Below are 56,852 nucleotides of genomic sequence, written 5' to 3'. Positions count from 1 at the left end.
TGGTCCGCAGCACGAACGACACGAAGAACGGCAGCAGCAGCAGGAACAGGTAGACGGACTTGCGGCTGCCCCCCTTGAAGGCGATCCAGTACGCCACCGGGTAGCCGATGACGAGCATCGCCACCGTGGCGAGCCCGCCGTACCAGAGGGAGCGCACGAGCTGGGTGCTGTACCTGCCCAGAGCGTCGGCGTAGTTGGAGAAGCTGAACGTCATCGCGAAGCCGTCGATGGCGTTGCCGGTCTGCAGCGACACCGAGGCCATCGCGGCCATCGGCACCACGAGGAAGACCGCCAGCCACATCCAGCTCGGCAGCGCGAGCAGGTAGGGAGTCAGCCGCTTCATCGTCTACGCCTGGGTGATCGACTGGAAGATCGGGTTGAACACCTGCTCCTGCTGCGTGCTGAGCGTGGTGTAAGTGTGCAGCTTGGCGTAGTCCGCCTCCGAGGGGAACATCAGCGGGCTGGCCACCATCTGCTCCAGCGCCTTCTTGTCCTCGCCGGTGGCCTTGGCGGCCTTCTCCTTGAGGATGTCCTGCACGCCGGGCACCGGGGTGACGTACTGGATGAACTCGTCCAGCTCGGCGGCGACCGCCGGCTGGTAGAGGAAGTCCATGAGCATGAGCGCGTCGACGGGGTTGGCGGCACCCTTGGGGATGAGCATGTTGTCGGTCCAGATCGTGCCGCCCTCCTCGGGCACCACGAACTTGACGGGCTCACCGGCGAGCTGGCGCTGGAAGACGTCGCCGGACCAGGCCATGCTCACCCAGATGTCGCCCTTGGAGACGGCGTCGATGTAGGACTGGTCGTAGTACTTGCGCACGATCCCGGCGTCGCGCTGCGCCTTGAGCTTCTCCCCGGCCTTCTTCCAGTCGGCCTCGGTCGACTTCTCCGGGTTGACGCCGAGGGCGATCATGCCGAAGTTGGCGATCTCCTGGGCGTCGCCCATCATCCCGACCCGGCCCTTGTACTTGGGGTCGAACAGCGCCTCGATGCTGGTGATGTCGTCCTTGACGTACTTGGTGTTGTACGCGATCCCGGTCACACCCGAGGTGTAGGGGATGGTGTAGGTGCTGCCCGGGTCGTAGGCGCGGTTCTTGTACGCCTCACCGGCGTTGGCCGCGAAGTTCGGCAGCTTGGAGTGGTCGAGGGCGACGCAGTAGCCGAGCTGGATCATGTGCTGGAGCTGGACGCCGTTGGTCATGACGACGATGTCGTAGCCGAGCGACTGCCCGGCCCGCAGCACCGGGTCGGCCTTGCCGAAGAACTCCGCGTTCTCCTGGATGACCTCCTTGTACTGGTAGGAGATCCCGGTCTCGCTCTGGAACTTCTTCAGCGGCGCCTGGTCCTCGGGCATGTACTCGGGCCAGTTGGCGAACACGACGCGGCCGTGCTTGGTCTGCTGCGACCAGTAGTCCTTGACCGCGTCGGCCTTCGGCGGCGCCGCCTTCTGGCCCTGCACGCCGCAGGCGGCCAGGGCGAGGCCGGCGGCGGACAGGCCCGCGATGCGGAAGGCCTCGCGACGGGTACGGGGCTGGGTCATGCCCCGCAGGAAGGCGGGGTCGTGCAGGTGGCTCATGGGGTGCTTCGACTTCCTATCGCGTAAGAGTGCTGCGCCGGCCACGACAGCCAGACCGGGTCCCCCCGCTCCGCCGTGGTCGTCGCGTCGTGCGCGTTCTGCTGGAACACCGTGACCTCGGTCCCGTCCCCGAGGCGTACGGCGTAGCTGTTGTAGGTGCCGAGGTAGACGACCTCGCCGACGGTTCCCGGCACCACGCTCACCTCGCCGTCCGGCTTGTCCAGCGAGATGGTGATCTTCTCCGGCCGGACGGTCACGGTGACCTCGCCGTCCCCCTCGGGCACGAGGACCCGGCCCCCGCCGAGCTCCAGCACCCCGCCGGCGGCGACGCCGGTGAGCAGGTTCGAGGTGCCGATGAAGCCGGCGACGAACGCGCTCGCCGGCTTCTCGTAGATCTCCCTGGGCCCGCCGAGCTGCTCGACGAGCCCGTCGTTCATGACGGCGATCCGGTCGCTCATGGTGAGCGCCTCGCTCTGGTCGTGCGTCACGTACACGAACGTGATGCCGACCTCGCGCTGGATGCGCTTGAGCTCGATCTGCATGGCCTGGCGCAGCTTGAGGTCGAGGGCGCCGAGCGGCTCGTCGAGCAGCAGCGCCCGGGGCCGGTTGACCAGGGCGCGGGCCAGCGCGACCCGCTGCTGCTGGCCGCCCGACATCTCGCGCGGGCGGCGCTTCTCCCGGCCGGCCAGGTCGACGATCTCCAGCATCTCGCCGACCCGCCGCCGGATCTCCTCCTGCGGGGTGCGGCGCTGCTTGAGACCGAAGGCCACGTTGTCCCACACGTTCATGTGCGGGAACAGCGCGTACGACTGGAAGACCATGTTGACGTCGCGCTTGTTCGGCGGGACGTTCGTGACGTCGGCGCCGTGCAGCCTGACCACGCCCCGCGACGGCTCCTCGAAGCCGGCGATCATGCGCATGGTCGTGGTCTTGCCGCAGCCGGACGGGCCGAGCAGGGAGAAGAACTCCCCTTCGGCGATGTCGAGCGTGACGCCCTTCACCGCCTGGACGACCTCGCCGTGGGAGAGGTACTCCTTGACGACGCCGTCGAGTTCGATCGCGTTCAGCTCGGCCCTGTTCAGCTCGGCCATGTCCAGGATCTGTCCTTGCCTGCTATTCGCCGATGTAGTGCATGACGTGCTTGACCCTCGTGTAGTCGTGCAGACCGAACACCGAGAGGTCCTTGCCGTAGCCGGAGTGCTTGAAGCCGCCGTGCGGCATCTCCGACACGAACGGGATGTGGGTGTTGACCCACACCACGCCGAAGTCGAGCCGGTTGGACATGCGCATGGCGCGCCCGTGGTCGGAGGTCCACACCGAGCCGCTCAGGCCGTACCTGACGTCGTTGGCCTTGGCCAGGGCGTCCGCCTCGTCGGTGAACGTCTGGACGGTGATGACCGGGCCGAACACCTCGTTCTGCACCATCTCGTCGTCCTGCCGGAGGCCGTCGACGATGGTGGGGGCGAAGAAGTACCCCTTGTCGCCGACGCGGTGGCCGCCGGTGAGCACCTTGGCGTGCGCCGGGACGCGCTCGATGAAGCCCTGCACCTTGGCGAGCTGGTGCTCGTTGTTGAGCGGGCCGTACAGGGCGTCCTCGTTGGACAGGTCGCCCGTGACGGTGGCGGCGGCGGCCTCGGTGAGGGCGGCCACGAACTCGTCGTGGACGCTCTCCTGCACCAGCACGCGGCAGGCGGCGGTGCAGTCCTGGCCGGCGTTGTACAGGCCCGCGGTCGCGATGTCCGCGGCGGCCTTGGCCAGGTCCTTGACGTCCTCGAAGACCACGACGGGCGCCTTGCCGCCGAGCTCCAGGTGGACGCGCTTGAGGTCGTCGGCGGCGCTCCTGGCCACCGACATGCCGGCGCCGACGGAGCCGGTGATGGCGACCATCGCGGCGCTCGGGTGGCCGACGACCAGCGCGCCGGTCTCCCGGTCGCCGGTGACGACGTTGAAGACGCCGGCGGGCAGCACCTCGCCGAGGATCTCGGCGAGCTTGAGCGTGGAGGCCGGCGTGGTGTCGGACGGCTTGAGGACGATGGTGTTGCCCGCGGCCAGCGCCGGGGCGATCTTCCAGACGGCCATCATCATCGGGTAGTTCCAGGGGGTGACCTGGCCGACGACGCCGATGGGCTCGTGCCGGATGACGCTGGTGTGGTCGGCGAGGAACTCGCCGGCGGTCGGCCCCTCCAGCGTGCGCGCGGCGCCCGCGAAGAAGCGGAAGTGGTCGGCGGCGACCGGCGTCTCGTCCTCGGCCATGCGGGCGCGGGGCTTGCCGGTGTTGCGGCACTCGGCCTCGTTGATCTCGTCGGCGCGCGCGTCGATCGCGTCGGCGACCTTGAGCAGCAGGTTCGCCCGCTCTCCCGGGGTGGTCCGGCCCCATGACTCGAAAGCGGCAGCCGCGGCGGCGTAGGCAGCGTCGATGTCCTCGGCTCCGGAGATCGGGGCCTGAAGGTAGGCCTCGCCGGTGCACGGGTCGATGATGTCGGAGAATCGGCCGCTCTTGGCGTCCACGAACTCACCGTTGATGAAGTTCTGCAGACGGGTGGTCAAGGTGATGACCTCCTGGTGAGGTGGCTGAGATGCCGCGACTCTTACAGAGCGTGTGCATCTGGACAAGGGATTTCGTGGCGAAGATACCAAATTGCTACGAATTCGCTTGACAGGGCGTCGAGAACTGACAACATGTCGCACCAGGACGGCAATGCACCGGGAACGCGCCCGTAACGCGCGCCGCTAGGAGGACCGCTCGGATGACGACCCCGCCACGCGCCCGCCGCGGCAGTGACACGGCGCCCGGACAGTTCACGCTCGACGACCTGTCCAAGCGGATCATCGAGCAGCTCCAGGCCGACGGGCGCATGCCGTACGCGGCGATCGGCAAGGCCGTCGGCCTGTCGGAGGCGGCCGTCCGCCAGCGGGTGCAGCGCCTGCAGGACGCCGGTGTCATGCAGATCGTCGCGGTCACCGACCCGCTGACGCTGGGCTTCCCGCGCCAGGCGATGATCGGCGTGAACATCGAGGGCGACCTGGAGTCGGTCGCCGACGAGCTCGCGGCCATCGACGAGATCGACTATGTGGTGCTCACCGCGGGCTCCTTCGACGTGATCGTCGAAGTGGTCTGCGAGGGTGATGGTCATCTTTTGGACATTCTTAGTAAAATCCGTGCAATTCCGGCGGTACGCGCCACGGAGTCGTTCGTCTATCTGAAACTCCGGAAGCAGACGTATTCCTGGGGCACCCGCTGAACTCCGGTCACAACGGCCCCAGCCGGGCCACCGCTCGCACCGGCGCGCCGTCGGCGCCGGGCAGCCGCAGCGGCAGCAGCCACGCCTCCACCGAGCGGCCCGCCGCCTGAGCCGCGAGCACCCGGTCGAGGCCGGTGAGGTTCTCGGCGATGACGGCGTGCGCGCCACACAGCACCCGGTGCGCCGGGAAGTCCTCCGCGGGCGTCGGGTCCACGCTGAGCGCGTCGATCCCGACCGTCCGCACGCCCCGGTCCACCAGCAGCCGCGCCGCCTCCTCCGTCAGGTACGGGTGCCCCGCGTACGCCTCGGTCCCCCAGTGCGCCGACCAGCCCGTGGCCACCAGCACGATCGGCGCGGCCCCGCCGGCCGGGACCGCCGCGAACGCCTCCGGCCCGATCGCCGCGCGCGGCTCCCGGCCCCGGGCGTCCACCACGACGGCCGGGCCGGCGAAGCGCTCCAGCGGCAGCTCGTCCAGCGCGGGCAGCGCGTCGTCGATGTGGAACGGCGCGTCCACGTGGGTGCCCGACTGGGAGCCCAGGTGCAGCGCCAGCACGTTCACGCCGTCCCGCGCCGCCGTGAGGGCCGGGCCGAGCGCCACCTCGGGGTCGCCGGGGTAGACCGGCATCCCGGTGACGATCGGCACCGACAGGTCCACGAGTTCGGTGGTCATGGCGCCATCGTCACACGGGCTGCTCGGCCGTGGCCCCCACGATCGGCGGAACGGGCGTGTCCACGGCCCGCACCAGGCGCGGCCCCTCCGGGCCGTAGACCTCGCGCGGCTCGGGGAACAGCGCGAGCAGCGCCAGGTAGAGCACGGCCGCCACGGCCAGGCCGAGCGGCAGCGAGACGTCCACCCCGCCGGCCAGGCCGCCCAGCGGGCCGACGAACTGGCCCGGCAGGTTGACGAACAGCAGCGCCAGGGCCGCCGCGGCCAGCCAGGCCGTCATGCCGCGCCAGTTCCAGCCGTGGCTGAACCAGTAGCGGCCGCCGCGCTGGCGCCGGTTGAACACCTGCAGGGCGTCGGGGTCGTACCAGCCGCGCCGGGTGACGTACCCGAGCGTCATGATGACCATCCAGGGCGCGGTGCAGGTGATGATGAGCGTGGCGAACGTCGAGATGCTCTGCGTGAGGTTGGCGGCGAAGCGGCCGAGGAAGATGAACGCGATCGACAGCGTGCCGATGAACACCGTCGCCTGCACCCGGGAGAAGCGCGGGAAGACGCTGGAGAAGTCCAGGCCGGTGCCGTACAGCGAGGTCGTGCCCGTGGACATGCCGCCGATCAGGGCGAGCAGGCAGACCGGCACGAAGTACCAGGTCGGCGCGATGGCCAGCAGGCCGCCCACGTAGTTGGGCGCGGCCGGGTCCACGTACTGCGCCGCCCTGGCCGCGATGATGGAGGCCGTGGTCAGGCCGAACAGGAACGGCAGGACCGTGGCGACCTGCGACAGGAACGCCGCCGCCATGACCCGCGAGCGCGGCGTGGAGGCCGGGATGTAGCGCGACCAGTCGCCGAGGAACGCGCCGAACGACACCGGGTTCGACAGCACGATCAGCGCGGCGCCGATGAACGACGGCCAGAACAGCGGGTCGCCGGCCGCGAGCGTGCCCGGGTAGGACGGGTCGAAGTCGCCCGCGAACGCGATCACGCCGAGCACGAACAGCAGCGACGCCGCCGCCACCGCGATCTTGTTCACGAACAGCATGAACCGGAAGCCGTACACGCACACGATCAGCACCAGCACGGCGAACAGCGCGTAGGCCACGCCGTAGCTGAGGTCGGTGTCCGGCAGGCCGACCAGGCGGTGCGCGCCGCCGACGAGCGCGTCGCCCGACGACCACACGGAGATGGAGAAGAACGCCACCGCGGTCAGCAGCGACAGGAACGAGCCGACGACCCGCCCGTGCACGCCCAGGTGGGCGGAGGAGGAGACGGCGTTGTTGGTGCCGTTGAGCGGCCCGAACAGCGACAGCGGCGCCAGGATCAGCGCGCCCACCAGCAGGCCGAGCAGCGTCGCGGCCAGCCCCTGCCAGAACGACAGGCCGAACAGGATGGGGAAGGCGCCGAGGACGCAGGTGGCGAAGGTGTTCGCGCCGCCGAAGGCCACCCGGAACAGGTCGAGGGGGCGGGCGGTGCGGTCGGCGTCGGGGATGCGCTCGACGCCGTGGGTCTCGATCTCGGTGAGGGGGGCGTTGCTGCTCATGGCTTCTCCTGCAGGGCGAGGAGGCTGACGAGGTCGTAGGCGACGTGGGAGGCGGCGACGGAGGTGATCTCGGCGTGGTCGTAGGCGGGGGCGACCTCCACGACGTCCGCGCCGACGAGCCGGCAGCCGGCCAGGCCGCGCAGGATCTCCAGCAGCTCGCGGCTGGTGAGCCCGCCCGCCTCCGGGGTGCCGGTGCCGGGGGCGTGCGCGGGGTCGAGCACGTCGATGTCCACCGACACGTACAGGGGGCGGTCGCCGATGCGCTGCCGCAGGGCGTCGGTCACCTCGTCGACGCCCCGGCGCAGCACGTCGGCGGCGGTCACCACGCCGAACCCGAGCCGACGGTCCTCCTCCAGGTCCCGGCGCCCGTACAGCGGGCCGCGGATGCCCACGTGGCTCAGCGCCTCGGTGTCGAGGACGCCCTCCTCGACGGCCCGCCGGAAGGGGGTGCCGTGCGTGTACTCGGCGCCGAAGTAGGTGTCCCACGTGTCGAGGTGGGCGTCGAAGTGCAGCAGCGCCACCGGACCGTGCCGGCGGGCCACCGCGCGCAGCAGCGGCAGGGCGATCGTGTGGTCGCCGCCGATCGTGACCAGCCGCGCGTCGATGCCGCTCGCGGCGGCCTCGATGTCCTCGATCGCCGCGCCGATGTCGAACGGGTTGGCGGCGATGTCGCCGGCGTCGGCGACCTGGACCCGCTCGAACGGCGACACGTCCAGCCCCGGGTGGTACGGCCGCAGCAGCCGCGACGCCTCCCGGACGGCCGACGGGCCGAACCGCGCCCCGGGCCGGTAGGACACGCCGCCGTCGAACGGCACGCCCACCACCGCGACGTCGGCCGTGCCGACCTGGTCGAGGCGGGGCAGCCGGGCGAATGTGGCGGGCCCGGCGAAGCGTGGGACACGGCTGGAGTCGACGGGGCCGATGGGGGCTTCGTTCATTCCCGCAGTCTTCGACAAGGCGCTGACCTGCGGCAATTGGTCCTATGACGAAGTACTACGGTGTGTGTTGTGGCCGAGCACAAGGTGACGGTGGAGGATCTGCTGCGCTCGCCCGCCCTCCAGCTCCGGCTGCTGGCGGGCGAGGCGGGGCTCGGCCGGTCGGTGTCGTGGGCGCACGTCAGCGAGCTGGAGGACCCGACGCCGTGGCTGCTCGGCGCCGAGGTGATCATGACGACGGGCATCGGCGTGCCGCGCTCGGCCGCCGCTCAGCGCGCCTACCTGGAACGGCTGGACGACGCCGGCGTGTCGGCCCTGGCGCTGTCGGCCCAGCTCCACGTGCCGCCGCTGCACCGGTCGCTGTTCGCCGCGGCCGAGGAGCGCGGCATGCCGATCCTGGAGGTGCCGCTGGCCGTGCCGTTCATCGCCGTCGCCCAGGAGGTGGCCGCGGCCGTGCAGGAGGACGCCCGGCACCGGCTCGGCGCGCAGCTCCAGGTGTTCGGCGCGCTGCGGTGGCTGGCCGCGGAGGACCTGGACACCGCGACGCTGTTCCGGCGGCTGGAGCGGCTGTCGGGCTACGACGTGTACCTGTGCACGCCGCAGGGGCGGCCGCTGCTGCCGGGCGTGCCGGCGCCCCCGGCCGGCGTGCTGCCGGCGCAGCCGGAGGCGCCGCCCACGATCCCGGGCGGTTTCGTGCTGCCGGTGCCCGCGCCGGGCGGCCCCGCGGGGTTCCTCGTGGCCTTCGAGCGGGAGGGCGCCCGGCCGGCGGGCCTGGCCGTCGTCCAGCACGTCGCCACCGTGGCCGCCCTCCAGGTCGCCATGGCCCGCCACGAGCGCGAGACGATCCGCCGCGAGGGCGCCGAGACGCTGGCCGAGCTGCTCCAGGACGTCCTCGACCCGCCCGCCGCGCGCCGCCGCCTGGCCCGGCTCGGGATGCCGATGGAGGAGGAGGCGGTGCTGCTGGTGGTGCGCGACGCTCCGGACGACGCGCTGCGGCGCGCCCTCGACGACCACGCCCACCTGCTGCTGCGGCGTGGCGGCGACCACTACGTGCTCGGCCCGCCCGCCCTGGCCGAGGCCGTGGCGGGCGTGCCGGGCGCCGCGGCCGGGATGAGCCGGCCGTTCCCGCCGGGCGAGTCGCTGCGGGTGGCCCTGCGCGAGGCGGGCTGGGCGGCGGCCCGCGCCGCCGAGTCGGGCCGGCCGCTGGTGCGCTACGGCGACGACACGACGGGCCGCTGGCTGCCCGACGACCCGGCCACGCTGCACGCCCTGGTGCGGCACGTGCTGGGCGAGGTGCTGGCCTACGACGAGGCCCACGACTCGCGGCTCGTCACGTCGGTGCGCACGTGGATGGAGCGCAACCGCCGCACCGAGGAGGCGGCGGCGGCGCTGCACGTCCACCCCAACACGCTGGCCTACCGGCTGCGCCGCTTCGCCGCGCTGACCGGCCGCGACCTGTCGTCGAGCGCGGCCTTCGCCGAGGTGTGGCTCGCCATCCAGGCCGCCCGCCGGCTCGGCCTGCACGACCAGTGACGCGCCGCGCGCCTGCGAGGGGGACCCTCAGTCGGCGAGCTGGATCGTGGCGATCTCCCAGGGCCCCAGGGGCAGGCGCAGGGCACCGTCCGTGACCGGGATCGGCTCGCCGGGACGGCCGCGCAGGTCGGCGTGCCGGGCACGGCCGAAGGAGCCCCGCACCTCCGCCTCCACCGGCTCCTGCGAGAGCGCCACCACCCGCAGTTCCTTCCAGCCGTCGCGGACCCGGAGCGAGCTCATCACCACGCCGTCGCCGGTGACCGACAGCCCCGGGGCCGCCGCAGGCAGGGCGAGCGACGGGTCGCCCGTCCCGGGCACCGGCAGCAGCTCGTGCCGGAAGACCTCCGCCGCCGGCGGCACCGCCTGCCAGCCGCCCTCGTACGGCATGAGCGCCAGCGTGAGCGAGCGCGGCCCGCGCGACTGGGCGGCCGGGGTCGGGAGCTGGGGACCGGCCGGCTCGGGGCGCAGGGCGTGGCGGTTGCGCGACAGGTAGCCGATGGAGCGGAGCAGGGTCAGCGCCAGCTCCGTCCCCTCGCCCTCCCCGGCTCCGCCCCAGGCGCCGCCGTCGACCAGCTCGTACTCCGTGACGTGCTCCAGCAGCGCCGCCACTCCGCCGGCGGCCACCCACGAGGAGGCCGGGAAGGTGGGCAGCGGCTCCTCACCGCAGCCGCCCTCGGCGGTCAGGCCGCGGGTGACGACCGCGAACTGGCCCTCGGCGTGCGAGACGGACGCCGGTTCGGGCAGCGGCACGTGCAGCCGGACCCGGTGGTCGGCGCAGCGGTTGTCGAACTCCACCCGCAGCCGCACGAACGGCTCGCCGACCCGCAGCTCGACGCGGGTGTCCACGACGATCTCCTCGGTGGCGTCAGCGCGGGCGGGCGCGGGGAGGGCGGAGGTGCCCTCGATGCCCGCGCCGGCGGCCGGCCACCGGTACGCGCGGCGCACGTCCAGAGCGGCGACGAGCGGGCCGGAGCAGACCGGGGTGACCTCGACCGACTCGGGGGCGGAGACGACCCGGTCGTGGGCCGGGGGCGCGTGGTTGTAGCTGTCGCCGACGTCGCCGCCGTCCACGACGCGGGCCGCGCCCGCGAGCGTGACGCCGGAGGCGGAGGTCAGGGTGAGGGTGCCGTCCTGCGCCACCTCGACGCGGAGCAGGCCGTTGTCCAGCACCCGCCCGTCGGCCCGCACCCCGTCGGACGACCCCACGAGGGCCGAGCCGTTGGCCGCGGCCCGCACGGCGAACGGTCCCGCCACGGGCCCGGCGGCGCTGGCGTGCCCGGCGGCGCCCGGGGCCGGGCGCAGGCTCGTGTGGCCCAGCGGCGGCACCTCCACCAGGGCGGCCACGGTGCGCCGGGGCTCGGCGACGATGCGCACCCGCGTCACTCCCTCGACCGCGCCCCGCACCTCGGCCACGTCGAAGGCGGCGCCCGGTTCCCTGGCCACCTCGAAGGTCAGCACGCCGTCCTCGACCGACCAGCCGGTGATGTGCTGCCCGTACAGCTCGGTCCCGTGGACGAACGTCAGCGCCGTGGCCGGGTCCATCTCCTCGTCCAGCAGCAGCGTGGGCGCGTACTCCAGCGGCTGGACCGGGACGGGCGCGCCGGTGGCGTCCACCAGCGGGTCGTGCCCGGCCACGTCCAGGCGGACGACGCCGCGCCGGGTGGCGGGCGTGGGGTTGACGACGAGCACCCCGCCGGCGGGGACCGCGGCGGCCAGCCGGGCGGTCACCATGTCGCGGACGGCGTGCCCGAGGTGCTCGGCCTCGGCGATGCGCGCGGCGACCTGCTGGGCGGTCTCGTCCACGCCGCAGCCGGTGACGGAGTCGTGGCCGCTGGCGTCGACCAGCCGCCACCAGGCCATGTCGAGGAAGCGGCCGGGCCACTCCTCGCCCCAGAGGGCGGCCAGCGGCTCGGCGTAGCGCTCGACCATCCGCTCGGCGCGGCCCATGGCCTGCTTGACGTGGGCGCGGACCGAGATGACGCCGGGCAGGATGTTGGCGCGGGCGTGCGAGCGCAGCTCGCCCTGGACGCGGGGCAGGCCCGCGACGGACCCGCCGTCCCCGTACGCGGTGATGTAGCCGGACAGGGTGTCCATGCGGGCCCCGATCGCGGCCACCATGCCGGGCAGGCCGCGCACCGGCGCCGAGTGGTCGGTGCCGTACATCGCGAGCAGCGCGCCCTCGGGCCCGTGCCACTCGCGCATGCGCCGGGTGAAGACGGCGGCCCGCTCCTTCGTGTGCGCCGGGTCCTCGAACAGGTGGGCGCCGTTGCCGTAGCCGCCGATGGGCAGGTACTGGGCGCGGACCGCGGTGCCGTCGGGGGCCACCCACGCGAAGGCGTCGGTCACCACGGACGACGGCACCCCGCGGTAGACGCAGGCGTGCAGCAGCCCGGCCTTGCGCAGGATCTGCGGCATCTGAGCCGTGTGGCCGAACATGTCCGGCAGGTAGCCCACCGGCATCGCCCCGCCGAGCTTGTCGGCCCGGTCCATGCCGAGCTCCAGGTTGCGGATGATGTTCTCGCCGGAGCACAGGAACTCGTCGAGCAGGATCTGCCACGGGCCGACCGCGAGCCGCCCGGACTCGACCAGCGCCGCGACGCGGTCGCGCTGCTCGGGCCGGACCTCCAGGTAGTCGTCGACGCAGGCGAGCTGCCCGTCGAGGGTGAAGTGGTAGCCGGGTTCGCGCTCCATCGTGTCGAGCACCTCGTCCAGCAGCGCCACCAGCCGCAGCCGGAAACGCTGGAACGGCTCGTACCACTCGCGGTCCCAGTGGGTGTGCGGGACCACGACGATCTCGTGCGGGCTCGTCACGCTGCTTCCCCTCCGATCGGCAGGCCGTGCTGCACGGCGTAGCGGGCGGCGATCCGCTGGGCCGTGACGATGTCCTCCAGGGCGCCGTCCGCGCCGGTCAGCGGCGGCTCCCCCTCGGTGACGTAGGCGTGGAAGGCGGCGAGCTGCGTCTCGAACGCCTCGGTCACCTCGCGCCACTCGGTGCGCCCCTCGCCGCCGGGGTCGGCGCCCGGCGTGACGGCGGTGAGCACGGTCGGCGCGTTGACCAGGTACGGGGCGGGGAAGGCCAGCTCCAGGGTGCCGCTGTCGTGGTGGATCGCCACGGTCTCCCGGTAGGCGGGGTAGTCCTCCAGGTAGTGCCACCGGATGGAGAACCGCCCGGCGGCCGGGAGCGTTCCGGCGATCTCGATCGACCCCGGGGCCGGCCCCCAGGTCTCGACGTGGGAGATCTCGGCCGGGGAGCCGGTGAAGCGGCGCAGCAGCGACAGGTCGTGACAGATCGAGCCGAGAGCCACGCCGTACAGCGCGCGGACGGCCTCCGGGGCGTCCGCGCCGAGCGCGCGGGAGACGAGGGCGTCCTCGGCCGCGCGCAGCGAGTCCAGCAGTCCGGGGTCGACGTCGGCGGCCCGGGTCAGGTGGGCGAAGGCGAGCTGCGACCCGGCGCTCGGGTGCAGGACGGTCACCTCGACCGACCGGACGGCCTCGGGGCCGCCCAGCTCGGCCAGCAGCTTCTCGGCCCGGCGCACGGCCGGGTCGTACTGCTTCATGTAGCCGACCATGAGGCGTCCCTCGGGCAGCGCGGCCACCTCGGCGCGGGTCAGCGCCAGCGGCTTCTCGCACAGCACGGCGTGGCCCGCCTCCAGCGCCCGCCGTACCGGCTCGCCGTGGGAGCCGGAGGCGAGCATGACCACGGCCTCGAACCCGCCCGCGGCGAGCATGTCGTCCAGGGAGGTGTATCGGGCGGTGACGCCCAGGCGGTCGCCGACGGCGGCGGCCAGCGCGGGCGACAGGTCGCACACGGCGGTCACCTCGAACAGGTCGCGGCGTCTCGACAGCAGCGGCGCGTACACCGCCTGCGTGACGGCCCCGCACCCGACCAGCGCGATTCTCAAATCCCCAAGTCCTTCAGCTTCCGGCGGTTGGCCGCCTGGTCCGCGATGTTCTGTGCGACGGTGCGGCGTCCCGGCAGGGTGTCCTGCTCGATGACGATCCACCCCGCGTAGTCGATCTCGTCGAGGGTGCGCACGACGGCGGGCAGGTCCAGCTCGCCCTCGCCGAGCGGGGCGAACCCGCCGCGTCCCATGAGCTCGCGCAGGTCGGCGCCGTCGGCCAGGGCCTGGGCCTGGATCTTGGTGTCGCCGTCCTTGATGTGCACGTGCCCGACCCGGCTCGCCCAGTCGCGCAGCGCCGTCACCGGGTCTCCCCCCGCCAGCAGCAGGTGGCCGGTGTCCAGGCAGAGCTGCACGTCGGTCAGCTCCAGCAGCCGCTCCACGTCCTCGGGCGTCTCGACGTAGGTGCCGAGGTGGTGGTGGAACGCGGGCTCCAGCCCGCGCTCGCGGCACCGGTCGGCCGCCTCCTGCACGCGGGCGGCGTATGCCGCCCACTCGGACGCCGCCAGCCCTGGAACGCTCCCACCCGGCCGCGCGAACCTCTCGGGCGATCCCGAGCACGCCAGCGTGGGCCGCGGCGCGAACCCCTCGGGCGCCGCGGGCGCGGCGGTGAAGACGTCGAGCGCGGCCTCCAGCGCGGGCAGTCCGGCCTCGTACGCCGCCGCGTCGCCGTAACGCAGGTCCACCCAGCCGCCGGCCAGCAGCAACCCGCTGCCGGCCAGCCGATCCCTCAGCCCGGATCCGGTGCCGAGGTAGCCGATGGGCCCGGAGTCGATGCCCTCGTAGCCGGCCTCGGACAGCGCGCGGACCATCTCGTCGGCACTCAACGGCGGCGCCTCGGTGGCCAGCTCGAACACGCCGAAGCTGACGGGCGCATTAGCAACCTTCACTCGCACAGTGCCATCACCTCGTTCTCGTAGGTTTCCAGCCGGTGCCGTCCCCCGGCGGCGGGCAGGAGCGCGCGGGCGCCGTGGACGACCTGGCGGGCGCCGTCCGGGCGGACCAGGACGAGGCCGTCGGCGTCCAGGGCGAGCAGCTCGTCGCCCAGCCTGAGCAGCAACGGCCCGTCGGGTCCCGTGGACACGGCGGTGCGCCCGGCGCGCACGCCGTCCAGCACCGTGCTCGTGTCCTCGGCCAGCACCCACGTCGTCGGAGCGCCCGGCAGGCCGTCGTCGCCGGGCCGGTGGAAGTCGCTGCCGCCGATCGCGACCACGTCGTCGCGCCAGGCGTCCGCCCAGGCCAGCGGCGCGCCCCAGCGGCGGTCCCACCAGCCGGAGCTCCAGACCTCGGCGATCCGCGGCCGGCGGGTGATGGGCAGGAGCCAGGCGCAGTCGCCGCCGAGCGGGTGGTTGATCGACATCAGGCCGCCCTCGCGCTCGGCGTGCTCGGCCCAGGAGTCGGCGGGCCGGCGGAAGTCGACCCAGCCGACGTCGCCGAAGACGTTGGCGTGGCCGCGGTCGGTGGTGACCTCCTGGCCGGGCAGCAGGGCGATGCCCCGGTCGCGGGCGGCCAGCTCGGGGTGGTGGCTGACCGTGTTGTGGTCGGTCACGGTGAGGAAGTCGAGGCCGCGGCCGCGGGCGAGCGCGGCCAGCTCGCCGACGGTCAGGGCGCCGTCGCTGTGGACCGTGTGGCTGTGGAAGTCCCCGGCGTACCAGCGCAGGCCGTCCACGGAGGGGATGTCGCGGCGCGGCGGGCGCTCGGCGGCGGGCGGCTCCTCGGCGAGCGGGGCCGGCGGCGCCGCGGTCGCGGTGGTGACCTCCAGCGTGTAGTCGAGGCCCTGGGGCGGGACGCGGTGCAGCCGCAGCCACACGTGCCACGTGCCCGGCTCGACCGGGCCGGGCAGGTAGCCGGGCGTCGCCCACTCCCCGGTGATCGTGTACGTGTCGCGGGCGCCGCCCGACCAGCCGCGGAACCCGGCCGGGCTGCCGCAGCCGAGGTCGAGCACGCCCTGCGACCGGTCGTAGGACAGCCGCACCGTCACCGCCGCCGCCCCGGAGGGCACCTCGAAGGGCACCTCCCGCAGGATGCTCTCCAGCCGGTCGTCGAGGGTCCAGCGGCCCTGGAACACCGTCATCGGGTCACCAGCTCCCCGTCACGGTAGACCAGCGCCCGGTCGCGGCGCGGCGCGGCGAAGCCCTCGTCGCCGACGGCCGGCTCGCTGCCCTCGGGCACGACGGCCTGCACGGTGACGTCGTTGACGTCGAGCGTCACCAGGTGGGACGCGCCGAGGTTCTCCACGATCACCACCTTCCCGGCCAGGGCGCCCTCCGACGATCCGTCGGCCGGCTTGGGCGCGTAGGCGTTGTACTCGGGGCGCACGCCGTAGACGACCTTCTCCCCGTCGGCGAGCAGCCCGGCCGCCGCGTCGGGGACCGGGACCGCGCAGCCGGCCACCTCCAGCGTGTCACCGCGGACGACGGCGTCGAGCAGGTTCATGGGGGTGGAGCCGATGAATCCGGCGACGAACGTGTTGGCCGGCCGCTGGAACACCTCGGCCGGGGTGCCGATCTGCCGGATCACGCCCGCCTCCATGACCGCCATCCGGTCGGCCATGGCCAGCGCCTCGGCCTGGTCGTGGGTGACGAAGACGGTGGTGACGCCCAGCTCGCGCTGGAGTTTCTTGAGGAACGTGCGGGCCTCCAGGCGCAGCCGGGCGTCGAGGTTCGACAGCGGCTCGTCGAACAGGAACGCCTGGGCCTGCGTCGCCATGACGCGGGCCAGCGCGACGCGCTGCTGCTGGCCGCCGGAGAGCTGGCCGGGCCGCCGGTCCATCAGGCGCTCCAGGCCGAGCCGGGCCGCGACCTCGCCGGCCCGGCGGTGGCGCTCGGCCTTGGCGACCTTCTTGATGCGCAGCGGGTAGGCGACGTTGTCGGTGACGTCCATGTGCGGGAACAGCGCGTAGTCCTGGAAGACCATGGCGATGTCGCGCCCGCCGGGCTGCACGGAGGTCACGTCGCGGTCGCCGATGACGACCGCGCCGCCGGTGGCGGTCTCCAGCCCGGCGATGGTGCGCAGCAGCGTGGTCTTGCCGCAGCCGGAGGGGCCGAGCAGCGCGAAGAACTCGCCGTCGGGGATGACCAGGTCGAGCGCGTCGAGCGCCTTGACGCCGCCCGGGTAGACCTTGGTCAGCCTTCGCAGTTCGATTGCCGCCATTACCGCTTGATCCCTCCGTGGAACCGGAAGCCGTACTTCTTGCTGACGAACAGGTACATGAGCACCACGGGCACCGAATAGAGCAGGCCGAAGGTGGACAGCAGCCGCAGGTTCGCCTGGCCGCCCTCGGTGTAGAGGGTGTACATGATCACCGCGGCGGGCTGCTTCTCGACGTCGCTGAGCAGCAGGTACGGCATGAGGAAGTTGCCCCAGACGTTGGCCACGGCCCACACCGCGATCGTCGCGAGGCCGGGCCGTACCAGGGGGACGACCACGTGCGCCACGATCTGCAGCGGGGAGGCGCCGAAGACCCGGGCCGACTCCTCGTAGGACTTCGGCGTGGAGTCCATGAAGTCCTTGAGCATGAAGATCGCCGCGGGCAGCAGGCCGCCGCTGAGGATGAGGATCAGCCCGAGCTGCGAGTCGATGAGGCCGAGCTCGACGGCGAGCTGGAACAGCGGCACCATCGCCGCCGTGCCGGTGATGATCGACGACAGCAGCAGCAGCGCGTAGAGCAGCGCGTCGCGGCCGGGCAGCCGCACGCGGCTGAGCGCGTAGGCGGCCAGCGCCGACAGGGCCACCACGAGCAGCGCCGTGCCGACCGACAGCAGCAGCGAGTTGTACAGCGACGGCAGCGCGTACGGGTGCTCCAGGATGGCCTGGAAGTTGTCGAAGGTGAAGTCCGGCACGCGGACCTCGTAGGTGGGGTCGCTGGTCAGCGGGGCCGACGCGAGCCACAGCAGCGGGATCGTGAAGAAGGCGAGCAGGACCGCGATCAGGGTGTAGAAGCCGATCCGGCCCAGCACGAACCGGGTCATTTCTTGCTCCTGAGCAGGCGCAGGTAGAACACCGCCACGACCAGGTTGATCAGCAGGATGACCGTGGAGACCGCGGCGCCGTAGCCGAGCTGGCCGCTCTGCAGGGCGACCTTGTACACGTGGACGGCCAGCACCTCGCTCTTCCCGTCGGGCCCGCCCGCGGTGATCATGAACGGGGTGAAGTCGTTGAACGTCCAGAGGCTGATCAGCAGCAGGTTGGTGAGGATGTGCCCCTTGATGTGGGGGAAGACCACGTCACGGAGCTGCTGCCAGCCGGACGCCCCGGCCAGGCGGGCGCTCTCCAGGTGCGAGGGCGGCACGTTCCCGAGGGCGGCGCCGTACAGCATCATCGAGAACGCGGTGCCGCGCCAGGTGTTGAACACGATGATCGACAGCATGGGGTGGTCGAGCAGCCAGGCGTAGTCGCCGGTGCCGAGCAGCGCGTTGAGCGTGCCGCCGTCGGCGTCTAGCAGCGCCACCCACAGGAACGACACGACCGCGCTCGGCAGGATCCAGGCCAGGATGACCAGGCCCTCGACGATCCGCTTGAGCGGCCCGCGCTTGTCGCGCAGCAGCCAGGCGATGGCGAACCCGAGGCCGACCTGCCCGATGACCGCCGATCCGAGCACGAACTGGACGGTCAGCCAGGTGGAGTTCCAGAAGGTGGGCTCGCCCAGCGCCGACAGGAAGTTGTCGAGCCCGACGACCTTGGGGTCGGCGGCGGCGGTACCGGTCAGCCGGTAGTCGGTCAGGCCGAGGTAGAGCACCCACAGCGCGGGGAAGACCAGGAAGACCGTGATCAGGAGCAGCGCGGGGGCCGCGAAGGCTCCCGCGCGCCACCGGCCCAGGCCCGCCGCGTCGACGCTGTAGCGGCGGGCCGTGGGCTCCGCGGTCTCCCGGGTGAGGTCAGGAGGCGATGTTGCCTGCGCCACCGACGAGTCCTTCGAGCTTCTGCTGGTAGGCCGTGGCCGCCTCGTCCGGCGTCTTGCCGCCGACCACCGCCGCGGTCGCCTCCTGGAGCGCCACCGACACCTGCGGGTAGACCGCGACCGGCGGCCGGTAGGCCGTCAGCGGCAGCACCTTCTCCGAGATGAACGTCAGCAGCGGCTCGCCGGCCAGGATCTCCTTGTTGACGTCGGTGCGCGGGGTGATGCGCACGTTGCCGTTCTTGGTCTCCTCCTTCAGCGCCTCGGGCGAGAGCGTGAAGGCCAGCAGCTCGAAGGCCTCCTTCGGGTGCTTGCTGTTGGGGTTGACCGTGCGCAGGGCGCCGCCGGACATGCTGACGAAGTCCTGGCCGCGGATGCCCTTGCCGGGCTCGATGGCGGGGATCATGGCGTAGCCGACGCTCTGGTCACGGTCGGCCATCTTGGCCACGCCGTCCTTGGGGTTGACGACGCCGCGCCAGAAGTAGTCGCCCTCCAGCAGGATGCCGACCTTGCCCGCGGCGAACTGCTGGAACGACTTGTCGCGGCCCTTGGCCTCCTGCTGGAGCCGGGGGTCGCCGAGGCCGCTGCCGCCGTAGATCTTCTGGTAGAGGCCGAGCACGTCCTTGACCGGCTGGGAGGCGCCGGCCCACTTGCCGTCTTTCTGGATCTCGGCGCCCGCTCCGGCCAGCAGCGGCAGCACGCCCTGCATGGTGGTGGCCTCGCCCATCGCGGTGCCGGCGTTGATCTGGAGGGGCACGGGCACGCCGGCCGCCTTGAGCTTGGCGGCCGCGTCCAGGACCTCCTGCCAGCTCTTCGGCTGCCAGTCGGCGGGCAGTCCGGCCTTCTGGAAGAGCGGCTTGCTGAAGTAGAGGACGCGGCCGTCGGTGCCGATCGGCAGCGCGTACTTCTTGCCGTTGTAGGTGGCCAGGCCCTGGACGGCCTCGGGGATCTGCGCCCAGCCGTCCCAGGAGTCGGCCTCGGGGCCGACCAGCTCGGACAGCGGCTTGATGTAGCCGGCCTCGGCGAACTCGCCGGCCCAGATGCCGTCGATGTCGATCACGTCGGCGCCCTTGCCGGACTTCAGGTCGAGGGAGAGCTTGGTCTTGTACTGCTCGTCGTCGACGCCGCTGGGGACGAACTTGACCTTGACATCCTTGCCCTTGGCCTTCTGGGCGGCCTCGAACTTGGGGATCACCCAGTCCGCGACGAACTCGGCCGCTCTCGCGTTCTTGCCGCCGGCGATGGCGTTCTGGGCGATCGTCAGCTCGATCGTCCCGCCGCCGCCCCCGCCGTCGGACGACCCGCCGCACGCGGCGAGCGCCAGGCCGGACGCGGCCAGGACCGCGACGACACTCACGGATCTTCTCCGCAATCCCATGGAAACCCTCCGAACCCTCGGACCCATCCGTAACGGGGCCCACGCCAATATGTCATGACATCTTGATGACGTAAAGGTTTGGCTATATTTCAGGGATGTGCCCACAGTACTCCGGGGAGGGCCTTGCTGATCGGTGACGACACCGGGCGCTGCGGGCCGAACGGCGGCAGCCACCTACCCAGCCGGGATTCGGACTGGCAGAATGCAGGACGAAACAGACATCTGTATGTCAGGACAATAGGCCATGATGGGGAGCTGGACCCTCTGGAGGTGCGTTGTTCGACCTGATCACGATCGGCCGCTGCGGCGTCGACGTCTACCCCCTGCAGACAGGCGTGGGCCTGGACCGCGTCGAGAGCTTCGGCAAGTTCCTCGGCGGCAGCCCGACGAACGTCGCCGTGGCGGCGGCGCGGCACGGCCTGCGCTCCGCGGTGATCACCGCCACGGGTGCCGACCCCTTCGGCGCCTACGTCCGGCGGGCGATCCGCGGCTTCGGCGTGGACGACGCCTACGTGGCCACGGTCGAGGGGGCGCCGACGCCCGTCACGTTCTGCGAGATCTTCCCGCCCGATGACTTCCCGATCTACTTCTACCGGGGCGAGCATCCACCCGACCTCCAGCTGACGCCCGAGTCGCTGGACCTGGACGCCATCCGCGACGCCACGGTGTTCTGGTTCACCGCCACCGGTCTGAGCCAGGAGCCGAGCCGCTCGGCCCACGCCGCCGCGCTGGCCGCCCGGAGCTCCGGATGGACCGTGTTCGACCTCGACTACCGGCCCGTGCTGTGGGAGTCGCCCGAGGCGGCCCGGCGGTACGTGCGCGAGATGCTGCCCCACGCCGACGTGGCCGTCGGCAACCTCGACGAGGTCGAGAACGCCGTAGGCACCCGCGACCCGGAGGCCGCCGCGCAGGCGCTGCTCGACGCCGGGATGCGGGTCGCCGTGGTGAAGATGGGCCCCGAGGGCGTGCTCGCCCGCTCCGCCGACGAGCGGGCCGTGGTCGAGCCGGTCAAGGTCGAGGTGGTCAACGGCATCGGCGCCGGCGACGCCTTCGGCGGGGCGCTGTGCCTGGGACTGATCAAGGGCTGGCCGCTGGAACGCGCGGTCCGCTTCGCCAACGCCGCCGGCGCGTACGTGGCCGCCCGCCTGGCCTGCGCCGACGCCATGCCGACCACGGACGAGGTGCTGGCCCTGCTATGAGCGACGTCACTCTGCCCCCCCGCTCCGCCTACGAGCACCTCACCCGCGTCCGGGCCACCCGGCCGGGAGAGATCGCCCGGGCCGCGGCCCGGCGCCGCCGGCGCGGGCTGCCCGCCGAGGGTGAGCGGCTGCTCGTCATCGCCGCCGACCACCCCGCCCGCGGCGCGCTGGCCGTACGCGACCGGCCGCTGGCCATGGCCAGCCGCACCGACCTGCTCGACCGGCTGTGCACGGCCCTGGCCCGGCCCGGGGTGGACGGCATCCTGGCCTCCCCCGACATCCTGGAGGACCTGCTCCTGCTCGGCGCGCTCGAAGGCAAGCTCGCCTTCGGCTCCATGAACCGGGGCGGGATCCTGGGGTCGGTGTTCGAGGCCGACGACCGGTTCACCGGGTACGACGCGGCCTCCATCGACGCCATGCGGCTCGACGGCGGCAAGATGCTGTGCCGCATCGACCCCGACGACCCGGCGACCGTCACCACCCTGGAGTCGTGCGCCGCCGCCGTCAGCGACCTGGCCCGCCGCCAGCTCGTCGCCATGGTCGAGCCGTTCTGGTCGGGACGCCCCGGCGGCGGGCCGCTGCGCAACGACCTGTCGCCCGACGCGGTGATCCGGGCCGTCAGCGTCGCCCAGGCCCTCGGCGTCACCTCCGCCTACACCTGGCTGAAGATCCCCGCGGTCGCGGACATGGAGCGGGTCATGGACGCCACCACCCTGCCCGCGCTGCTGCTCGGCGGCGACCCCCCGGACATCGACGCCGCCTACGCCGACTGGGGGCGCGCGCTGCGCCTGCCCGGCGTGCGCGGCCTCGTGATCGGCCGCGCCCTGCTCTACCCTCCGGACGACGACGTCGCCACGGCCGTGGACGGTGCGGCCGCGCTGATTCGAGAGGTTGGCCCATGACATACCTTCCGTACGGCAAGGCCGCCGGCGGGCCCTGGTCGGTGGAGATCACCCCCGAGCTGGCCGGCTGGACCTACTCCGGGCTGCGGGTGGTCGAGCTGGGAGACGGACCGGTGTCGTTCGCCACGGGCGACGAGGAGATGATCGTCCTGCCGCTGGCGGGCTCGTGCACCGTGCGGTGCGCGCCCTCCGGCTCGCCCGAGGCCGCGTGGCGGCTCGACGGGCGCGCGTCGGTCTTCGACGGCCCGTCCGACTTCTGCTACCTGCCGATCGGGTCGCAGGTGACGCTGGAGGGCCGGGGGCGGATCGCGCTGCCGTCCGCCCGCGCCACCCGCGCGCTGGAGCCCCGGTACGTGCCCGCCTCCGACGTGCCGGTCGAGCTGCGCGGCGCGGGCCAGGCCAGCCGGCAGGTCAACAACTTCTGCGCGCCCGCCGTCTTCGAGTGCGACAAGCTCGTGGCCGTCGAGGTGCTCACCCCCGGCGGCAACTGGTCGTCCTATCCCCCGCACAAGCACGACACGCCCGGCGCTGACGAGGCCGTGCTGGAGGAGGTCTACTACTTCGAGGTGGCCGGCGACGGGCAGGGCTACCAGCGGGTCTACTCCTCCGAGCGGGGCCGCATCGACACCCTCGCCGAGGTGTCGTCCGGTGACGTGGTGCTCGTGCCCTACGGCTACCACGGCCCGTCGATGGCGGCGCCCGGCTACGACCTGTACTACCTCAACGTGCTGGCCGGACCGGCCGAGGAGCGGAGCATGGCCTTCTGCGACGACCCACGCCACGCCTGGATCCGCGCCACCTGGCAGGACCAGGCGATCGACCCGCGCCTGCCGTTCGGGGGCGGGCGATGACGCGCCTCACCGTCGCCCAGGCGGTCGTGCGCTTCCTGGCCGCCCAGTGGAGCGAGCGCGACGGCGCCGAGCACCGGCTGTTCGGCGGCTGCCTCGGCATCTTCGGCCACGGCAACGTCGCCGGGCTCGGCCAGGCCCTGGCCACCTCCACCGAGGACCTGCCCTACCGGCTCAGCCGCAACGAGCAGGCGATGGTCCACACGGCCGCCGCCTACGCCCGCGCCGCCAACCGGATGTCCACGCTGGCCTGCACCACCTCGATCGGGCCCGGCGCCACCAACATGATCACGGGCGCGGCCGGGGCGACCATCAACCGGCTGCCCGTGCTGCTCCTGCCCGGCGACGTGTTCTCCACCCGCGTCGCCAACCCGGTGCTCCAGGAGCTGGAGGACCCGCGCTCGTACGACGTGTCGGTCAACGACTGCTTCAAGCCCGTCTCCCGCTTCTGGGACCGCGTCAACCGCCCCGAACAGCTGCCCTCGGCGCTGCTCGCGGCGACGCGCGTGCTCACCGACCCCGCCGAGACCGGCGCGGTGACCCTCGCGCTGCCCCAGGACGTCCAGGCCGAGGCGTGGGACTGGCCGGACGAGCTGTTCGAGCGCCGCGTCTGGCACGTCCCCCGGCACCGGCCCGAGCGCGCCGCCGTGGCCAGGGCCGCCGAGCTGATCCGGTCGGCCGCCCGCCCGGTGATCATCGCGGGCGGCGGCGTCCTCTACAGCGAGGCCGCCGACCGGCTGCGGGAGTTCGCCGAGACGCACGGCGTCCCGGTCGCCGAGACGCAGGCCGGCAAGGGCGCCCTCCCCCACGGCCACCCGCTGGCGCTCGGCGCGGTCGGCGCGACCGGCACCACGGCCGCCAACGCCGTGGTCCGCGAGGCCGACCTGGTCATCGGCGTCGGCACCCGCTACAGCGACTTCACCACGGCCTCCCACTCCCTGTTCGCGGCCGGGACGCGCTTCGTCAACCTCAACGTCACCGGCTTCGACGCGGCCAAGCTGTCCGGGCTGCAACTCGTCGGCGACGCCCGGGAGGGCCTGGCCGACCTGGGCGAGGCGCTGGCCGGCTGGGACACGGGCGCCGCCCACCGCGAGCGGGCCGCCACCCTGATCCGCGCCTGGGACGCCACGGTGGACGCCGCCTACGACCCGTCCGCGTCGCCCGAGGACGGCTCCCCGCTGCCGCAGACCGCCGTGATCGGCGCGGTCAACGCCGCCGCCGGCGACGACGGGGTCGTGGTGTGCGCGGCCGGCTCCATGCCGGGCGACCTGCACAAGCTGTGGCGGCCCAGCGGCCCCGGCGCCTACCACGTCGAGTACGGCTACTCCTGCATGGGCTACGAGATCGCCGGCGGCCTCGGGGTCAAGCTGGCGGCGCCCGAGCGGGAGGTGTTCGTCCTGGTGGGCGACGGCTCCTACCTGATGATGGCCCAGGAGCTGGTCACGGCCGTGGCCGAAGGGGTCAAGCTGGTCGTGGTCCTGGTGGACAACTCCGGCTTCGCCTCGATCGGCGCCCTGTCGGAGAGCGTCGGGGCCGAGCGGCTCGGCACCTCCTACGCCTACCGGGGCTCCGGCCGCTACGACGGCGGGCCGCTGCCCGTGGACCTCGCGGCCAACGCCGCGAGCCTGGGCGCCACGGTGCTGCGCGCCGACACGGTCGCCGGGCTGCGCGAGGCGCTGAAGGAGGCCCGCGCCGCCACGACCACCACGGTCGTGTACGTCCGCACCGACCCGATGAGCCGGGCGCCCTCGTCGGAGGCGTGGTGGGACGTGCCGGTGGCGGAGGTCTCCACCACGGCCGCGGGCGAGGAGGCGCGGCAGGCGTACGAGTCGGCCAGGAAGGAGCAGCGCCGGCACCTCTGACGGCGCACCGTCAGAGGCTGCGGGGTCCTGGACGCCGGCGCGCCACCGGAGACGACCGGTCCGGCGGCGCGCCGTCGCACCGCACGAGAAACCCGCCCTGAGCGGCGGCGCGCCGTCCCCGATGCGGTCCGAGACGACGGCGCGCCACCGTCAGAGGCGCCCACTCCCGAACGGCCGGTCCGGCGACGGATCCGCGCACCGTACGAAATGCCCGTCCTGGGCGGCGGCGCGCCACCGGAGACGACCGGTCCGGCGGCGGGCCCTTACACCGCACGAGAAGCCCGCTCTGGACGACGGCGCGCCACCAGAAACGACCGGTCCAGCGACGGGCCCCACGCCGCACGAGAAGCCCACCCTGGACGACGGCGCACCATCCACGACGCCGGTCCGGGACGACGGCGCGCCACCGTCAGAGGCGCCCGCTCCCGGACGGCCGGTCTGGTGGCGGGTCGTCGCGCCGAGGGTGGACCGCGGTGCGTGGTGGGTCTTCGGGAGCCCTCGGCCACCGCGCCCGCCGCCGTGACCGCCCGGAGACGGCCGTGATCACCCGGAGACGGCCGTGATCACCCGGAGACGGCCGTGGTTGCCCAGAGGCGGCCGTGATCCGGAGACGGCCGTGATCCGGAGACGGCCGAGGTCACCCGTAGGCAGGCGTGGTCACCCGGAGGCGGGCGTGGTTGCCGGGAGAGGTCCGGGGGAACGCCTCTGACCAGGCATGACGTCGGGGGGCGGGATGAGGGTGTGGCGTGCGCTGGGCTGGGTGGCGCTCATCGCGGTGGGGCTCTACCTGTTCTCGGTCCTGCGCACCGTCGCCATCTCCGTCATCGTCGGCCTGCTCGTGACCGCGCTCCTGCTGCCCCCGGCGCGCTGGCTGCGGCGGCGCGGCCTCAACCGGGCGCTGTCCACCGCGGCGGTGTTCGTGGGCGGCGTCCTGCTGGCCGCGGCGCTGGTGGCGGTCCTCGTGCCGCCCACCGCGGACAGCCTCGCGCAGATGCGCAGCAGCCTCGGAAAGGCGCTCGGCGACCTCAACGGCCTGGTCTCCCGGTTCGGCCTCAACGGCGTGTCCCTGGCCGCCCAGGCCAGGGACTACCTGTCGGGCCAGGGCCAGAAGATCGCCACCGGGGCGCTCACCGGCGTGCGGACGGTCGGGGAGATCGTCGTGGGCGCGGCGCTGTCCGTCATCCTGGCCGTCTACTTCGTCCACGGCGGGGACCGGCTGTGGCGATGGCTGACCGAGCTGCTGCCCGCCCCTGCCCGGCCGCGCACCGAGCGCGCCGGTGAGCTGGTCTTCGACGTCCTCGGCCGCTACATCCGGGGTGTCGCCCTGGTGGGCGCGGTGGACGGGTTGTTCATCGGGCTGGCGCTGTGGATCCTGCACGTGCCGCTGGCGCTGCCGCTGGCGGTGCTGACGTTCGTGGGCGCGTTCCTGCCGGTGGTGGGGGCGTTCGTGGCGGGGCTGCTGGCGGCCGCGGTCGCGTTCGTGGCCAAGGGGTGGGTGGTGGCGCTGGCCGTCGTGGTCGTGACCGTGCTCGTGCAGCAGCTCGAAGGGCACGTGCTGGCGCCACAGATCTACGGGCGGACGCTCGACCTGCCGGGCGCGGTCATCCTGGTCGCCATCGCCGTGGGCAGCCTGGTCGCCGGGATCACGGGGGCGTTCCTGGCCGCCCCGGTGACGGCGGTGATCGTGGCGCTGCTCCGCGACCGCGGCACCCCGCCACCGTCCCGTCCGCTCCCGGCCCACCCGCCTCCGCCCCTGCCCGCGGACGCCACCTGACACCCCGGCCCGGCCCCCTACCGGCGCCGGTCTGCGAGGGGCATCTGCAGCTCCAGCTCGTGCCTGATCGGGATGCCGTCCGCCTCCGTGGGAATCCCGGGCTTGAGCCTGCGCGCCGCGTCCACCCCGTGCCGGCGCAGGGCCACCAGGTCGAACCCGTAGCGCTGGTAGAAGCGCAGCGCGTGGGTGTTGTCGTTGGTGGTGATGAGCGTCAGCCGGTCGGCCCCGCGCCGCGCCGCCTCCCCGCGTACGGCGTCGAGCAGCGCCCGGCCCACTCCCCTGCCCGGGAGCCACGCGTCGAGCGTAACCACCTCGACCTCGCGGCCGCCCGCGGCGCCGTCACGCTCGCTGTACGTCACCAGCCCCGCCGGCTCGTCACCGTCGAAGGCGAGGAAGCCCGGCAGCGCGGCGGCGTCGACCAGCTCGCCGCGCCCGAACGCCACGAGCGTCGACCCCCAGCTGCCGGCCAGGGCCCTGGTCACCAGCGGCAGGTCGGCGGGCCCGGCCGCTCGCACGGAGATCGCCATGCGGTCATTATGGTCCTCATGCGATGGGTGACGTTCGACTGCTTCGGCACACTGGTGGACTGGCGGCACGGCATCGCGACCAGCGCCGAGCTGGTCGCCCCCGGACGGGGAAGCCGCCTGCTCGACGCCTACGGACCGCACGAGCGGGCGGTCCAGGAGGAGTCGCCGGGCATGCGCTACCGCGAGGTGCTGGCCGAGTCGCTGCGCCGCGCCTGCGCGGAGGAGGGCGTGCGGCTGTCGCCGGACGACGCCGGTGTCCTGGCCGCCACGCTCCCGTACTGGCCGGTCTTCCCGGAGGTCGGCGCCGAGCTGGGACGCCTGCGCGAGGCCGGCTGGCGGCTCGCGCTGTTGACCAACTGCGACCGCGACCTGATCGCCGAGACCCGGCGCCGGCTGCCGGTGGCGTTCGACGCGGTGCTGACCGCCGAGGACGTCGGCGCCTACAAGCCGGACCTCGCGCACTTCACGACGTTCAGGGACGCGTTCGAGCCGGAGCGGTGGGTGCACGTGGCGCAGAGCTACACCCACGACCTCGTCCCGGCGCACCGGCTGGGGCTGCGCCGCGTGTGGATCAACCGGCTGGACGAGCGGCCCGCCAACCCCTCGGTGCCGCAGGACGTCCTGCCGGACCTGCGCGGCCTCGCCGGCCTCCTCTGACGCCGCCCTTGCCGCTGGTGGTTCCTGCGGATCCGGGACGCCCAGGGCTCCCCGGCTGCCGAGGCTAGGACGAGGTGACGCGCTGCTCCAGCACGTCCGAGATGCCGGCGAGGAACGCGTCCACGTCCGTGATCAGGTAGCCGGACCTGAGCAGCACGGTCGAGAACCTCGCCGCCCGCACCTCCTCGGCCGTCACCGGGTACTCGGTGGTGCCGCGCAGCGTCGCCACGATCCGGTCGAGGAACGCGTCCACCTCGTCCTCGTTGTAGCCGGTGCCCATCCGGCCCGGCCGGAACGCCACCCGCTCCACCCGCGCCGCCTGGGACTCGAACCACTCCTCGCGCAGCATCTCCCCGGTGGGCTCCGCCATGGCCAGCCTGATGGGGCTCCTGGCCTGCGTCTCCAGCGCCACCACGAACGCCTCCAGGGCGAAGTCCACGGCCGTCTCGTGGTAGCCGCCGCGCTTGGGGCGGAACGTCGCCCGGCGGACGTCGTCGGCGGTCACGGGCTCCACGTCACGCGCTCCCCGGCCCAGCGTCGACTCGATCCGCCCGATGAGGGCGTCGACCTCCGCCGGGTCATATCCGGAACGCATACCCATGACGCGCGGAAAGCGGTTCAAGCCCACTCCTCCCGGAATCTGCTGAGGGGTTCGATCTCGGATGGGTTCGATCTCTATTGTGCGATTCTTTATCGCGACGATGCGAGCCGCCCTATACCGTTACAGCACCATGTGGCTCGCTCAGGTCTCTTTCCGCTACCGAAGGCGTGACCGTTACGTCATCGAGGCCGCCGAGGCCCGTCTCTCCCCCGGCGACGTGGTGGAGCTGACCGGACCCAACGGCGCGGGCAAGTCCACGCTGCTGCGCCTGATGGCCGGGCTCACCCGCCCCACTTCCGGTGCCGTCACCGGCCGCCCCGCCGTCGTCGGGTACGTCCCCGACCGCTTCCCCACCGGACAGCCGTTCACGGTGGCCGGATACCTGCGCCACATGGCGCGGGTCCGCGGCGGCGCCCGCTGGGAGCCCTGGGCCGAGCGCGTCGGCCTCGACGGCTTCTCGGACGTGCGGCTGCGCGAGCTGTCGAAGGGGACCGCGCACAAGGTCGGCCTGGTGCAGGCCCTCATGGCGGAGCCCGGGCTGCTGGTGCTGGACGAGCCGTTCGCCGGCCTGGACCGGGACACGCGGGACGCCCTGCCGCAGATCGTCACGGAGGTGGCGGCGCGGGGCGGCATCGTGGTGGCCAGCGACCACCAGGGCGGGCTGGGCACGCTGGACGGGGTGCGGCCCTGGTCGTTACGCTCGGCCCGCCTGATCGAGCACCCACCGCCGCCGTCGCCCGGCCTGGCCGCCGAGGATCCCTTGGGCGTCGAGGGCTCACCGAGCGCGGAGGGTCCTCCGGGCGAGGCGGAGCTCGGGGCGGCGAGGGGCGCGGTCACTGTGGAGGTGAGCGTGCCGGCCCGCGACCTGGACGGCTTCCTCCGTCGGATGCGCGACGACGGCTACCCGGCGCGCGCCCTCACCGAGGAGGAGGTCACGTGATCGCCCTGGTGGCCTTCCGCGTCGCGGCCTACGTGCGCTCCCACCGCGTCTTCCAGGCCTTCCTGCCCATCCTCGTCATGATCTCCATCGTCTACGCCAGCCGCGCGCCGCGCGGGGCCGAGGTGGCGGCGCTGACCGACTCGGCCGTGCTGGTCATCCCGTTCCTGGCGTGGGCCACGCGGGGTCTGCTCGACACCGAGCCGGACGAGCAGCGCGCGATCTCGGCGACCGCGGTCGGCGGGCGCCTGCGCGAGGTGGCCGCCGGGCTGCTGGCGGCGCTGGTCACGTGCATGGCGTTCGCGGCGCTCACCCTCGGCTGCGGGCTGGCGCTCGGCCTGTCCGCCACACCGTCACGCGGGGTCGTGGCCGCGGGGGTGGTGGTCCACGCGCTGGCCGTCCTGGCCGGGGTCGCGCTGGGCGCCCTGACCAGCCGGCCCGTCATGCCGTCGCCGGCGTACTCGGTCATGGCGCTCGTCGCGGGGTTCCTGATGATGCTGCTGGTCGGCGCCTCACCGGCCTACTGGCTGACGGTGCCGGTCACTGCTTGGATGAAGGCGGCCGGAGCGGGGCGGCTGGTGAGCGAGCTGCCGGGGCTGGCCGCCATCTCCCTCGCCTGGTGTCTGGCGGCCCTGGCCTTGTACGGCTACCTCCGCCGCGACAGACCGTGATGGAGCCATCCGCGGAGGGGTCCGGCCGCAGCCTGCGGGCCGGCTCGGGGTCCGCGTGTGAGGCGCGGCTCGGGCCCAGCCCGTGAGACGGCTCGGGGTCCGCGTGTGAGGCGGCTCGGGCCCAGCCTGTGAGGCGGCTCGGGGTCAGCCCGTGAACGGTGCCCGGCCGGCGGTGCGCGCGTAACGGCGGCCGGCCCTGTGCGGGTTCAGCGGCCGTCTCCCTGGAGGCCCCCAGCCCCGTGCGGCGGGTGGCGCCGGCCGGGCTTGGCCGTAACAGACAGGAAGCGTGTCAGACGTCCGCGGCGGCGAGCTGGCCGCAGGCGCCGTCGATCTCCCGCCCCCGGGTGTCGCGGACCGTCACCGGCACGCCGTGGAACTGCAGCCGCCGCACGAACGCCCGCTCGTCCTCCGGGCGCGAGGCCGTCCACTTCGAGCCCGGCGTCGGGTTGAGCGGGATGAGGTTGACGTGCACCAGCTTGTTGCGCACCAGCTTGCCGAGCAGGTCGGCCCGCCACTCCTGGTCGTTGATGTCCTTGATCAGCGCGTACTCGATCGACACCCGCCGCTTCGTCCTCGCCGCGTACGCCCACGCCGCGTCGAGCACCTCGGCGACCTTCCAGCGTGTGTTGATCGGCACCAGCGTGTCGCGCAGCTCGTCGTCCGGCGCGTGCAGCGACAGCGCGAGCGTCACCGGCAGCCCCTCGTCGGCGAGCTTGCCGATCGCCGGCACCAGGCCCACCGTGGACACCGTCACACCGCGCGCCGAGATGCCGAGCCCGTGCGGCGCCGGCTCCACCAGGCGGCGCACCGCCCCGATCACCTGCTTGTAGTTGGCCAGCGGCTCGCCCATGCCCATGAACACGACGTTGCTGACCCGGCCCGGCCCGCCCGGCACCTCACCGGCGGCCAGCGCCCGCGCGCCCGCCACGACCTGCTCGACGATCTCGGCGGTCGACATGTTGCGGGTCAGCCCGGCCTGCCCGGTAGCGCAGAACGGGCAGTTCATGCCGCATCCCGCCTGCGACGACACGCACATCGTGACCCGGTCGGGATAGCGCATGAGGACCGACTCCACCAGCGCCCCGTCGAACAGCTTCCACAGCGTCTTGCGGGTCGTGCCGCCGTCGGTGGTCAGCTCCTTGACCGGCGTGAGCAGCGACGGCAGCAGCTTCGACAGCTTCTCGCGCGAGGCCGCGGGCAGGTCGGTCATCGCGGCCACGTCGGTGGTGAGGCGCTCGAAGTAGTGCCGCGAGAGCTGGTCGGCGCGGAACGCCTTCTCCCCCAGCTCGGTGACCGCGGCCCGGCGGTCGGCCATGGACAGGTCGGCCAGGTGCCGGGCGGGCTTGGCCCTGCGCGGCGCGACGAACGTGAGCTGACCTGGCTGCTGGGACACGGGACTGCCTTCTGCTAGAGGGGTTACCGACCAGGGTAGTGAACGCTCGGCGCGCGGGCGTCATTCCGGGCGCCTTCCCGCGCAGAACTTCGGCCACCGGAGCGCCTTCACGCCACAAGGGGCTCCAGGGAACGGCGTCATCGCGATACCGCTCGCCCCCGGGTCCTCCGCCGATCTACAGTCATCTCGTATGGCGATTTTCCGGTCGGCGTCTGGCGAGGGGCGGGCCGAGGTCGTCCTCACCGCCGGCAACCCGTACGGCAGCCGCACGCTCGTGATCGAGCGCGACGAGGACGCCTCGGTGGCCTACCTGTGCTCGTCCGACGGCGCCGTGCACGGCGCGGTGTGGCTGGCCAACCACCGTCCCGCCCCACCCGTGGTCGATCTGGCCCGTCTGAACTCCGGCCGGCCGCCGCTGATGCCGCGGCCGGGCACCACGCATCCCGCCGGCCGCGGGCCGCTCGGCCGGCTCACCGTGCTGTGGTTCGAGGAGGGCGACGGGGTCGCGATCTACGAGGACGACGACCTGCTGGCCGTCATCCCCGGCTGGGCCGACATGAGCAGGGGCATGCCCGGCTACGCCCGCGACGCGGTGGGCGAGTCGCCGTTCGCCTGGGCGCTGGCCGAGGCGCTGGAAGGGCTGGCGCCGCGCATCTCCAACGCCCGCTCGTACTGGATGTGGCGGCACGCGGAGGGGTCCTGGCCGTCGTTCCAGCAGTTCGCGATGAGCCACCTCGACCGGGTGCTGGGCCGCGCCGGCCGCTACTGGGACGCGAGCGGCGACCGGCTGCCCACGGTCGGCATCACCGAGCGGCCGCCGCACGAGGAGCGGGAGTTCACCGTGCTGTCCACGGTCGGCATGAGCTGCCAGCGCATGCCGACGGTCGAGCAGTGGATCGACAAGCCGGGCGCGTACGCGCGGATCGAGCTGGCCGTGGCGACCCGGGACGACCCGCGGGAGGCGGCGCTGCTGCTCGTGTGGCTGGCGCAGTATCCGTGGCACTCGGTCACCTGGCTCGGCCACGGGCACACCGCCAAGTGGTACCACGAGCCGTCCACGTTCCCGCTGGGGCCGGGGTACGCGGGGGTGCTCATGCTGGCCGACCAACCCAACATGCCCGACATGTCAGGATTCACCTTCGGAGGCGAGGCGGTGCGCTGGCTGTGGCTGACGCCCATCACGGCCGAGGAACTGGAAGAACACCGCCACTAGGCGAAGCCCGGATGAACCGGCGGACACCGGAAGCACAGCGCCATCAGCCGGGCGCGCGCCGGAAGCCGCCACAAGCCGGCCGCCGGGACAACGCTAGAAGAACAGCGACATGAGCAGCCACACCGGCACCAGCGTGGTCACCAGAGAGTCGAGCCGGTCCATCAGCCCGCCGTGGCCCGGCAGGATCGTGCCGAGGTCCTTGATGCCGAGGTCCCGCTTGATCATCGATTCGATGAGGTCGCCCACGGTCGCCAGCACGGCGCCCAGCGCGCCGATGAGCGCGCCCTGCCAGAGGCGGCCGTCGAGCAGCCAGGTCACCAGCCACGCCCCGACCAGGGTGCAGGCCACGACCGATCCGGCGAGCCCCTCCCAGGTCTTCTTCGGGCTGATCACGGTCAGCTGGTGCCGGCCGAACAGCACTCCGGCGACGTACCCGCCGATGTCGCTGGCCACGGTCACCGCGACGAACACGATCACCCGGTCGCGGCCGTCGACCGGTGCCAGCAGCAGCGCCACGAAACCGGCCAGCAGCGGCGGGTAGACCAGCAGGAAGACCGAGCCCGTCGCGTCACGGACGTACCCGGCGGTGCGCCCGGCCGCGCCCCGGCCCTGCTCGCCCTCGCCGTCCCCGCCCGTGAACATCCGCCAGATCAGCAGGACGAACACCGACACGACGAACACCCCGAGCAGCCACGCCGGACCGCCCCAGTACGCGCCCGCCTGCATCGCGGCCATCGAGACCAGCACCGGCACGACGGGGACGCGGATGCCGCGGGAGGCGAACGCGCGCGTCATCTCGACCACGCCGATGCCCACCGCCGCCACGACCACGACCAGGAAGAGCTCCTTGATCGTATAGAGGGTGGCGATGACCAGCGCGCCCAGCCCCACGCCCACCGCGATCGCGGCGGGCAGGTTGCGTCCCGTACGGCTGCCGCCGCTCGGGCTGCTGCCAGCCGTACGTTCTTCCACAGAGACTCTCCATAAGCCACGGCCCCCGCCATCGGGCGAGGGCCGTGCGGCGGGCGCCGCTCAGACCTCGAGCAGCTCGGCTTCCTTGTGCTTGAGCAGCTCGTCGATCTTGGCGACGTGCTTCTGCGTCAGGTCGTCCAGCTCCTTCTCAGCGCGCCGGACCTCGTCCTCGCCGGCCTCGCCATCCTTGATCATCTTGTCGAGGATCTCCTTGGCGGAGCGGCGGATGTTGCGCACCGACACCTTGGCGTGCTCGCCCTTGTTGCGGGCCACCTTGATGTACTCCTTGCGGCGCTCCTCCGACAGCTCGGGGAACGACACACGGATCACCTGGCCGTCGTTACCGGGGTTGACGCCGAGGTCGGAGTCGCGGATCGCCTTCTCGATCGCGGCCATCGAGCCCTTGTCGTAGGGCTGGATGATGACCATGCGGGCCTCGGGCACGTGGAACGAGGCCAACTGCTGGATCGGAGTGGGCGAACCGTAGTAGTCGGCACTGATCTTGTTGAACATCGAGGGGGTGACACGCCCCGTGCGGATGCCCGCGAAGTCCTCCTTCGCGACCGACACGGCCTTGTCCATCTTCTCCTCGGCTTCGAGGAGGGTTTCGTCGATCACAGCGGCTCCCTGTCTTCTAGCTGGCGGATCGGGCTCGCTCGCTCACTTGCCTGCGGGACTCACCAGCGTGCCGATTTTCTCACCGCGGACCGCTCGCAGGATGTTGCCCTCACCCATGAGATCGAAGACCACGATCGGCAGGTCGTTGTCCTTGCACAGGCTGATGGCGGTCGCGTCCATGACCTGCAGGTCGCGGATCAGCACCTCGCCGTAGTCGAGGTGGTCGAACCGCACCGCGTCGGGGTTCTTGCGCGGGTCGGAGTCGTAGACGCCGTCGACCTGGGTGCCCTTGAGCAGCGCCTCGGCGCCGATCTCCAGGGCGCGCTGGGACGCGGCCGTGTCGGTGGAGAAGAACGGCGAGCCCAGCCCGGCCCCGAAGATCACCACGCGGCCCTTCTCCAGGTGCCTGATCGCCCGGCGGGGCAGGAACGGCTCGGCCACCTGCTGCATGGTGATGGCCGTCTGGACGCGCGTCTCGACGCCGCGGCGCTCCAGGAAGTCCTGCAGCGCCAGGCAGTTGATGACCGTGCCCAGCATGCCCATGTAGTCGGCGCGGGCCCGGTCGATGCCCTGCTCCGACAGGGCGGCCCCGCGGAACATGTTGCCACCGCCGACCACCACCGCGACCTGCACGCCCTCGCGCACGGCCTCGGCGATCGAGTCGGCCAGGTGGTCGACCACGAGCGGGTCGATCCCCAGCGGGTCGCCGCCGGCGAACGCCTCACCGGACAGCTTCAGCATCACCCGCTTCCAGCGCAGCGGGCTGTTGGTCGGACCGGAATGCGAGGAAGCCGCCGGCGTGGCTGGCTCCTGATTGTCCTGCACGGCGGCGGCCTCCTTCTTAGGCGGTTCGGTGGGCTGAGGGTTCGCTCAAGCCTAAGCCTGACCGACCTTGAAGCGGACGAACGAGAGCACCTCGACGCCGTTCTCCTCGGCGTACTTGCCCACGCTCTTCTTGTTGTCCTTGACGAACGCCTGCTGGAGCAGCGTGAAGTCCTTGTACCAGCCGTTCACGCGGCCCTCGACGATCTTGCCGATGGCGGCCTCGGGCTTGCCCTCCTCGCGGGTCATCTCCTCGAAGAGCTTGCGCTCCTTCTCGACGACCTCGGCCGGGACGGCGGCGGCGTTCAGGTACTGCGGGGCCATCGCGGCGGCGTGCTGCGCGATGTCCTTGGCGACGTCGGCGTTCGGCTTGTCGAGCTGCACGAGCACGCCGACGGCCGGCGGCAGCGCCGGGTCGGTGCGGTGCATGTAGGCGCCGATGTAGCCGCCCTCCAGCACCGCGAAGCGACGGATCTCGATCTTCTCGCCGAGCGCGGCGTTGGCGACGTCGAGGTGCTCCTTGACGCTCTTGCCGTCGAAGGAGGACTCCAGCAGCGACGCGACGTCGGCCGGCTTGGTGGCCAGCACGTGGTCGACGACCTGGGCGGCCAGCTCCTGGAAGCGCTCGCCCTTGGCGACGAAGTCGGTCTCACAGTTGAGCTCGAGCAGCGCGGCGGCGGAGTCGCCGTCCTGCTTGAGGGCGACCAGGCCGTTGGAGGCGGTGCGCGCCTCGCGCTTGCCGACGTCCTTGGCGCCCTTCAGGCGCAGCAGCTCGATGGCGCGGTCGAAGTCGCCCTCGGACTCCTCGAGCGCCTTCTTGCAGTCCATCATGCCGGCAGCGGTGATCTCGCGAAGCCGCTTGACGTCGGCCATGTTCACGGAAGCCATTGCTTTTTCCTCGTGGGATTTCGTCGTGGATCGGATGGGCGCCGGGTCCGGCTCCCACCCTGGGGTGGTACGGCCGGCGCGTGCCGTACGGAAGCTTGGCCTTGCTCGGTGTCTAACCCGAGCCGGTGGCCGCTAACCCGGGCGGCGGGCCCGGTTCCGCGACCTTGTGCGGAGCGATCTGATGCCGAGCGGTCTCATGCCGAGCGGTCTCGTGCCGAGCGGCCGGGCGCGGGCCCGGGACCGTCCGGCCGTACCGCGGGCGCCGCCCGGGACCGGTGCCGGCCGGGAGCCTCCTCGGCGGCTGCCCGCCCGAGGCGCCCTCGGCGACGAGCCGTCCGGTGGCGGCCTCCGCAGCGGCGGCCCGTCCGGTGGCGGCGTCCTCGCCGGCGACCTGCCCGCTGACAGGGCCGTCGCTGACGGCCCGCCGCTGACGGCGCCCTCGGTCACCTCGGCGCTCGATCTCGAACGTCTCGATCCCGGACGTCTCGATCCCGGACGTCTCGATCCCGGACGTCTGGATCTCGGACGTCTCCATCTGGGACGTCTCGATCTCGAACGCCTCGGTCCTCAACGCCTCGGTCCCGGACATCTCGGTCTCGGCCGCCTCGTCTCGATCGCCTTGATTCGGTCGCCTTGGTTCGGTCGTCCGGTCGTCCCGGCCCCGTGCCGTGGGAGGCGTGGGGCCTCCCACGAGGCCGTCGCTCCGGACAGGCGCTCACCGGTGGGCCACCTGTGGGCGCCGCCCCCTCCCGCACCCCGTCCGCCCCGTACAGACGGGCGAGGTGCGGGTCAGGCGGAACCGGTCGGTCAGGCCTGCGGCTGCTCGGTGCCGGCCTCGGCCTCAGCCTCGGCAGCGGCGGGAGCGGCCTCAGCCTCGGCCTCGGCAGCCGGAGCGGCCTCAGCGGCCTCAGCCGGAGCGGCCTCGGCGGCCGGAGCGGCGTCGGCGGCGGTCTCGCCGGAGCCCTGCTCGATGAGCTCGCGCTCCCACTCGGCCAGCGGCTCGGCGGCGGCGGGCTTCTCGTCACCGCGGGCGGCGCCGGAGCGAGCCATCAGACCGGCGGCGACACCGTCGGCGACGACCCGGGTCAGCAGGCCGACGGCGCGGATGGCGTCGTCGTTGCCGGGGATCGGGTAGTCGACCTCGTCGGGGTCGCAGTTGGTGTCGAGGATCGCGACGACAGGGATGCCAAGCTTCTTGGCCTCGCTGATCGCGATGTGCTCCTTCTTGGTGTCGACGACCCACACGGCGCTGGGCACGCGGCCCATGTCGCGGATGCCGCCGAGCGTGCGCTCCAGCTTGTCCTTCTCACGGCGGCGCATGAGGAGCTCCTTCTTGGTGAGCCCCGAGCCCGCGACGTTGTCGAAGTCGAGCTCCTCCAGCTCCTTCAGGCGCTGGAGCCTCTTGTGCACGGTGGAGAAGTTGGTGAGCATGCCACCCAGCCAGCGCTGGTTGACGTACGGCATGCCGACGCGGGCGGCCTGCTCGGAGATGGCCTCCTGAGCCTGCTTCTTCGTGCCGATGAACAGGATCGTGCCGCCGTGGGCGACGGTCTCCTTGACGAAGTCGTACGCGCGGTCGATGTAGGACAGCGACTTCTGCAGGTCGATGATGTAGATGCCGTTGCGCTCGGTGAAGATGAAGCGCTTCATCTTCGGGTTCCAGCGGCGGGTCTGGTGCCCGAAGTGAACGCCGCTCTCGAGCAGCTGTCGCATGGTGACGACGGGGGCCATCTGCTGGTCCTCCAGGTCTGGGCGCCCGGCGGGCGGGCGCGGTTCTCGGTTGTGACGCGGCGGCCGAACGGCCCCCGCCCTGATGCCCCGGAGCGCGCCAGCCGGGCCTGAGCCCGGACCGATGGTGCGATCCGTGACGGGGCATGCGAAGTCGGCCTGTGGTCACAGGCCACCGGAAAGTCTACCTTGGACGCCACCCCGGCCTGACCGCTCCCGGTCAACCGTGACGCCTCGGGTCATACCGTGTCGTGGTCCTCCGTGGGCAGGCCGGGCACCGGCCTGCGCGCGTGCGGGAAGAGGTTGACCTGCGCCTCGGCGACCCGGGCCCCGGGTGGTGCGGCGTCGGGCGGGCGGTGGCGGGCCATGTACGGCTGCAGGAGCTTGTCGATCTCCTGGGCGAGCCGGGCGAGCTCCGCGGCGTCGACCCGCAGGATGGTCCGCCCGAACCGGGTGGCCTCGCGCCACTCCTCGGGCTCCCGGTCGAGGCCGGCCAGCGCCCGCCGCGCCTCCTCGTCCGCCTCCTTGCGGAACGCCTGGATGAGCAGGTCCTTGGCCTCCCGCACCTCGGGCCGGTCGTCGGGGAGCCGCCCGACGGCGAAGCTCTTGTCCGCCGCCTTCCACAGGCGCTCCCTGCCGTCCCCGCGGGGCGGGGCGTCCTCCACGAAGCCGTACTTCGCCAGCATGCGCAGGTGGTAGCTGGCCGCGCTGGGCGTGATGCCCGCCTCCTCGGCGACGTCGGTGGCCGTGACGCTGCCTCCGGCGCCGAGCCGGCTGAGGATCGCCAGCCGCGCGGGGTGCGCCAGGGCCCGCATCGCCTTGGGGTCGCTCAGGCTCTCCTTCTCCCGCGTCATGCGCCCAAGGTACCCGGATCCAGACGTGAAGCATTGCCTTCACAACTCTGAAGCATTACTTTCAGACTTTATGAAGCGTTCCCTTCATACCTCCTCCGCCATGACGCCTCTCCGGAAGCAGCGCGACTACCGCTTACTGTGGGGCGCCCGGACCGTCTCCATCACCGGCTCCGAAGTGTCGAAGCTGGCCATCCCCCTCACCGCGGTCACGCTGCTCACGGCCTCCCCGGCCGAGATGGGCCTGCTCACGGCCGCGGCCTCGGTGCCCGCCCTGGTGTTCGGCCTCCAGGCCGGCGCGATCGCCGACCGGCTCACCCGGCACCGGCCCGCCATGATCGCCTGCGAGGTGGTGTCCGGCCTGGCGGCGGCGACCATCCCGCTGGCCTGGCTGCTCGGGATCCTCGACACGCCGTGGCTGATCGCCGTCGCGCTCGTCGTGGGCACGGCGGCGGTGATGTTCAAGGCCGCGAACTTCCCCCACCTGGCCGTCGTCGTCTCCCCCGACCAGCGCACCGAGGCCATGGCCGGGCTGCAGGCGTCGTACTCCGTCGCCACGGTCGCGGGGCCCGGCCTGGCGGGCCTGCTCGTGCAGTTCCTCACGGCCCCGCTCGCCGTACTGGCCGAGGCCCTGTCGTTCCTGACGTCGGCGCTGCTGCTGCGCTCCATCCGCACCCCCGACCGCCACGAACCGGCGCGGTCGCAGGGCATGTGGCGCGACGTGGTCGAGGGCCTCCGCGTCAGCGCCACCAACCCGGTGCTGCGCGCCCTCCTCGGCGCCGGCGTCACGATCAACTTCTTCGCGATGACGTACGTCGCGGTGCACATGCTGTACATGGTCAACACCCTGGGCATCCCCAAGGGGCTCATCGGGGCCCTGATCGCGTGCAGCGGCCTCGGCGGCCTGCTCGGCGCCTGGGTCACCGCCCGCGTCGCCGGCCGCTTCGGCGAGAACCGGGTGCTGCTGGTGTCCGTGCTGTTCTTCCCGTTGGAGATACTGGTCGTCGGCCTGCTGGGCGGCCCCCTCTGGTGGAAGGTGGGAGTGCTCGCCGTGACCGGGACGCTCACCGGCGCCATCGTGGTCGCGTTCTCCACCTGCATGGGCGCCATCACGCTCCAGGAGGCGACGCCCGAGCTGCGGGGCCGCGTCAACGCCACGATGACCTTCGCGGTGCAGGGCGTCATGGCGCTCGGCGGCCTGGCGGGCGGCCTCCTGGCGGAGTGGGTGGGCCTTCGCGCCGTGATCCTCCTCTCGGCCGCCGGCATCGCGCTCAGCGCCGTGTGGATTTGGGCTTCCCCACTGCGCCCGGGCCGCGCCAGGCATCACGCAGCGCCATCCCCCGAACCACCACTTTCCTGAACGGACGAGCGGGCCTCGATCCCCGCCCGGCACCTGCGGGACCGCTTCCCCGAGGGAACGCCACTCGCCCAACCCCGCTGTGTCCGCCGGAACCGCGCCCCTCTGAACAGACGCACTCACCCGTTCCCACCGCTCAGCCCTGTCGCCGAACCACTCCCCTGAACGACGGTCGCTTCGCCTGGGCGACCGCGCCGGCTTGCGGACCCGGCCCACGCGCCCCAACCAGGCCGTTCACCCGAACCACGCCGCGAACCGTGGAGCGTTCACACCACCACGCTCCGATTCGTGAAGCCCCCGCCCCCGAACGAGACCGCTCAGCCGCATCAGGCCGCCCACGCATGCAAGCACCACCGCGACCAGGCGCCCTGAGGAACCTTCCTCCCTTCCTCCCCCTCGACCGCTGCCCAGCCGTGCAAGAACAGCCCGAACGAGACGCACATTGGCTCTGACCGTCGCCCCGCCTGTGGACAGCGCTCCCCCATCCACAGAACCTCGTTCGCCCGCTCATCTCAGGCGGTGTCCCAGCCAGACTCCCCGGCATGCCGACACCCCGCCTCCCCATCCGCGCCTGCCCGCCGACCCCGTCCATCGTGATCCCCCGTCCGGCGACCACGACGCTGATCCTGCTCGTCCTCGTAGCTCTCGTCCCGTTGCTGGTCGCGTCGCCGGCAGCGGCCGACCCCGCTGTGTGGCGCTGGCCCATGGCCGGTCCGCCGAGGATCGTGCGCCCGTTCGCCCCGCCCCTCGAACGCTGGCTGGCCGGACATCGCGGCATGGACCTCGCCGCGCCGCCCGCGACGCCGATCCTCGCCGCCGGCGCCGGCACCGTGCGTTACGCCGGCCGGCTCGCGGGCCGAGGCGTGGTGTCCGTCGAGCATCCCGGCGGCCTGCGCACCACGTACCTCCCGGTCGCTCCGTCGGTACGACCCGGCCAGCACGTCTCACCGGGAGACCTGCTCGGAACGCTGGAGGCGGCTACGGGGCACTGCGCGGAGTCGTGTCTGCACTGGGGCCTCATCCAACCGCCTCGCTACCTGGACCCTCTTCTGCTGCTGGGACGCGCCCGCATCCGCCTGCTCCCCTTCTGGGACCCGGCACCCACGACGGGCGAAATGATGCCGCCCCACGACCCTCACCCCGGATCCAACGGATCATCGATTCCCCGGCTGACTCAAGCGACCAACGGCACGCCCGCAGCCCAGTTGATCACCACGACCACACCCCCCGAGACACCAAGGATCAGCGAAATCGTTCCCCCGGGGTATACCGCCAGGACGAGCCAACACCCGACCACGCGGACCACGAGCTTCCACCAAACGGCGCGCCCGGGCCCCAGAATCGCTGGCGCCAGCCCCGCGTACCACAACAGACCGCACGACCACGTTCTCGCTCATGGTCACGGTCACGCCCAAGACCACGACGGGGCCCAAGCCTCTGATCTCCCGCCGCCGATCCGCAGTGAGCCCAAGGACCGCGATACCAGCCAGCCGGAACAGGCCCACGGCGAGGAACAAGGCAGTGCACTGAAGCAGATCCACGACGAAGAAGAGCCAGGCAATGACCCGGAACTCGGCCACCACGAGGAGCCAGTCGACGCCGACTCCGACGCTGCCATCGCTGCCGGCCCTGGCAGACCGACAAGCGCCACCTCAACACTCCCGCCGAAGCATCCAGGAGTTCATCTCACCGGGATGACGAGCTCACCGCCCTGCACGTCGCCAAGTGTCGCCCCAACGACACCGAACTCGGCATCCGCTGTGTGGTCGCTAGGGTTCCCCCACGGCCCGGCCGCAGCACCGGCCGCAGCTGCCCTCGGCACCGCGACAATCCTGGCCGGCCTTCTCCTGGTCATACTGCTCCGCCACCACAAGCCGCAGAGCCGCCGAATGAGGCCGAGACCGAAGTCCCGAGCGGTACGGGGCGCCCACCGAAAGCCCCCACGCTCACCATGAAGCAACATCGGCGTCTCCCCCACCTGCACCAGCACAACCGGAGGCTCAAGCCCGGGCATGAGCCTGCCGATGGTCGGCACGAAGCTCATCCACCCAGACGCAGCCAACGGTCGAGCAGCAACAGCAACGGCGCGCCTCAAACAGCGGCGCGCCTCAAACAGCCCAACCGAGACCTCAAGCCCGGGGATGAGCCTGCCGATACGCGGCGCGCAGCCGATCGATCGAGACGTGGGTGTAAATCTGCGTGGTGTTGAGTGACGCGTGCCCGAGCAACTCCTGGACGCTGCGCAGATCAGCGCCTCCCTCCAGCAGGTGGGTGGCCGCGCTGTGCCTCAGGCCGTGCGGGCTGAGGTCAGGCGAGCCCTCCACGCTTCGCAACCGCCCGTGTACGACTCGGCGCACGGTACCGGCGTCTATACGGCCACCTCGTACGCCCAGGAACAACGCCGGTCCCGAGTGCTGGCGGATCCACAGGGGGCGGCCATGCACGCACCACCGGTCCAGCGCCCGCAGGGCAGGACCCCCGAAAGGAACCGAACGCTCCTTTCGTCCCTTTCCGAGCACGCGGATGACGTTGCGGTCGCGGTCCACATCGTCCACGTCCAACGCGCACAGCTCGCTCACCCGTATGCCGGTCGCGTACAGCAGCTCCAGCATCGCCTGATCTCGGGGTTCCTTGGGGTCGCCGCTCGTGGGCAGGTCGAGGGCGGCTCTCGCCTGATCCTGGTCGAGCACGGCGGGCAAGGTGCGAGGCGCCTTGGCGCTGCCCAGCAACAGGCCCGGGTCATCCGGCAACCAGCCGCGGCGGTGACAGTAGGCCGTGAACGTGCGGGCGCATGCGGTGCGCCGCGCGAGCGTCGCGCGCGCCTTCCCCTCCGCATGCTGCTCGGCCAGCCATTCCCGCAGCGCGGCGATGTCGAGCCGGTCCAGCCGGCCGTCCAGGTGCGCCATCAGTGAAGCGAGGTCGGACAGGTAGGCCCTGACCGTATGCGGCGAGAGATCCCGCTCAAGGCGCAGGTACCTGTCGAACTCCTGGACCACCATCTCCAGGTTCGCCGCCTGACTCACCTCACTCGTACCTCCTTCCGTGCCGCCTCAGCCACATCGACCCCTTTCGTACCCATCATCGCCCGCCGCTGCCCGCTATGAGCCATTACTCATTCGCCAGGTAGCCGAAGACCTACTCCGCCTCAGGACAACTTCGCCGGTATCGGGCGCTGGCAGTGCAGCCTCACGCCCAAGCCATCGAGTGGATCTCATGCACAAATCAGCGAGAAGGTCTGAAGGCGTGAGTGCAATCTCATAGCGGCTGGTGCGGCTCTGAATCACTTGAGCGGTCCCAGATCGCGGCATCTGGGCCACGGGCTCTCAGATCGCTCGCAACATCTGGGCATCAGCGCCTGTTGCTGCCGCACCGACATCGACATGGCCAGCTCCGGGCACGCCTCCGTAAAGAGGAGCCGCGCAACATCCGCCATAGCGGCTGTTGTCGCGGCACGGCATCCCGCTTCATGGAATGGATGCCCAGGTCTCATCAGAAGGCGCGAGGACTCCAAGACCGCACGGGCGGTGAGCCATCGACCAGACGGACCAATACGCGCTTCTGTCTCAGGCAGGCCTTTCCAGGACTATGCAGATGAGTCCTTTATCAGTGCGCGGAAGGCCTTCGTTGAGGCTCCTTCGAGATCCAGGGACGAATGCAGCGCACCGGGGGCAAGTCACCGACCACGCGGTCCAGCAAGCGTTTCCCTCTCCGGCGGGTGGACGAAGGCATCCGCCCCCGTGGTTCTCAACTCACATGCACGCCCCGGACGTACGGCTCTCAGCAGCCCCGAGAACACCGCATGCCGGCGGTCGCGACCCAGGAGACGTCGAGCACCACGTCCGGCGTGACCACCGAAACCTGCCTGGTCAGCACGACGTCCGCCACGACCAGCACGCCCATACGGACCCGCATCCACGGTAGTAGGCCAGCGACGAGACGGCTCAGCGAACGCTTCTCTCGCCAACGGCCAACGGTCCGGCATATGCCTCACGCTCAAGAACGCCTGCCGAGCTTCCCCGTACCCAGCGCCGATAGATCACCCGACGAGACGACCCAACCGCCTCCCTCTTCAGCGTTTAGACGAAGGCCTCCGCTCCCAACGAATCAACCCATCCCATGGGCCGGCCCAGAGGACGGCTTTTGACAGCTCCCGAGAACATCTCCATACCCGCGGCGGAAAGTCAGCGATCAAACAGCCCAGTCAACGCTTCCACTCTCCAGCACCCGGCAGAAGGATCGTGCGAGTGAGCGGACGACGGCTCCAAGCAGTTCCGGAGGGCACCTCCACTCCTGCCCCGCCGACCTATCACCGATCGGAAGGCCCGACAAGCGCTTCCGTCTCCGGTGGCTCGATGAAAGCGTCCGCGCCTGAAGAATCGACCGGGTCAGGGAGCGGGGCGTCCGATTTGCGGTATGAGGCTGATGCCGGGCGGCGAAGGCGCCAGCCCTTCTCCACGCGTTCGACGTAGCCTGCGGCTGCGAGGCCGCCCAGGGCGCTCAGCGTCGCGTCCAGGGATACGCCGGCGGACAGCGCTATGGACGCCGGTCCGGCTCCGCCTCTGGAGGGGACGGCGTCCAGCACCTTACGGGTCACCTCGTTCAGGGCGTCCCGCGGAACGGCCGGGCCTCGGGCGCAGGGGGCGAGGTCACCGCCGATCGTGCCCACCAGCTCGATCACCTCCTCGGGCGTGGTGACGCAGGTCGCCTTGCGCTCGCGGAGGAGCCGGTGGCACCCGGCGGACATCATGGACGTGACCGGTCCCGGCACGGCGGCGAGGTGGCGGTTCAGGGTGAGGGCGTGGGCGGCGGTGTTGAGGGCCCCACTGCGCAGCGCCGCCTCCACCACGACGGTGCCCCGGGACAGTGCGGCGATCAGGCGGTTGCGGATCAGAAATCGGGCGCGTGTGGGATTCACGCCGGGCGGGCACTCGCTCACGATCACACCCTGCTCTCGGGCGGCGGCGAACAGCTGGTGATGCCCGCGCGGGTACGCGACGTCAACACCGCAGGCCAGGACCACGACCGTCGGCGTATCCGATGCCAGCGCCCCTCGATGCGCCGCGCCGTCCACGCCGTAGGCGCCGCCGGAGACCACGGTCCAGCCGTCCTCCCCCAGGCCGAGAGCGAACTCGGCGGCCACGTGCAGCCCGTACGGGGTGGCCGAGCGGGCGCCGACGATGGCCACGGACCGCAGGCACGAGAATCTGAGGTCGGCAGAGCCGTGCAGCCACAGACCGAGCGGCCGAGCGGCGCCGAGCTGGTCGAGCTGCGTGGGCCATTCCGGGCTGCCGGGCACGATCAGCCGGGCCCCGAGGCGTTCCCCTGTCGCCAGGTCGGCCGCCGGGTCCGCCGCCGTCATCCGGGCATGCCAGATGCTCAGGCGCTGCTCGAGCTTCGCGGAGAGCCGGGTGGAGCCCTGATGCTGCGTTTGGGCTTGGGTCCGTGCCTGGACTTGGCCTTGGGCTAGTGCCTGGGCTTGGCCCTGGGTCAGGGCCTGGGCTTGCGCTTGGCCCAGAATCGGGGGTTGGGCCTGGTCTTGGGCCAGGGCCAGGGCCTGAGCTTGGCCTTGGGCCAGGACGTGAGCTTGGCCTTGGGCCAGGGTCTGGGCTTGCGCTTGGCTCAGCATCAGAGTCTGGGCTTGGGCTTGTGCTTGGGCCTGGACTTGCCTCAGGGCCTGGACCTGGCCTTGCGTGAGGGCTTGGGTGAAGGCTTGTGCTTGGGCATGGGCCTGGCCTTGGGTGAGGGCTTGAGCTTGGGCGTGGCTCAGGGGCTGGGGCAGGGTCTGGGCTGGGGCCTGAGCTGCGGTCAAGACCTGGCCTTCGGCTTGGCACAGTGTCAGGGCCTGAGCTTGGGCCTGGCTCAGCGTCAGAGCCTGGGCCTGGGTATGGGCTGCGGTCAGGTCCTGGCCTTGGGCATGGGGGTGGGCCTCGCTATCGGGCTGGGCTTGGGTCTCCTTCGCCACGAAGTCGGGGGGAAGCGTTCGTTCGCGGATCAAACGGACGGCTTCCTGCGCGCCGCAATGGGCCACGAGGCGGCCCATCGTCGTGTCGCCCGCATCCGCGGCACGCATGAGTGCGGCCCTGGCCAGGAGTTCAGCATTGTTCATGGTGTGGGTGTGTCTTCCGGTGCCGTTCTGATTGGTCTCGGTCGCCTGTTGGCCGCCTTGCCTCTGTTGTCGCCATCGGGGTGGCGGGTGGCGGGTGGCGTTGGGGTGGATGGCCCGGCGGAAGTAGGCGGCCTGGCCGGGGGCGTGGCGGTCGAAGGTTGTGGTGAAGGGGGATCGGTGACGTGTCGCCTTGCCCGTTGTCCTTCTTCTTGGCTTTTAAGCCTCCGCCGTTCTCTCCCGGCTTTTCCATGTGCGCCTCTTTTGTTCTGCCTTGTACGTGTTGTGCGTTCCTTCCTCCGTCATGCAGGCGCGGTTTCTCGTCCTGTGGCCTGGCTGGTTTTCAGAGTCCTGTGCCGGCTTGTGAAGGTGTCCGGGGGTCGGTCATGAGTTCAGTCCCATCCAGAGAGCCAGGGCCGTGCCGGTTTCGTCTGGGCCCGGTTTGGGTTTCCCGGCGAGGTCCGCGAGGGTCCAGGCGACCCGGACCACGCGGTCGAGACCTCGGGCGCTGAGCGTGCCGGAGTCGAGGCAGGACGAGACCTGCTTCATCGCCTCGTCACTGGGGCGGTAGTCGGCGTGCAGGGCTGAGGACGGGATCTCGGCGTTCGTCCGCCATGGGGTGCCGGACAGGCGTGCGGCCGCGCGTTCGCGGGCGGCGATGACGCGGGTCGCCACCGTCTTGCTCGACTCCACGAACTGGCGGTCGGCCATCAGCTCGCGCCGCGACGAACGCGCCACGGTGACCTTCAGGTCGATGCGGTCGATGAGCGGGCCGGAGAGGCGGCCCAGGTAGCGGCGCCTGACCGTGGGGGTGCATGTGCAGCTGTCGCCTTTGTCCTGGGGCTGAGCGCAAGGGCAAGGGTTGGCGGCCATGACCAGCATGAACCGCGCCGGGAACGTGACCGCCCCGGCCGACCGCGACACCGTCACCTGGCCTGATTCCAAGGGCTGGCGCAACGCGTCGAGCACATGCCGCGAGAATTCCGGAGCCTCGTCCATGAACAGCACCCCCCGATGGGCCAGGGAGACGGCTCCCGGGCGCACGATGGCGCTGCCGCCGCCCACGATCGCGGCGGACGTGGCCGTGTGGTGCGGGCTCACGAACGGCGGCCTGCTGATCATGGGATGGTTGGGCGGCAGCACGCCGGCGACGGAGTGGATGGCCGTCACCTCCAGCGCGTGGTCGAGCTCCAGATCCGGCAGAAGGGTCGGCAGGCGTTCGGCCAGCAGGGTCTTGCCTGTGCCCGGCGGTCCGAGCATCCAGAGGTTGTGGCCTCCGGCAGCGCAGACCTCCAGGGCCCGCCGGGCGACAGGTTGGCCGACCACGTCCGACAGGTCCACGGCCGGGGCGATCGTGGGCGGCATCTGATTCGTCAGGTCGAACGGCAGAGACTCGGGCGGGTCGTCGCCCTTGCGCAGCCACTCCACGAGCTGCCGCAGGTCGGACACAGGTGTGATCTTCACGTCGGGCACCAGGGCGGCCTCCGCCGCATTGGCCGCGGGGATCACGACGGTGACCTCGCCGTGCTTGGCGGCGCCCAGAACGGACGGCAGCACGCCACGCACGGGCCTGAGCCGTCCGTCGAGGCCGAGCTCGCCCAGGAAGAACGGCTCGGCGATGCGCTCGGCCGGGATTACACCCGCGGCACCGAGGATCGCGACGGCGATGGCCAGGTCGAACTGGCTCCCCCGCTTCGGAAGGCTGGCCGGGAACAGGCTCACCGTGATGCGAGCGTCCGGCCACGGGTAATGGCTGTTGACCATGGCGGAACGGACCCGTTCCCTGGCCTCGCTCAACGCCGTGTCGGGCAGGCCGATGAGGTGGATTCCGGCCAGGCCGTTGCCCACGTCGGCCTCCACCTCGACGCTGCGGCCCGTCACGCCGACCAGCGCCACGCTGCGCGTACGTGCCACTGCCATCTAGATCGCCCCCCGGACGTGGCGAAGGGAGTAGTCGCCGGCGAAGCGCTCCACCGCGATCACGTCGACCCGTACCGTCTCGAACGTGCGCGGCTGGGCGGTCAGCCACTGCGCGGCCAGCATGCGCAGCCGGCTCAGCTTGGCCGGGCGTACGGACTCCAGAGCTGTGCCGTGGGAGCGGCTCGATCGGGTCTTGACCTCAACCACCACCAGGGCGGGGCCGTCCTCGGCGATGATGTCGATCTCGCCGTGGCGGCAGCGCCAGTTGCGGTCGAGGATCTTCATTCCTTCGAATGTGAGGTAGTCGACGGCGAGTTGTTCGCCGTGCCGGGCGAGCTGTTGTTTTGCTTGACCGGGGCCGGTTCCGAGCCTGTTCCCGTGCTCGTTCCCGTGAGTTGCCGCATCGCGGCGGCCTGCGGGTTCGCTGCGGGTCGCGGGTGCATGGTGGCTCGCGGGGTCGGGCTTCGCGGTTGCGGGCCTCGTAGAGCCCTCCGTTGTACGGGCTTGCCGCGTCGGCCGCTGCGGTGCAGGGTCAGGTCGCGCCGGTTCGAGTGTGGGTCTCCCGGGCTCCCGCTTGTCGGGCCCCTGCCTTCCAAAGGCTTGGGTCCCGGGATTTCGTCTTCCGGGGTCGTTCGTCGTGGCCATGTGGCAGCACCTCCGGGCACCGACTTTCGTGGATGCGGAGGGCCGGTTTGAGGGCCGAACGGGGTTCTGGGGATGAGGGAAGGCTGGGGATGGGCGGCTGGGGATAACGAGGCTTGCCGCTTCCGCGTCGGCTGTCGACTGGTCTTCGCCAGATTGCCGCGGGTGTCACCGCGCTTGTGGGGGCCTTGCCGGCGTGCGAGTCGTGCCGGCGTGCAGGTCCCGCCGGTGCCCGAGGCGCCCTTCGAGGCGGCGTGCGAGTCGTGCCGGCGTGCAGGTCCCGCCGGTGCCCGATGCGCCCTTCGAGGCGGCGTGCGAGTCGTGCCAGCGCTTTGGGCGCGTCGCGCCGGGGCTTGTAGGCGCGCCCCTACGGGCTCCCGCCATCCCCCGACGGGGGCGCGCATGCGGCATTGGGGACCGCCGACGGACGCCACCCGCAAAGCACGGAGACGCGCCACAGCCCAAACCCCGCCCGCGCGCTCCACGAACATCAGCCCCGGCAACGCAAAAGGGGCGCCCCGACAAGGACGCCCCTGAAGTCGCCGGTCACCGGTCGCCGCCCCTACCCCCGTCCCGCAGGGCCCGCGTGCCGGTCGGCCGGTCAGCCGGAGAAGCCCTCCTTCGGCATCTCGAGGTCGGCCTTGGCGAGTTCCTCGACGTTGACGTCCTTGAACGTGACCACGCGGACGTTCTTCACAAACCGCGCGGGCCGGTACATGTCCCACACCCACGCGTCCTGCATCTTCACATCGAAGAAGACGTCCCCGTTCTCCGCCGTGCGAACGTCCAGGTCGACCGAGTTGGTCAGGTAGAAGCGTCGCTCCGTCTCCACGACGTAGGTGAACAACCCGACGACATCGCGGTATTCGCGGTAAAGCTGCAGCTCCATCTCGGTTTCGTACTTCTCGAGATCTTCTGCGCTCATCGCGGTCCTCCTGTCGTACCGGTCCCCCGGCGTGCCCTGTCAGGCAACCCCGGCCCCCATCTCATTCTCGCCCATCTCCCTGGCCACCGTGACGAACGAGTACCGGTGGTGCGAGCACGGGCCGTGCGTCTCCAGCGCCCTGCGGTGGCCGGGCGTGACATAGCCCTTGTGTTCGGCGAACCCGTACACCGGGAACTCGCCGTCCAGATCCACCATCATCCGGTCCCTGGTCACCTTGGCCACGATCGACGCGGCGGCCACGCAGGCGGCCACCTGGTCCCCCTTCCACACGGCCAGCGACGGCGCCGGCAGTCCCGGAACCGGGAAGCCGTCGGTCAGGATGTACTCCGGGTCACAGGTCAACCGCGCGACGGCGCGCCGCATTCCGGAGACGTTGCTCTTGTGCAGCCCGCGCGCGTCGATCTCGGCGGGCGGGATGACGACCACGCCCACGTCGGCGACCTCGACGATCCGCTCGTAGAGCCGTTCGCGTACGGCCGGTGACAGCAGCTTCGAGTCGCCGAGCCCGTCGATCTGCTTGCGCAGGACGACCGCGGCGACGACCAGCGGTCCGGCGCAGGCTCCCCGGCCTGCCTCGTCGACTCCGGCGATCGGAGTCAGGCCGCGGCGCGCGAGCGCCCTCTCGTAGGCGTACAGTCCGGAATCGCGCCGGACGACGCTGGGCCGGGGGCGGAACGCAACTGTCATGACAAGAGGCAGCGTACGCCCCCATGGCCGCGAACCGCGACCGGAAGCCCGGCCCTACTTGACCTTGTCGAAGGTCTCGGGCTTGGTGAAGATCAGCCCGCGGGACAGCGGCCAGTAGCGGACCACCGCCTTGCCGATGACCGCGTCCTCCGAGATGAAGCCGCCTCCGGGCTCGTCCACATGGGCGCGCGAGTCGCGCGAGTTGCTGCGGTGGTCGCCCATCAGCCAGAGCTTGCCGGGCGGCACCGTGTACTTGAACGACTCCTTGGAGGGGTAGTCGCCCGGGTAGAGGTAGGACGACTCGTCCAGGGGGGTGCCGTTGACCGTGATGCGCCTCTTGGAGTCGCAGCAGGCCACCGTGTCGCCGCCGACGCCGATGACCCGCTTGATGGTGTCCTCGTTGCCGTCGGCGTCCCAGCCCTTGAAGACGACGATGTCGCCCCGCTCGGGCTTGCCGGAGAGCTTGTTGACGAAGACCCGGTCGTCGATGTGCAGGGTGTTCTCCATCGACCCGGACGGGATGTAGAACGACCCGATCACGAACTGCTGGAGCAGCAGGGCGATGCCCACGCCGAGGATCAGCAGGAGGACGGTCTCGCGGAAGCCGCCGCCCTTCTTCTTGGGCTTGTCGCGCTCGGCGTCCGGCTTCTTGATGCCGACCATCAACGTCTCCAGGGGTTCTCGGCACCGTCCGTGCGGCGCGGCCGACGCAGCCGGGGGCCGCCGGGCAGCCAGCGCCGACGGATCACGAGCAGGGGTACGGCCAGCGCGAACCCGGCGGCCAGCGGGACGGAGTCGCCCAGCGGAGCGGGCTCGCCCATCGCGTGCAGGGCCGGCTGGGAGAAGGTGGCCGGGATGTCGAGCGTGCCGGCGCGGGAGAACGGCCACACGATGACGAACGCCCGTCCGATGACCTGCCCCACGGGGATGGACCCGCCGCCCGGGTCGCCCGTGTGGGAGCGGGAGTCCAGCGAGACCGACCGGTGGTCGCCCATCACCCACAGGCGCCCCTCGGGCACCGTGATGTCGAACGAGCTCTCGGAGGGCAGGTTGCCGGGGTACAGGTAGCTCTGCTCGTCGATCGGCACGCCGTTGACCGTGATGCGATGCTTGTCGTCGCAGCACTTGACGTGGTCGCCGCCGACGCCGATGACCCGCTTGATGTAGTCCTTCTCGCCGGGGACCACGCCGAACGCGGTGCCGACCCAGCGGAAGAAGGCGGCGACCGGGTTGGAGGGCTCCTCCATCTGGAACTCGCCGTCCCAGGAGTCGACGCCGGAGAAGACGACCACGTCGCCGCGCTCGATGTCGCGCGTGTGGTAGACGATCTTGTTGACCAGAACCCGGTCGTTCTTGAGGAGGGTGTTCTCCATCGACTCGGACGGGATGTAGAAAGCCTGGACCACGAACGTTTTGATGATCAGGGCCAGGACCAGCGCCACGACGACCAGGACGGGCAATTCCTTCCAGAAAGAGCCCTTTTTGTCCTTTTTGCCGTCTTTTGCTGGCTTCTGCGTCTCTTCCGCGACCACGTCCACCTCGTCCTCGACAGGGCGGCGCGACGCGCCGTGCTCCTGGCTCTCGCTAGTCATCGCTGACGAGCCTAGATGATGCACCGGCTCGACAAGCCCCGACCGAGGCTACACCCGCGCCCGAGTCGCTCCGCATAAAGGAAACGCCCCGGAAAAGCCAAATGGCCCGCGCGGAACGCGGGCCACAGGCTGAACCAAGGGTCACTTGGCGGGGGTCGCCTCGCGCTTCTCGCGGATGCGGGCGGCCTTGCCGCGAAGGTCACGCATGTAGTAAAGCTTCGCCCGGCGGACGTCACCGCGGGTCACGAGAACGATCTTCTCGATGACCGGGCTGTGCACCGGGAAGGTGCGCTCGACGCCGACGCCGTAGCTGACCTTGCGGACCGTGAAGGTCTCGCGGGCGCCGCTGCCCTGGCGGCGCAGCACGAAGCCCTTGAAGACCTGGATGCGGGACCGGTTGCCTTCGACGACGCGCACGTGCACCTCGAGCGTGTCACCGGGACGGAAGTCCGGTACGTCGCTGCGCAGGGTCGTCTTCTCGAGCTCCTGGATCTTCGTGTGCATGAGAGCTGTCCTCAAGTCTCGTGAGCACGCGGAGGTCCACCCGGCCGGGGCTCGCGGCGGACGCGCTTGCTGATGTGATGAACCCCGGGAGCCTCTCCCGGGCATGACGGACCAACCACATGGTGGTTGGCGACGCTTCAGTTTGCCATATCTTCCGGCCCGACGCGAAACGCCAGCTCGTCGAGCAGCTTCCGGTCGTGCTTGTCGAGCGTCTCGGGGTCGATCGCCGCCGCCAGTTCGGGCCGGTTGGCTACGGTACGGCGCAGCGCCTCGTCGCGGCGCCACCGGGCGATCTTCCCGTGGTGGCCGGACAGGAGCACCTCCGGGACCTCGTGTCCGCGCCACACCGGCGGCTTGGTGTAGACGGGGCCTTCGAGCAGGTTGCGCATGGCGCCGGGGGCGAAGGAGTCGTCGACGGCCGAGTGGACGTTGCCCAGCACGCCGGGCAGCAGCCTGCCGATCGCCTCGACCATGACGAGCACGGCCACCTCGCCGCCGGCCAGCACGTAGTCGCCGATGCTCAGCTCGTCGACGCGCATCCGGGCGCCGTACTCGCGCATGACCCGCGAGTCGATGCCCTCGTAGCGGCCGCACGCGAACAGCAGCCACGGCTCGGCCGCGAGCTCCTGGGCGATCTCCTGGGTGAACGGCCGGCCGCTGGGCGTCGGCACGATGATCCGCGGGGTCGCCGCCGGAGCCCCAACCCCGCCGACGGCCGGACCTTCGGCGATGATCGCGTCGATGGCCTCGCCCCACACCTCGGGCTTCATGACCATGCCGGGGCCGCCGCCGTACGGGGTGTCGTCGACGGTCTTGTGGACGTCGTGCGTCCAGTCACGCAGCTGGTGGATCCGTACGTCCAGGGTGCCGCGTTCGCGCGCCTTGCCGATGAGCGAGACGTCGAGCGGCGCGAAGTACTCGGGGAAGATCGAGACGATGTCGAGCCGCATGCCCGGGGACGTGCGCTCGCCGTGCGGCCGGGCGGTCATGACAGCAGCCCCTCGGGCGGGTCGATCACCAGCCGGCCACCGCGCACGTCCACCTCGGGCACGAGCTCCCGGACGAAGGGGACGAGCGCGTCGTCCTGCCCCGGACGGGCGACGACGAGCAGGTCCTGGCCGTGGTGCAGGACGTCGGTGACCTCGCCGACCGCCTCCCCGGAGGTCGTCACCACCGCGAGCCCGATCAGCTCGTGGTCGTGGAACTCGTCGGGGTCGTCGGACGGCGCCACGTCCGCGGAGTCGATGACGAGCATGACGCCGCGCAGACTCTCGGCCGTGTCGCGGTCGTCCACGCCGGCGAAGTGGACCAGCAGGACGTCCTTGTGCCAGCGGCGGCTCTCGATGACGAGCGGACCCCTGCCCGCAGGGTCGGTCGCGACCGACGCGCCGGCGGCGAAGCGCAGCTCGGGATCGTCGGTGCGCACCTCCACGGTCACGTCACCACGGATGCCGTGCGGGCGGCCTATCCGGCCGACGACGAGCTGCACGTGTACCTGCCTTCTCTCACGCGAGCGCCCTCATCGGAACGAGACCGATGAGGGCGCGAATTCCTGACGCTAACGGACTGCTTCGTCCAGGTCGAGCAGATCGACCCGCACGTACTTCCCGTCGGCCAGGGCGTTCACCACGGTGCGCAACGCCTTGGCGGTGCGCCCGCCGCGACCGATGACCTTGCCCAGGTCCTCGGGGTGCACCCGGACCTCCAGGACGCGCCCGCTGCGGATGCGGCGTGCGCGGACCCGGACATCGTCGGGATGTTCGACGATGCCCTTCACGAGGTGCTCGAGAGCCTCCTCGAGCACGTCAGCCCTCGCCCTCGGTCGGGGTCTCGGCGGCGGCCTCGGCGTCGTCCTTCTTCTTGGACTTCTTCGGCGTGGTGGCGGTCGTGCCGGTGTCGCCACCGGACAGGGCCTCCTTGGCCGCGGCCTCGTAGAGCGCGTGGCGGTCGGCCGCCGGCTCGGCGACCTTGAGCGGCGCGGGGGCGGGCTCGCCCTTGAACTTCTGCCAGTCACCGGTGAGCTTGAGCAGCTTCAGCACCGGCTCGGTCGGCTGCGCGCCGACGCCCAGCCAGTGGGCGGCGCGCTCCGCGTCGATCTCGATGCGCGAAGGGTTCTCCTTCGGGTGGTACAGGCCGATCTCCTCGATCGCCCGGCCGTCACGCTTGGTGCGGCTGTCGGCGACGACGATACGGTACTGAGCGTTGCGGATCATGCCGAGCCGCTTGAGCTTGATCTTGACTGCCACGGGTGTGGTCTCTCCTGCTTTTGAGCGCGGGTGAGCGACGCCTCGCCGAGTGGGGCACGGCAGGACGATCGCTCCAGGGACAGGCGTGGCCGCCGGGAGGTGAGAGGGCACCCGACTGGTCACGGTGTTCCAACATGTCATTCTGCCAGATCCCAGACACTGCCAGCGACGCGACGCGCGCATCCGGCCTCATCCGGCCGCAGTTCGCGTGCCTCTTGGGCGCTGGTCCGGCGCCGCGCTGGCGCTCTCTTGGGAGAGTCTTTGACGCTGGTTGGTGTCGCCTCCGAAGGACGGCCGGAGACCGCTCCGGGGCGCGAGACTCGGGCCCTCTCCGGCTGACGGCCGGACTCGTCGCCGGGGCAACGCCTGGACCCTCTCCAGGTGATGGCTCGTCGCCGAGGCGACGCCTGGATGGATCCTCTCCAGGTGACGGCCGGACTCATCGCCGAGGCGACTCCTGGATCCTCTCCGGGCGACGGCCCGGCTCGTCGCCGGGACGACACCCGGGCACTCTCCAGGTGACGGTCCGGCTCGTCGCCGCGACGACGCCCAGGCTATCCCCGGGTGACGGTCCGGCTCGTCGCCGGGACGACGCCCGGGCTCTCCCCGGGTGGCGGATGAGTCCCCTTCTCCGGGGACCGTCCGTCGCGGCCGTCGGCGAACTCGGTTGCGGCCGTCGGCGAACTCGGTTGCGGTCGTCCGCGAGGGACGGCTGCGGTCGTCCGCGAGGGACCGTTGCGGTCGTCCCCGATGACCGCGCGTGACGGCTGGAGATGATGGCCCGGGACGCCCCGTGGCAAGACCACCCGCCACGCTGGATCCGCCGGCAACCCGGGACGCCCCGATACGGGCGCCGGCAACCCGCGATGCCCGGATCCGCGCCGGCGGAACGCGCGCGGCCGAGAGGCCCGCCGGCGAAAGACGGCCCAGCGGGGAGCCGCTGACACAGCGACGCCGCCCCCCGGCACGGCCACAGGGGGCGGCGTCAGCGGGTCACTTCTGGCGCGGCGGCAGGTTGAGCTTGCTCGGGTCGAAGCCGGGCGGGAGCTCCATGCCCGGCGGCAGCTTGCCGGCGCCCAGGTTGCCCAGCAGGCCGCCGGGCTTGGGGGCGGCCGGCGGCGCGTCGTCGGCCTGGGCCTTGCCGAGCGCCGCCTTGCGCGGGTCGCCGCTGACCCGGCGCCCCTTCTTGGCCTTCTTCTGCGCCTTGGCGGCCTTGCCCCGGCCACCGGGCATGCCGGGCAGCCCCATGCCCCCGGCCACGCGCTTCATCATCTTCTGGGCCTCGAAGAAGCGGGTGACCAGGTTGCTGACGGCTGTGACGGTGACGCCGGAGCCCGCGGCGATGCGGGCGCGCCGCGAGCCGTTGATGATCTTCGGGTCCTGGCGCTCGGCCGGGGTCATCGAGCGGATGATGGCGGCGAGGCGGTCGAGGTCGCGGTCGTCGATGGAGTTGAGCTGGTCGCGCATCTGCCCCATGCCGGGCATCATGCCGAGCAGGTTCTTGATGGGGCCCATCTTCTGGACCATCATCATCTGCTCGAGGAAGTCCTCGAGGGTGAAGTTCTCGCCCGAGGTGAGCTTGCCCGCCATCTTGGCGGCCTGCTCCTCGTCGAAGGTCTTCTGGGCCTGCTCGATGAGGGTGAGGATGTCACCCATGTCGAGGATGCGGGACGCCATCCGGTCGGGGTGGAAGGCGTCGAAGTCCTCGAGCTTCTCGCCGGTGGAGGCGAACATGATCGGCCGGCCGGTGATGTGCCGGACCGAGAGGGCGGCGCCACCCCGGGCGTCGCCGTCGAGCTTGGTGAGCACGACCCCGTCGAAGCCGACGCCCTCCATGAACGCCTGGGCGGTGGTGACCGCGTCCTGGCCGATCATGGCGTCGACCACGAACAGGACCTCGTCGGGCGTGACCGCGGCGCGGATGTCGGCGGCCTGCTTCATCATCTCCTGGTCGATGCCGAGACGGCCGGCCGTGTCGATGATGACGATGTCGTGCTGCAGGCGCCGCGCCTCGTCGATGGAGCGGCGGGCCACCTCGACGGGGTCGCCGACGCCGCTGCCGGGCTCGGGGGCGTAGACGGCGACCTGTGCCCGCTCGCCGACGACCTGGAGCTGCTGGACGGCGTTGGGCCGCTGGAGGTCGGCGGCGACCAGCATGGGCGCGTGGCCCTGCTCGCGCAGCCAGCGGGCGAGCTTGCCCGCCAGCGTGGTCTTTCCGGCGCCCTGGAGGCCGGCGAGCATGATGACGGTCGGCGGCGTCTTCGCGAAGCGCAGCCTGCGGGTCTCGCCGCCGAGGATCTCGATCAGCTCGTCATTGACGATCTTGACGACCTGCTGCGCCGGGTTGAGCGCCTGGGACACCTCGGCGCCGCGGGCGCGCTCCTTGACCTGGGCGACGAATGCCTTCACCACAGGCAGCGCGACGTCCGCCTCGAGCAGCGCGATGCGGATCTCGCGGGTGGTGGCGTCGATGTCGGCGTCGGACAGCCGACCCTTGGATCGGAGGGAGGAGAAGACCGATGTCAGCCGGTCGGAAAGCGTCTCGAACACGTGGTTGGCCAGTCCTCGAAGCGAATGTAGGTCTGAACTCAGCCTAGCCGCTCCGTCAGCCGCTCCAGCCTGGCACGGCCATCCGCACCGTCAACGCATGCTCCACCAGATTGATCAACGCACTCTTGACCGAATCCTTCGACCGCGCATCCAACCGCACCAACGGAATATGCGCCGCCAA

53 protein-coding genes (1 of these 53 running past the window's edge) are annotated in these 56,852 nt (G+C 71.7%); 13 read left to right on the top strand and 40 right to left on the bottom strand.

The genetic code is table 11. The features are described 5' to 3' along the window. The 4 genes in view from HT134_RS42580 to HT134_RS42565 are tightly spaced (at most 22 nt apart) and all read right to left on the bottom strand, a layout consistent with a single transcriptional unit that may run on beyond the window. On the bottom strand, positions 1-343 hold the start of the coding sequence (locus HT134_RS42580; protein ID WP_175606193.1) for an ABC transporter permease. 509 nt of this gene lie to the left of the window's left edge; only the first 343 of its 852 coding nucleotides appear in the window; the start codon lies at positions 341-343; its stop codon lies off the left edge, out of view. 3 nt (positions 344-346) lie between these two features. Continuing rightward, complete coding sequence (locus tag HT134_RS42575) at positions 347-1,576, bottom strand: ABC transporter substrate-binding protein (RefSeq protein ID WP_175606192.1); 1,230 nt, start codon at positions 1,574-1,576, stop codon at positions 347-349. After that, positions 1,573-2,667, bottom strand: a complete 1,095-nt coding sequence (locus HT134_RS42570; protein WP_175606191.1) for an ABC transporter ATP-binding protein — start codon at positions 2,665-2,667, stop codon at positions 1,573-1,575. Before HT134_RS42570 ends, HT134_RS42575 begins: the two co-directional genes overlap by 4 nt. Positions 2,668-2,689: 22 nt before the next feature. Then, on the bottom strand, positions 2,690-4,123 hold the full coding sequence (locus HT134_RS42565) for a gamma-aminobutyraldehyde dehydrogenase (RefSeq protein ID WP_175606190.1): 1,434 nt from the start codon (positions 4,121-4,123) through the stop codon (positions 2,690-2,692). A 200-nt stretch (positions 4,124-4,323) separates the two neighbouring features. On the opposite strand from HT134_RS42565, the gene HT134_RS42560 reads away from it, so the two are divergent. Next, positions 4,324-4,818: an Lrp/AsnC family transcriptional regulator gene (locus HT134_RS42560; protein ID WP_175595434.1), complete on the top strand. Its 495-nt coding sequence runs from the start codon at positions 4,324-4,326 to the stop codon at positions 4,816-4,818. A 7-nt stretch (positions 4,819-4,825) separates the two neighbouring features. On the opposite strand, the gene HT134_RS42555 is transcribed toward HT134_RS42560, so the two are convergent. Genes HT134_RS42555 through speB form a run of 3 tightly spaced genes read right to left on the bottom strand, consistent with a single transcriptional unit; the run spans position 4,826 to position 7,957 of the window. Beyond that, positions 4,826-5,488: a cyclase family protein gene (locus tag HT134_RS42555; RefSeq protein WP_175606189.1), complete on the bottom strand. Its 663-nt coding sequence runs from the start codon at positions 5,486-5,488 to the stop codon at positions 4,826-4,828. 10 nt (positions 5,489-5,498) lie between these two features. Then, a complete protein-coding gene (locus HT134_RS42550; RefSeq protein ID WP_175606188.1) occupies positions 5,499-7,019 on the bottom strand; it encodes a purine-cytosine permease family protein in 1,521 nt (506 codons plus the stop codon). After that, on the bottom strand, positions 7,016-7,957 hold the full coding sequence (speB, locus tag HT134_RS42545) for an agmatinase (RefSeq protein WP_175606187.1): 942 nt from the start codon (positions 7,955-7,957) through the stop codon (positions 7,016-7,018). Before speB ends, HT134_RS42550 begins: the two co-directional genes overlap by 4 nt. Positions 7,958-8,026: 69 nt before the next feature. On the opposite strand from speB, the gene HT134_RS42540 reads away from it, so the two are divergent. Then, a complete protein-coding gene (locus tag HT134_RS42540) occupies positions 8,027-9,487 on the top strand; it encodes a PucR family transcriptional regulator (RefSeq protein ID WP_175606186.1) in 1,461 nt (486 codons plus the stop codon). Between the two features lie 27 nt (positions 9,488-9,514). On the opposite strand, the gene HT134_RS47950 is transcribed toward HT134_RS42540, so the two are convergent. Genes HT134_RS47950 through HT134_RS42500 form a run of 8 tightly spaced genes read right to left on the bottom strand, consistent with a single transcriptional unit; the run spans position 9,515 to position 19,640 of the window. Further along, positions 9,515-12,298 (bottom strand): glycoside hydrolase family 38 N-terminal domain-containing protein, encoded by a 2,784-nt coding sequence (locus HT134_RS47950; RefSeq protein WP_175606185.1) that lies wholly within the window; start codon positions 12,296-12,298, stop codon positions 9,515-9,517. Next, positions 12,295-13,389, bottom strand: a complete 1,095-nt coding sequence (locus HT134_RS42530; RefSeq protein ID WP_175606184.1) for a Gfo/Idh/MocA family protein — start codon at positions 13,387-13,389, stop codon at positions 12,295-12,297. The genes HT134_RS47950 and HT134_RS42530 overlap by 4 nt, the downstream gene beginning before the upstream one ends. Further along, positions 13,386-14,276 carry a TIM barrel protein gene (locus HT134_RS42525; protein ID WP_175606183.1) on the bottom strand — a complete coding sequence of 297 codons (891 nt, stop codon included), beginning with the start codon at positions 14,274-14,276 and terminating at the stop codon, positions 13,386-13,388. The genes HT134_RS42530 and HT134_RS42525 overlap by 4 nt, the downstream gene beginning before the upstream one ends. After that, entirely contained in the window at positions 14,273-15,460 is a 1,188-nt protein-coding gene (locus HT134_RS42520; RefSeq protein WP_175606182.1) for a CehA/McbA family metallohydrolase, read from the bottom strand. Before HT134_RS42520 ends, HT134_RS42525 begins: the two co-directional genes overlap by 4 nt. Continuing rightward, positions 15,457-16,539, bottom strand: a complete 1,083-nt coding sequence (locus tag HT134_RS42515) for an ABC transporter ATP-binding protein (RefSeq protein WP_175606181.1) — start codon at positions 16,537-16,539, stop codon at positions 15,457-15,459. Before HT134_RS42515 ends, HT134_RS42520 begins: the two co-directional genes overlap by 4 nt. Further along, positions 16,539-17,357, bottom strand: a complete 819-nt coding sequence (locus HT134_RS42510; RefSeq protein WP_175606180.1) for a carbohydrate ABC transporter permease — start codon at positions 17,355-17,357, stop codon at positions 16,539-16,541. Before HT134_RS42510 ends, HT134_RS42515 begins: the two co-directional genes overlap by 1 nt. Beyond that, a complete protein-coding gene (locus HT134_RS42505) occupies positions 17,354-18,289 on the bottom strand; it encodes a carbohydrate ABC transporter permease (protein ID WP_175606179.1) in 936 nt (311 codons plus the stop codon). The genes HT134_RS42510 and HT134_RS42505 overlap by 4 nt, the downstream gene beginning before the upstream one ends. Beyond that, entirely contained in the window at positions 18,264-19,640 is a 1,377-nt protein-coding gene (locus HT134_RS42500) for an extracellular solute-binding protein (RefSeq protein WP_312888868.1), read from the bottom strand. Before HT134_RS42500 ends, HT134_RS42505 begins: the two co-directional genes overlap by 26 nt. A 296-nt stretch (positions 19,641-19,936) precedes the next feature. Here HT134_RS42500 and iolC point away from each other — a divergent pair, with 296 nt between their 5' ends. From iolC to HT134_RS42475, 5 genes are all read left to right on the top strand, one after another. Beyond that, positions 19,937-20,860 (top strand): 5-dehydro-2-deoxygluconokinase, encoded by a 924-nt coding sequence (gene iolC / locus HT134_RS42495; RefSeq protein ID WP_175606177.1) that lies wholly within the window; start codon positions 19,937-19,939, stop codon positions 20,858-20,860. After that, positions 20,857-21,762: a Cgl0159 family (beta/alpha)8-fold protein gene (locus HT134_RS42490; protein WP_175606176.1), complete on the top strand. Its 906-nt coding sequence runs from the start codon at positions 20,857-20,859 to the stop codon at positions 21,760-21,762. The genes iolC and HT134_RS42490 overlap by 4 nt, the downstream gene beginning before the upstream one ends. Then, entirely contained in the window at positions 21,759-22,613 is an 855-nt protein-coding gene (gene iolB, locus HT134_RS42485; protein WP_175606175.1) for a 5-deoxy-glucuronate isomerase, read from the top strand. The genes HT134_RS42490 and iolB overlap by 4 nt, the downstream gene beginning before the upstream one ends. Next, entirely contained in the window at positions 22,610-24,472 is a 1,863-nt protein-coding gene (gene iolD / locus HT134_RS42480) for a 3D-(3,5/4)-trihydroxycyclohexane-1,2-dione acylhydrolase (decyclizing) (RefSeq protein ID WP_175606174.1), read from the top strand. The genes iolB and iolD overlap by 4 nt, the downstream gene beginning before the upstream one ends. 733 nt (positions 24,473-25,205) lie before the next feature. Then, positions 25,206-26,246 (top strand): AI-2E family transporter, encoded by a 1,041-nt coding sequence (locus HT134_RS42475; protein ID WP_175606173.1) that lies wholly within the window; start codon positions 25,206-25,208, stop codon positions 26,244-26,246. Between the two features lie 17 nt (positions 26,247-26,263). On the opposite strand, the gene HT134_RS42470 is transcribed toward HT134_RS42475, so the two are convergent. Further along, positions 26,264-26,773 carry a GNAT family N-acetyltransferase gene (locus tag HT134_RS42470; RefSeq protein ID WP_175606172.1) on the bottom strand — a complete coding sequence of 170 codons (510 nt, stop codon included), beginning with the start codon at positions 26,771-26,773 and terminating at the stop codon, positions 26,264-26,266. 18 nt (positions 26,774-26,791) lie between these two features. On the opposite strand from HT134_RS42470, the gene HT134_RS42465 reads away from it, so the two are divergent. After that, entirely contained in the window at positions 26,792-27,430 is a 639-nt protein-coding gene (locus HT134_RS42465) for an HAD family hydrolase (protein ID WP_217709031.1), read from the top strand. Positions 27,431-27,494: 64 nt separating this feature from the next. On the opposite strand, the gene HT134_RS42460 is transcribed toward HT134_RS42465, so the two are convergent. Beyond that, entirely contained in the window at positions 27,495-28,025 is a 531-nt protein-coding gene (locus HT134_RS42460) for a DivIVA domain-containing protein (RefSeq protein WP_175606170.1), read from the bottom strand. 136 nt (positions 28,026-28,161) lie between these two features. On the opposite strand from HT134_RS42460, the gene HT134_RS42455 reads away from it, so the two are divergent. Continuing rightward, complete coding sequence (locus tag HT134_RS42455; protein WP_175606169.1) at positions 28,162-28,971, top strand: ABC transporter ATP-binding protein; 810 nt, start codon at positions 28,162-28,164, stop codon at positions 28,969-28,971. Continuing rightward, positions 28,968-29,639: a hypothetical protein gene (locus HT134_RS42450; RefSeq protein ID WP_175606168.1), complete on the top strand. Its 672-nt coding sequence runs from the start codon at positions 28,968-28,970 to the stop codon at positions 29,637-29,639. Before HT134_RS42455 ends, HT134_RS42450 begins: the two co-directional genes overlap by 4 nt. Positions 29,640-29,928: 289 nt before the next feature. Here HT134_RS42450 and rlmN read toward each other — a convergent pair whose 3' ends face one another. After that, a complete protein-coding gene (gene rlmN / locus HT134_RS42445; RefSeq protein WP_175606167.1) occupies positions 29,929-31,032 on the bottom strand; it encodes a dual-specificity RNA methyltransferase RlmN in 1,104 nt (367 codons plus the stop codon). Positions 31,033-31,222: 190 nt separating this feature from the next. On the opposite strand from rlmN, the gene HT134_RS42440 reads away from it, so the two are divergent. Then, complete coding sequence (locus HT134_RS42440; protein WP_175606166.1) at positions 31,223-32,245, top strand: suppressor of fused domain protein; 1,023 nt, start codon at positions 31,223-31,225, stop codon at positions 32,243-32,245. 93 nt (positions 32,246-32,338) lie between these two features. On the opposite strand, the gene HT134_RS42435 is transcribed toward HT134_RS42440, so the two are convergent. The 7 genes from HT134_RS42435 to HT134_RS42405 all read right to left on the bottom strand — a co-directional run bounded on the left by HT134_RS42435 (position 32,339) and on the right by HT134_RS42405 (position 38,127). Continuing rightward, the gene (locus HT134_RS42435) at positions 32,339-33,217 is read right to left on the bottom strand and encodes a phosphatidate cytidylyltransferase (RefSeq protein ID WP_312888867.1); all 879 of its coding nucleotides are present in this window, start codon (positions 33,215-33,217) and stop codon (positions 32,339-32,341) included. Between the two features lie 60 nt (positions 33,218-33,277). Further along, positions 33,278-33,835 (bottom strand): ribosome recycling factor, encoded by a 558-nt coding sequence (gene frr / locus HT134_RS42430; protein ID WP_175606165.1) that lies wholly within the window; start codon positions 33,833-33,835, stop codon positions 33,278-33,280. A gap of 42 nt (positions 33,836-33,877) precedes the next feature. Continuing rightward, positions 33,878-34,576 (bottom strand): UMP kinase, encoded by a 699-nt coding sequence (gene pyrH, locus HT134_RS42425; protein WP_217709034.1) that lies wholly within the window; start codon positions 34,574-34,576, stop codon positions 33,878-33,880. 135 nt (positions 34,577-34,711) lie between these two features. Continuing rightward, positions 34,712-35,545, bottom strand: coding sequence for a translation elongation factor Ts (gene tsf, locus HT134_RS42420; protein ID WP_175606163.1), 834 nt, complete (start codon positions 35,543-35,545; stop codon positions 34,712-34,714). 112 nt (positions 35,546-35,657) lie between these two features. Continuing rightward, complete coding sequence (locus HT134_RS42415; protein ID WP_175606162.1) at positions 35,658-36,134, bottom strand: hypothetical protein; 477 nt, start codon at positions 36,132-36,134, stop codon at positions 35,658-35,660. 218 nt (positions 36,135-36,352) lie between these two features. Beyond that, positions 36,353-37,276: a 30S ribosomal protein S2 gene (gene rpsB / locus HT134_RS42410; protein ID WP_175606161.1), complete on the bottom strand. Its 924-nt coding sequence runs from the start codon at positions 37,274-37,276 to the stop codon at positions 36,353-36,355. A gap of 236 nt (positions 37,277-37,512) precedes the next feature. Next, positions 37,513-38,127, bottom strand: coding sequence for an ArsR/SmtB family transcription factor (locus HT134_RS42405; RefSeq protein WP_175606160.1), 615 nt, complete (start codon positions 38,125-38,127; stop codon positions 37,513-37,515). 100 nt (positions 38,128-38,227) lie between these two features. Between HT134_RS42405 and HT134_RS42400 the strand changes: the two genes are divergently transcribed. Both HT134_RS42400 and HT134_RS48245 read left to right on the top strand, forming a co-directional pair. Continuing rightward, positions 38,228-39,484, top strand: coding sequence for an MFS transporter (locus HT134_RS42400; RefSeq protein ID WP_246366526.1), 1,257 nt, complete (start codon positions 38,228-38,230; stop codon positions 39,482-39,484). 539 nt (positions 39,485-40,023) lie between these two features. Beyond that, positions 40,024-41,436, top strand: a complete 1,413-nt coding sequence (locus HT134_RS48245; protein ID WP_175606158.1) for a M23 family metallopeptidase — start codon at positions 40,024-40,026, stop codon at positions 41,434-41,436. 174 nt (positions 41,437-41,610) lie between these two features. Here HT134_RS48245 and HT134_RS42390 read toward each other — a convergent pair whose 3' ends face one another. The 15 genes from HT134_RS42390 to ffh all read right to left on the bottom strand — a co-directional run bounded on the left by HT134_RS42390 (position 41,611) and on the right by ffh (position 56,671). Then, on the bottom strand, positions 41,611-42,480 hold the full coding sequence (locus tag HT134_RS42390; protein WP_175606216.1) for a tyrosine recombinase XerC: 870 nt from the start codon (positions 42,478-42,480) through the stop codon (positions 41,611-41,613). Between the two features lie 778 nt (positions 42,481-43,258). Further along, entirely contained in the window at positions 43,259-43,393 is a 135-nt protein-coding gene (locus HT134_RS47405) for a hypothetical protein (protein WP_281387904.1), read from the bottom strand. A gap of 394 nt (positions 43,394-43,787) precedes the next feature. Beyond that, positions 43,788-45,587: a DNA-processing protein DprA gene (gene dprA, locus HT134_RS47945; RefSeq protein WP_312888864.1), complete on the bottom strand. Its 1,800-nt coding sequence runs from the start codon at positions 45,585-45,587 to the stop codon at positions 43,788-43,790. 381 nt (positions 45,588-45,968) lie between these two features. Then, on the bottom strand, positions 45,969-47,504 hold the full coding sequence (locus HT134_RS42380) for a YifB family Mg chelatase-like AAA ATPase (protein WP_175606157.1): 1,536 nt from the start codon (positions 47,502-47,504) through the stop codon (positions 45,969-45,971). Next, positions 47,505-48,149 (bottom strand): YraN family protein, encoded by a 645-nt coding sequence (locus HT134_RS42375; protein WP_175606156.1) that lies wholly within the window; start codon positions 48,147-48,149, stop codon positions 47,505-47,507. A gap of 598 nt (positions 48,150-48,747) precedes the next feature. Then, positions 48,748-49,071 carry a DUF2469 domain-containing protein gene (locus HT134_RS42370; protein ID WP_026215037.1) on the bottom strand — a complete coding sequence of 108 codons (324 nt, stop codon included), beginning with the start codon at positions 49,069-49,071 and terminating at the stop codon, positions 48,748-48,750. Positions 49,072-49,110: 39 nt separating this feature from the next. Next, on the bottom strand, positions 49,111-49,779 hold the full coding sequence (locus HT134_RS42365; RefSeq protein WP_175606155.1) for a ribonuclease HII: 669 nt from the start codon (positions 49,777-49,779) through the stop codon (positions 49,111-49,113). 54 nt (positions 49,780-49,833) lie between these two features. Beyond that, positions 49,834-50,442 carry a signal peptidase I gene (gene lepB, locus HT134_RS42360; protein ID WP_175606154.1) on the bottom strand — a complete coding sequence of 203 codons (609 nt, stop codon included), beginning with the start codon at positions 50,440-50,442 and terminating at the stop codon, positions 49,834-49,836. After that, entirely contained in the window at positions 50,442-51,371 is a 930-nt protein-coding gene (lepB, locus tag HT134_RS42355; RefSeq protein ID WP_175606153.1) for a signal peptidase I, read from the bottom strand. Before lepB (HT134_RS42355) ends, lepB (HT134_RS42360) begins: the two co-directional genes overlap by 1 nt. A 141-nt stretch (positions 51,372-51,512) precedes the next feature. Further along, on the bottom strand, positions 51,513-51,875 hold the full coding sequence (rplS, locus tag HT134_RS42350) for a 50S ribosomal protein L19 (protein ID WP_175595395.1): 363 nt from the start codon (positions 51,873-51,875) through the stop codon (positions 51,513-51,515). A gap of 137 nt (positions 51,876-52,012) precedes the next feature. After that, on the bottom strand, positions 52,013-52,825 hold the full coding sequence (gene trmD / locus HT134_RS42345; RefSeq protein WP_175606214.1) for a tRNA (guanosine(37)-N1)-methyltransferase TrmD: 813 nt from the start codon (positions 52,823-52,825) through the stop codon (positions 52,013-52,015). 35 nt (positions 52,826-52,860) lie between these two features. Next, positions 52,861-53,364: a ribosome maturation factor RimM gene (rimM, locus tag HT134_RS42340; RefSeq protein WP_175606152.1), complete on the bottom strand. Its 504-nt coding sequence runs from the start codon at positions 53,362-53,364 to the stop codon at positions 52,861-52,863. A 69-nt stretch (positions 53,365-53,433) separates the two neighbouring features. Next, the gene (locus HT134_RS42335) at positions 53,434-53,679 is read right to left on the bottom strand and encodes an RNA-binding protein (RefSeq protein WP_020546537.1); all 246 of its coding nucleotides are present in this window, start codon (positions 53,677-53,679) and stop codon (positions 53,434-53,436) included. A gap of 1 nt (position 53,680) precedes the next feature. Then, complete coding sequence (gene rpsP, locus HT134_RS42330) at positions 53,681-54,121, bottom strand: 30S ribosomal protein S16 (protein ID WP_175606151.1); 441 nt, start codon at positions 54,119-54,121, stop codon at positions 53,681-53,683. A 993-nt stretch (positions 54,122-55,114) separates the two neighbouring features. After that, complete coding sequence (gene ffh, locus HT134_RS42325) at positions 55,115-56,671, bottom strand: signal recognition particle protein (protein ID WP_175606150.1); 1,557 nt, start codon at positions 56,669-56,671, stop codon at positions 55,115-55,117. Between the last annotated feature and the right edge of the window lie 181 nt (positions 56,672-56,852).

The sequence above is a fragment of the Nonomuraea rhodomycinica genome (assembly GCF_013363995.1).
GTDB lineage: Bacteria > Actinomycetota > Actinomycetes > Streptosporangiales > Streptosporangiaceae > Nonomuraea > Nonomuraea rhodomycinica.
This window is presented reverse-complemented; position numbering and strand designations above follow the sequence as displayed.

Bases quoted from the DNA above. Each gene is read 5' to 3' on its own strand.
- HT134_RS42490 (WP_175606176.1), top strand. From the start codon at position 20,857: ATGAGCGACGTCACTCTGCCCCCCCGCTCCGCCTACGAGCACCTCACC.
- lepB (WP_175606153.1), bottom strand. From the start codon at position 51,371: ATGACTAGCGAGAGCCAGGAGCACGGCGCGTCGCGCCGCCCTGTCGAG.
- dprA (WP_312888864.1), bottom strand. From the start codon at position 45,587: ATGAACAATGCTGAACTCCTGGCCAGGGCCGCACTCATGCGTGCCGCG.
- pyrH (WP_217709034.1), bottom strand. From the start codon at position 34,576: ATGCTGAAGCTGTCCGGTGAGGCGTTCGCCGGCGGCGACCCGCTGGGG.
- HT134_RS42470 (WP_175606172.1), bottom strand. From the start codon at position 26,773: ATGGCGATCTCCGTGCGAGCGGCCGGGCCCGCCGACCTGCCGCTGGTG.
- HT134_RS42440 (WP_175606166.1), top strand. From the start codon at position 31,223: ATGGCGATTTTCCGGTCGGCGTCTGGCGAGGGGCGGGCCGAGGTCGTC.
- speB (WP_175606187.1), bottom strand. From the start codon at position 7,957: ATGAACGAAGCCCCCATCGGCCCCGTCGACTCCAGCCGTGTCCCACGC.
- HT134_RS42555 (WP_175606189.1), bottom strand. From the start codon at position 5,488: ATGACCACCGAACTCGTGGACCTGTCGGTGCCGATCGTCACCGGGATG.
- HT134_RS42365 (WP_175606155.1), bottom strand. From the start codon at position 49,779: ATGACAGTTGCGTTCCGCCCCCGGCCCAGCGTCGTCCGGCGCGATTCC.
- HT134_RS42375 (WP_175606156.1), bottom strand. From the start codon at position 48,149: ATGGCCACGACGAACGACCCCGGAAGACGAAATCCCGGGACCCAAGCC.
- rpsB (WP_175606161.1), bottom strand. From the start codon at position 37,276: ATGGCCCCCGTCGTCACCATGCGACAGCTGCTCGAGAGCGGCGTTCAC.
- HT134_RS42455 (WP_175606169.1), top strand. From the start codon at position 28,162: ATGTGGCTCGCTCAGGTCTCTTTCCGCTACCGAAGGCGTGACCGTTAC.
- HT134_RS47405 (WP_281387904.1), bottom strand. From the start codon at position 43,393: ATGCGGGTCCGTATGGGCGTGCTGGTCGTGGCGGACGTCGTGCTGACC.
- HT134_RS42570 (WP_175606191.1), bottom strand. From the start codon at position 2,667: ATGGCCGAGCTGAACAGGGCCGAGCTGAACGCGATCGAACTCGACGGC.
- HT134_RS42520 (WP_175606182.1), bottom strand. From the start codon at position 15,460: ATGACGGTGTTCCAGGGCCGCTGGACCCTCGACGACCGGCTGGAGAGC.
- HT134_RS42465 (WP_217709031.1), top strand. From the start codon at position 26,792: ATGCGATGGGTGACGTTCGACTGCTTCGGCACACTGGTGGACTGGCGG.
- HT134_RS42560 (WP_175595434.1), top strand. From the start codon at position 4,324: ATGACGACCCCGCCACGCGCCCGCCGCGGCAGTGACACGGCGCCCGGA.
- iolD (WP_175606174.1), top strand. From the start codon at position 22,610: ATGACGCGCCTCACCGTCGCCCAGGCGGTCGTGCGCTTCCTGGCCGCC.
- HT134_RS42415 (WP_175606162.1), bottom strand. From the start codon at position 36,134: ATGTCCGGGACCGAGGCGTTGAGGACCGAGGCGTTCGAGATCGAGACG.
- trmD (WP_175606214.1), bottom strand. From the start codon at position 52,825: ATGCGGCTCGACATCGTCTCGATCTTCCCCGAGTACTTCGCGCCGCTC.
- HT134_RS42380 (WP_175606157.1), bottom strand. From the start codon at position 47,504: ATGGCAGTGGCACGTACGCGCAGCGTGGCGCTGGTCGGCGTGACGGGC.
- HT134_RS42575 (WP_175606192.1), bottom strand. From the start codon at position 1,576: ATGAGCCACCTGCACGACCCCGCCTTCCTGCGGGGCATGACCCAGCCC.
- HT134_RS42400 (WP_246366526.1), top strand. From the start codon at position 38,228: ATGACGCCTCTCCGGAAGCAGCGCGACTACCGCTTACTGTGGGGCGCC.
- iolB (WP_175606175.1), top strand. From the start codon at position 21,759: ATGACATACCTTCCGTACGGCAAGGCCGCCGGCGGGCCCTGGTCGGTG.
- lepB (WP_175606154.1), bottom strand. From the start codon at position 50,442: ATGGTCGGCATCAAGAAGCCGGACGCCGAGCGCGACAAGCCCAAGAAG.
- HT134_RS42515 (WP_175606181.1), bottom strand. From the start codon at position 16,539: ATGGCGGCAATCGAACTGCGAAGGCTGACCAAGGTCTACCCGGGCGGC.
- tsf (WP_175606163.1), bottom strand. From the start codon at position 35,545: ATGGCTTCCGTGAACATGGCCGACGTCAAGCGGCTTCGCGAGATCACC.
- HT134_RS42390 (WP_175606216.1), bottom strand. From the start codon at position 42,480: ATGGTGGTCCAGGAGTTCGACAGGTACCTGCGCCTTGAGCGGGATCTC.
- HT134_RS42405 (WP_175606160.1), bottom strand. From the start codon at position 38,127: ATGACGCGGGAGAAGGAGAGCCTGAGCGACCCCAAGGCGATGCGGGCC.
- HT134_RS42460 (WP_175606170.1), bottom strand. From the start codon at position 28,025: ATGCGTTCCGGATATGACCCGGCGGAGGTCGACGCCCTCATCGGGCGG.
- HT134_RS42475 (WP_175606173.1), top strand. From the start codon at position 25,206: ATGAGGGTGTGGCGTGCGCTGGGCTGGGTGGCGCTCATCGCGGTGGGG.
- HT134_RS48245 (WP_175606158.1), top strand. From the start codon at position 40,024: ATGCCGACACCCCGCCTCCCCATCCGCGCCTGCCCGCCGACCCCGTCC.
- HT134_RS42550 (WP_175606188.1), bottom strand. From the start codon at position 7,019: ATGAGCAGCAACGCCCCCCTCACCGAGATCGAGACCCACGGCGTCGAG.
- HT134_RS42510 (WP_175606180.1), bottom strand. From the start codon at position 17,357: ATGACCCGGTTCGTGCTGGGCCGGATCGGCTTCTACACCCTGATCGCG.
- rplS (WP_175595395.1), bottom strand. From the start codon at position 51,875: ATGCACACGAAGATCCAGGAGCTCGAGAAGACGACCCTGCGCAGCGAC.
- HT134_RS42370 (WP_026215037.1), bottom strand. From the start codon at position 49,071: ATGAGCGCAGAAGATCTCGAGAAGTACGAAACCGAGATGGAGCTGCAG.